Below are 50,547 nucleotides of genomic sequence, written 5' to 3'. Positions count from 1 at the left end.
GGCGACTTGGCTCTTACCTCGGTTGGACTTTCACCAACTAGCAATTAACGGCTTGCTGGGCACGCTGAAAAAAAGCCATCATCAAGTCAGTCTGACTTGATGATGGCTTTTTTGGTTACGATGATCCGCCACATCCCCCGCCGCCACAACTGGAACTGGAACAACTGGAGCTGGAGCAACTGGAACCGCCATGGTCTCCACCGCTTCCTCCATCGTTGCCACTTGAGCAACCTGAAACATAGGAACAGCCGCTGTAGGTGTGACTGCCGCCATCTGTGCTGGACCTCAACTGGAGCCTCTGATATTGCGCGGCAAACTCGTCTTCATGGTAAGTGGATAAAAACAGCACACCGGTCAACATGATGAGGGCCTCATCTGGATGCGGCACCAACGAATGGCGGTATCGCTTGAACCGGCTCACGCTTGGGCCTTCTTTCGCCACCGCCTCGTCTATCTTGGCCAATTTCTCTTTCAGATAGTGAATAAGGAATGAAACCAACTTGCCGACATGCGGCACATTTTCCTGAGTATGCGCATTGAAATACCGGTTGGCAATCTCCGTCACGGATTCCTCTTTCAACTCTTGGATCACATCGCGATGGAGCGGATGGCGCAAGAAAGCGCCCCATGTTTGCACGCTGAATTTGGTCGGCTTAAACAGACAGACATAGATTGTGTCAAACCAGGCCCGCTCATGGGGATTAAACGGCTGGTCACCGTCATTGGGGGCATGGTGCAAGGTCGTCTTCAGGAAGCGGCGCGAAAAATCGTCATATTCGCGGGTAAACATCAGCATCTCATGCCACACTTCATCCACTTCCCGGCTGTACATCGGGACATTTTTCATGAGCGCCGTTATCACCAAATACCGCTTCCACTCAAACCAACGGTTATCCCACTCCGTCAAACTAATTTTATGCTCCCGAATCACCCGTTCTTTTACGCGTTCCACATACGTTTCATCCAAGGATTTGTCCAAATGTTCAATGAACGCTTTCAATTCCTGGCCAAATTCCTCATTGTGCTCTTGCATCCCCAAGTCCGGCAAGGTATACACCTGTCTGGGGCGGGGCTTTTTGGCTGAGCGGTAAAGCGCATTGACCAAAATGATGATCGCAATAAAAAATGCCAGCAAAATAAAGGCCACTACCTCCATGATGATCACCCTTTCGCTTCATCTATTATTGTAAACAATTTCCGAGCGGTTGGGCACTGGCAGATGTTTAAAAAGTGAGAAACTCCCCGACAACTCGGGGAGCCCCTCGTTTAATCACAATATTTATCGTAAGCGCTGGTCAGATTGGCCGCGATTTCTTCAAGTGGCACGTTTTCAATTTCATGGCGGTGTACCATATGTACCAGCTTGCCATCTTTTAAGAGCGCAAACGACGGGGACGATGGGGGTTGCCCTTCAAAGTAAGAGCGCGCCCGCTCCGTCGCTTCCCGGTCTTGGCCGGCAAATACGGTATACCAATGATCCGGCACTTTATCATGTTTTAACGATAGCGCGACGGCCGGCCGAGCCAAACCGGCGGCACAACCGCACACCGAGTTGACCACAACCAGGGTGGTTCCTTGCGCGCCTTCCCCTGTCAGCGCCGCATCCACTTCTTCGGGAGTGCGCAGTTCCTTCACGCCGATGGAAGTCAGTTCATCACGCATATGTTGAACCATCATCTGCATTTGTTGCAGGTAAAAGTTTTCTGTCACTTCTCTTCCCTCCTTTCCTTTATTCTATCCCATCCCTGCCTGAACTTAAATCCCTTTGATGACGGCCAGCGGTTTGCACTTGGCCACAACCGATGCCAAACCCGCGCCGACAACGGAATCAATGATTTGGTCAACATCTTTGTACGCCTGTGGACACTCGTCCAAAATGTCTCTCAAGGTCCGTTGGTTGACCAAAATCTCCTCATCCGTGCCCACTTTCATCGACTGGGCAAATTGCTCGATCGTGACCACTTGTTTCGTCGCTTTGCGCGAACGGACACGCCCCGCTCCGTGGCAAATGGAATAGAAATTCTTTTCTCCAGCCTTTTCCCCCACCATGATATAAGAGGAGGTGCCCATCGAACCGGGGATGAGCGCGGGATGACCCGTTTCCTTATAAGGTTTGGCATTGAGGAAATGACCCGCCGGCAACGCGCGCGTCGTGCCTTTACGGTGAACCAGCATCGCTTGGTTGCGGTGAAACTCCTGCAAGGCATAGTTATGCATCAAGTCATACAAGACGGGCATCTCAAAGTCGGAACCAAACACGTCCTTTAAGCCTTGGCGCACGCCAAACGCAATCATGTGACGATTGACTACCGCATAATTCAAGGCGGAGTACATCAGGTTGAGATACCGTTGCCCTTCGTCCGTCTGGATCGGCGCATACACCAAGGTGGGATCTGGATTTTCGATTCCCCACATCTCCATCGCGCGACGGAAGTCACGGGTGTATTGGGGTCCCATCATCCCGCCCCAGGCACGGGAACCGGAGTGGATCATCACCACCACTTGTCCGTCAAACATGCCCCATTTTTCCGCGATATCCCGCTTCTCTTCATTGATGGAGAGGGCCTGCAACTCAACAAAGTGATTTCCGCCACCCAACGTCCCGATCGTTTGCCAACCGCGCTTCCACATCTTCTCTGGAATATATTCGAGATAATCCGTGTCAAACTTAAACTTGGCATGTTCCACATGGGTGAGGGAACGGCTCTTTTTCGATGGCTTCTCATCCGGGATGTAGGAGACGGGCAACCCCTCGATCCCCTCGGCCACCACCTTTTCGATCTCCACATCTTGATAAGCGGAAGATTGGCGTTCGTTGACGGGAACAACCTTTTCAATCGATTCAATCATCTCACGCCGGAGCGACTTAGACTGAATGTCTTCCTCCCTTAGCGGTGTCAAATGCACCCTCATCCCACAACCGATATCGGAACCGACAATGGAGGGGGAGACAAATCCGTCTTTCATTTTCCATACCGCTGTCGTCCCTATGCACGTGCCCACCCCCACATGGGCATCGGGGGTATAGCTCATATACACATTGCGCGGGATGCGCAAATTGTTATCCGCCATGTCATAAACCCGTTGTTCCAATGAAGCGAACACTTCTTCATTGGCAAAGACATGCAATGTTCCATGTGGCAACGACAGTTCACGGTGGTTATTGTCATGTTGTTTGATCATGTGCACTCTCTTCTCCTTTAAGTCAGTAATCATCACGCAAGAGTCGCGAAGAGAGAATCCTGTAACTGGGTTGGCGAAATGAAACGCACACTGACACATTCGTGACAAAACTCATTTTTTTGACTCAAATGCCCGTGGAAACAGCCACTCCATCTGAATAATTATACACCTTTTTTTGTAGGAACCCATTTTTCACTTGAAATTTTTCAAAAAGAACCTCACCGAAACGGAGCGAAAAATTTTTTTTGGAAATGCACCCCTAAGAAAAACGCCCCCGGAGCCTGCTTGCTCCAGGAGCGGTTCTTTTACCGATTATCCACGCGTTCGGGATATAAATCGTGCTGCGCCAATCGTTGTTCGGCGATCCGTTCCCAACGCGTTCCCGGCTTGCCGTAATTGACATAGGGGTCGATGCTGATGCCGCCGCGCGGCAGGAATTTGCCCCAGACTTCAATATATTTGGGATCCATTTTCTCGATCAAATCCTTCATGATCGTCACAATGCAGTTCTCATGGAAATCCCCATGGTTGCGGAAACTGAACAGATACAGTTTGAGCGATTTGCTTTCCACCAGCTTTTGGTCAGGCACATAACTGATATAAATCGTGGCAAAATCCGGCTGATTGGTGATGGGGCATAAGCTGGTGAACTCCGGGCAATTGAACTTCACATAATAATCCGTGTCGGGATGTTTGTTGTCAAAGGTTTCCAACACATCAGGATTATAATGGAAGTCATACTCCGTTTTGCCGCCGAGGGCATGGAGATTGAGTTCCGCCTGTTGTTTTTCGTTCATCGCGCTTCCTCCTCACACCCGTTCATAACGGGCATACGCTTCATTGGTTTCTTCCACTTCCACCCATTTGACGCTGGGTCGGTTCTCTTTTTGACGGCATAACTCCTCGATCGCCAGAAAAAACACTTCCGCCACTTTCTCCGTTGTCGGGGCATGCCCCCCTTGTTCCGGGTCAAACTCCGGAAACTCATTCAACAAATGGTGATCATATTTTTCCTCAATTGCATGCTTCACCTGACGAAAGTCGATCAACATCTGCTGTTCGTCCAATTCATGCCCTTCCACGCAAAAAGTGACTTTGTAATTGTGCCCATGGAGCCGTTCACATTTTCCCGCGCCAGGCACACGGTGCGCGCAGGAAATCCAAAAGTGTTTGACTAACGTATATTTCCCAGGCATCGTTCTCACCCGATCTTCTTTTTATATGGGATGGGGTCTTCAGCGCCATTCTCCGCAAACCCCTTCAAGCGCAAGAGACAGCTGTCGCATTCCCCACAAGCCTCCGCGTCCCCCACATAGCAAGAAGTCGTCAATTCATAGGGAACACCGAGCGCAAGGCCCCGCTCGATGATTTCGCCTTTGGTCAGCGAGATGAGCGGCGTCTCTATCCGCAATTTCTCATCAGAGGTGACGCCCAGTTTCGTCGCGAGATTGATCGTCTCCTCCATCGACTGGATAAATTCCGGTCGGCAATCGGGATAGCCGCTGTAATCGACTGCATTGACACCCGTGTACAGCACCTTGGCCCCGATCACTTCCGCATAGGCGGTTGCCAGCGAAAGGAAGATCAGATTGCGGGCGGGCACATAGGTGGACGGAATCTCGTCACCCACGCCGGACGTGGGCACCTCCATCGACTGATCCGTCAGGGCGCTGCCACCGATTTGGCCGAGGAAGGAGACGTCCACCACTTTGTGGCGGTCAGCCACGCCATAGTGTGCCGCCACTTTCCGCGCGTGTTCCACTTCCTTATCATGGCGTTGATTATAATAAAAGGTAATGGGGTACAGCTCATATCCTTCCGCCTGAGCCATCCCCATGCAAGTCGTGCTGTCCAAACCGCCGCTCAACACGATCACGGCTTTTTTGCTCATGTCCATTCACACTCCTCTTGCGTTTGGATCCCAGATGACTTTATGCAATTGCAAATTCAATTTCACATGCGTCAGATGTGCTGCCAACATCAATTCTACCAGGCGGGCGGGCGGCATCGTCTCCCAAACGGGACTGAACAGCGGCACACCCCGTTTGACCAGCCGGTTCACCACCTGCACCGCCACATCAAAATCGGCCTCATCCGCGATGACAAACTTGACTTCATCCGTTTCGCGCAGGAAAGCGAAGTTCTCCTCGATCATCTTGTCCTGTTCCCCGCTGGCTGGCAATTTGTAATCCAGGACAAACCGCACCTTTTTCCCCAGATCGGGCTCGGCTTCCCGCCATTCGTGAAACGGGGCCAGATGGATGGCTCCGTTTGTTTCGATGTGAAGGTCCCGCACTTCCTCCACGCGCGCCAAAGCTTGGATCAGGAGCAGCGATTTCTCTCCGTGAATGAGCGGTTCGCCACCCGTGAGGCAAATGTGGTGGTTGCCATACCGCTTCACTTCATTGACGATGTCGGCAATCGTGGCGAAATACTCCGGTTTGGCGGGCGCATAACTGTAGGGCGTGTCACACCATGTGCAGCGCAGGTTGCAGTTGAACACCCGCACAAACGTCGTCGGATACCCCGCCCGTGTCCCTTCTCCCTCAACCGTTTGGAATATTTCCACCATGGGGATTTTCACTTCATCTATGGATCGATGCGCTTGTGGCACAAATGCACCTCTTCTCTTGCAACAAAATGGGGCAACACCAACAGTTGCCTCTATGAAAAACAACCTACTAGCCATGCTAGCAAAAGGGCTTCCCTCTCTGCAATAGGAAGATGATTGGCAATCAAAAAAAAGCGAAAGACCGCCTGGGATGCGGACGGTCTGGGCTCGCTATTCGCTGACTGCTCCGCAGGCTTTTTCCACATTCTCCTGTTCTTGACACATAAATATAGTTTGAAATAGAATAAGAAGTCCAGTTTTTCTAAAATCCATTCCATTTTGGAGGCTTGCATGAAAACGAGACGACAACTGAAACAAGAAGCAAGAAACGCCCTTAAGGGAAATTGGGGGCTCGGTGTTGCCATTACCTTATTTGTCTTTATCGCCAGCGTTTTTTTGGAATTCTTTCCGCCTTATTCAACAGAAGTACACTATGAAGTCCAAACGACATGGAAAGACCTGGCGTCGCCCCTTTGGCTGTATTTGGTCGTCAGCGCGCTTACCATTGGCGAAGTGAAAGTCTTCCTGCAACTCAGCCGTTATGAAAGAACGCGGTTTTCCGACATCTTTACCTTTTTCACCAGCGGAAGACAATACTTTCGCGCCGTGGGTGCGTATTTCTTCACGATTCTCTACACCTTGTTGTGGTCTTTGCTGTTGATTATCCCTGGTATCATCAAAGCCTACTCCTATTCGATGACCTACTATCTCATCAATGACGACCCCAACCTTTCGATCCATCAAGCCATCACAAAAAGCCGACAAATGATGGATGGGCACAAGTGGAAATACTTCGTCCTGCAACTGAGCTTTATTGGCTGGGCCCTTCTGGGCATTTTGACGCTCGGGATCGGCTTCCTCTGGATTGCCCCTTACATGTCGGCCACCTCGGCGCAGTTTTATCTTAACCTGCGCAATCAAGCAGAACCGGCACCGGTCCAAGAGTGATGGGTGGAACACAAATAGAGTCATCCATGTGGATGGCTCTTTTTTCATCCATGAATTGGCCAACCGACAAGCAAGGAAATTTCGGGATGCGGATGAGAACGAAGAAACCCTCACTTGCCGAACTTTCGCCAACCGGCAACAGCAAAGGATATACTAGAAAATATCTCACAAAACAGAAGGAGAGTGAATCCATGACCATCCTATGGTTTTTGCTCGCTGGGATCGCGGAGATTGGCGGAGGTTATCTCGTATGGCTTTGGTTGAGGGAAGGCAAACCCTACCCTTTCGGCATCATGGGCGGACTCGCATTGGTGTTGTACGGAGTGATCGCCACATTCCAAACCTTTCCTTCATTCGGTCGCGTTTACGCCGCCTATGGGGGCATTTTTATTGTGCTGTCCATATTATGGGGATGGGGGGTCGATAAGAAGACCCCTGATTTTTATGACTGGCTGGGCGGAGCGATTTGCCTGATGGGCGTGGCCGTGATGTTATGGGGACCGAGAAATTAAATGGAAGCGGCGAAGAAGTTAGTTATGGCGTCGATGGATGGGAAAAAGGAAGAATGCATTGATCCTGTTCCGCTCGATTCTGGCATTTCCCTATCATCCGGATACTACATTTAACTTATTAGAGATTCGTGGACACATTACTTGGCGGAACTTTCGCCAAACCCGATGTCCCTTTTTCTATAACTTCCCAAGTCACACCTTCACCGCATCCGCGATCAACGAGACAAAGCCCAGCTTCCCCCCTTGATTGCGATGATCAAACCGATAGGACCGATAGATCATCCCATCACGCGGGTCCCAGTCCGTATGGTGGAATTGGCCCCGCTCATCACAGTACTCCAATAACCGCACCCGATAGCGAGTCTCGCAAGTGATTTTTGGAGCGTCAGCATTGGCGAGAACATCATCATCCCCATCGTTTCCAAACAGGCTACTTCACCCCCATCCCCGCTAAAATCCTTCCCACCCGTTTAACCCCTTCCTCCAGCATGGCGTGTGGGATATGGCCAAAGCGCACTTGAAAGCCGCGCACGGGCTTGACCACGGCAAACGCTTGATCCGGCATGACAAACACTTGCTCTTGAAGACAACGCTCAAAAAAGGTGAGCCCGCAGAAAGTAGCAGGCGCATACACCCATACGGCCACTCCCATCTCAGGCGGAACCACTTTATACGCTGGCGGCAACCAACGCCGCAAGCTGGCGAGCAATTCATCCCGCGCCTGGCGCAATTGCCCGCGCCTCCGCTCCAGATAATGAGCGAGTTCCAACTCTTCCCACACCTGCAACACCAATTGTTGCCCAATCACCGAGGTAACCGTGTCCGACAGGTATTTGCCGCGCCGAAACCGTTCAATATGAACCGAAGGCACCACCAGATAGCCTAACCGCACATTGGGATGCAGAATGGTGCTGAAAGAAGAGACATAAATCACCTCGATTCCCGGTTCTTCTTGGGCCAGGCACGCCAGCGGCAAGGGGGGACGCGGGGTGTAATACAATTCCCCATAATATTCATCCTCTATGATGGTCAATTGAAACTGCCGCGCCAGCTGCAACACTTGCCGCTTCTTGGACTCGCTCCAGGAGCTTCCTGTCGGGTACTGGCCATGCGGCATCACATATAAGGCACGAAGTGGGTGGGCTTCACACATCGCCCGCAAATGCGCGATATCGATTCCCGTATGGTCATGCCGAATCGGAACCAACCGCGCCCCTTTGTCCCGAAACGCTTCCAACACAGGCAAATACCCCATATCCGGGACGCCGATCGCACTTTCTGGCGACAGCAATTGTTCCGCCACAAGGGAGATGGCCTGCTGGCTCCCGTTCACCATGCAAATCGTCTCCACTTCCGTCCAAAAGCCCCGCCCTGCCAACAATCCTTGAATCTTGGACCTTAATGCCGACAAGCCAAACGGGTCGTGCGATTCCACTTGCCACGAAGCTTCCACCGCCCGGCTGGCCACCTGTTTTAAGATGCGGGCGATCTCCTCCTCCGGCGGCAACGAGATTCCGGATAGCGGAAACATCCCCGGCAATCGGGCCGCCTCTTTGATCCGCGCCAGCAGTTGAAACCGATTTTGCTCCCGCTTGGGGGAAATGAGCGGCACATGGGGAGACAGGCGCGGATTGACGACCGTCCCATGGCGGGTCCGGCTCGTGATCCAATCTTCTTCTTGCAGGATACGGTATGCTTTCTGCACCGTTTCCGCGCTCACTTGCAACCGCCGCGACAATGAACGCACCGTCGGCAGGGATGCTCCCGCTTTCAATTGGCCAGACCGAATGGACTCCACCACTTGCTGCGCGATTTGCTCAGCCAAGGAAACCCGGCTTGCCCGATCCAGATGAATAAAAGGAATTGACAATCTCCTTTCCCCTCCCTATACTCTTAAAAATTTGCCTTCATTGTTCTGCCATTTTCTCTTGAGCAGAACAATGGATGGAGGAGGAACCCAATTGAAGTCACATTCATCCGCTTGTCCATTTCACATGTTATTAAACAAAGAAGCTGGGCGTCCCATGCGCCGCATAACGAAAAAAACCCACGATGAAGAGAGGATGGAACGCCTGCTCCGCACCGCCCGTGTCGGTTATCTGGGCCTGGTGGATGAGGAGGGAACCTATGTGGTCCCACTCAACTACATCCGGCATCAGGGATCCATTTATTTCCACGGCAGCGACAGCGGCAGAAAAACAGATGCCCTGTGCGCGGCCACGGGTCCGCTCTGCTTTACCATCGCTGAAGAACACGGCACCAAAGTATCCACCATCCCGGCTGAGACCGGCACCTCTTATACCAGCGTCATGCTGTTTGGCGCGATTGAACAAGTCAGCGATCTCACCGAAGCCACCCACGCCCTGGACGCCATGCTGTCCAAATATGTTCCCGGGTACTTTTCATCCCCGTTGGCTGAAGCCCATGTGGAGAAATACCGTTCCGGCATGGGCAGCAAAACGGTGGTCTATCGCTTGGTTCCGGATAAAATCACGGCGAAACACGATCCCTCTAACTTGGAAGAACTCTTTTATGCCGGGCGAACGCAACAGGACGACTTAAAAAAATCATGACGGCATGGGTAATCCTTCCTATCCTTGTCCAGACTGAAAATGAGGAGGGAATCATGTGGAGAAACTGACTGATGATATGTATATTTGGACCTTTACCGCGGATGAGGCGGAAGTCATCAAGTTCGCCCTGCATCAAGCCTATAAACAATTGAAAGACTATGACGATGAATGGCATCAAGAACAAGTGAACCGCATCAAAGACCTGCTGGTGAACCGTTTTGAAGTCGAATTGTGAGCATGTGGAAAGAACGCCCACCAAACCCAGGGCGTTCTTCTTTATTCTTCGCATTTCAGTTGCGCCAAACCTTTCCGCCGCATCGCCGGCGGTCTCCGCTCGTCACAAGAGACGCGTCAGTCATCCTCTCCATCCTCCCAATCCGTTAACCTTGGGTGCTTGCGCTTTCCTTTTTTCGTTTTATCCCCTTTGTCATCATCGCCATGATCAACGGGCATGGTTTCATTCGTCGGGACAGCCGGGTCAGAATGGGTTTGCGTTTGCTTCGCCGCGCCCGCCCCTTTGGCGACAGCCAAAGCGATGATGAAAATGCCCAAGAACACAAAGGAAGAGACATACATTTTGCGATATTTTGCCTTGCTTAAGGAAGGGAGCGTCCCCACTTTTGACTTTTCCAACTGAGACTGATACAAGGTAAAAAGAAAAGTAAAGACAAAACCAAGGAAACAACCCAATGCCACCAATTTCATGCTGTCGCATTCCCCTTCCATCTTCTTTCTGTTTCTTATGTAATGTCACCAGTGCAAGACCCCTTGCCATTCAAGGGGCCATCCTTACGCGCGCACCATTTTGCCCATGCGTTGGGCCGATTCTTTCAATCGGGGCACAAACTGCACCATCTTTTTGACATTCATGCGGGAAACAGGTCCTGACACCGCAAGCGCCGCCACCAATCTTCCTTGCCGCGAGAAAATGGGCACACTCACCGCCGCCGTGCCCGCTTCCCGCTCTTCCACGCTGATCGCGTACCCATCTTCGCGAATCCGCTTTAACTGCTCTTGAAATACCCCTCGATCCACATTGTCCGGCCAACTGGGGTCCGCAAGCAATTCTTGCACATCCTCCTCGCCGGCATAGGCCATCAACACCTTGCTGGAAGCCCCCACTGAGAGCGGCATCCGCGCTCCGACCGGCGCAACGCGGCGAATCGCTTGTTTGCTTTCCACGGCTTGGATGCGAATCCGCTCTTTTCCGATGCGGAGATAGAGGCTGACCGTTTCATCCAACTCATCGCGCAGCCGCTCCATTTCGGGCAGAAACAAGACGGCCGGTTCATCCGACTGATTGAGGCTGGTGGCCAACTCCCAGATGCGAAACCCCAGTTGATACTTGTCCGTCTCCGCATCCCGTTTCACAAACCCTTTGCCCTCCAATGTCGCCAGCAGGCGGAACACCGTGCTTTTATTCAATCCGGTACGCTCAGCGATCTCCATCATGCCAAGACTTCCCTCATCCACAAAACAAAGCAGGATATCCAAAGCCCTTTCTGCTGCACGGACGGTTGATTTCTTCTCTTCGCTCACCGTTCACCCCTCCGGTTTCACTGTACGAAACATGTTTTCCAACCATTATACCGAAAAATGATAAATATACATACAACCAACCCCATATAATTGATGACAACCTACATGATGAAGTAGTTATTTTTTGAAGAAAGAAGGCTATACAACTTTTCAAAACCATTGTATAATAAGGACGGAATTTAGAACTCGGTTTCATCAGATGAAACACATCTGAACCACACTTCTCTTGCTAAAAGGAGGTTCCACGATGACAAACGATCTATATCAAGTTCGCTCCAAACTGAAAGTCGGGGAGCAAGAGTATGTTTACTATCGCCTGAACGGGCTGGAAGAGCAAGGGGTTGGGCCCGTGTCCCGTTTGCCTTTCTCCATCAAGGTATTGCTGGAAGCGGCCGTGCGCCAATATGACGGCAAAGCGGTTACCAAAGAGCACATTGAACAACTGGCGACTTGGGCCGACAAACGCTCTGACAAAGAAATCGCGTTTAAGCCGGCTCGTATCGTGTTGCAAGACTTCACGGGCGTTCCCGCCGTTGTCGACTTGGCTGCGCTCCGTTCCGCCATGGCCCGCGTCGGTGGCAATCCTGAACGGATCAATCCGCTTATTCCGGTTGACCTGGTGATCGACCACTCCGTCATGGTTGACAAAGCGGGAACCAACGATGCGCTTGAGTACAACATGAATTTGGAGTTTGAACGCAATGAAGAACGTTATCGTCTGCTCAGATGGGCGGCAGAATCCTTGGATAATTTCCGTGCCGTCCCACCGGCAACCGGCATCGTGCATCAGGTCAACTTGGAATACCTGGCAAATGTGGCGGCGACCCGTGAAATCGATGGCGAAACCGTAGTTTTCCCTGACTCTCTCGTCGGAACCGATTCCCACACAACCATGATTAACGGGTTGGGCGTTGTCGGCTGGGGTGTGGGCGGAATCGAGGCAGAGGCTTGCATGTTGGGGCAACCCCTGTACTTCGTCACTCCGGAAGTCATCGGCTTCAAACTGACTGGCCAATTGGCAGACGGCGCCACCGCAACCGACTTGGCGCTCACCGTCACCGAGATCCTACGCAAAAAAGGCGTTGTCGGCAAGTTTGTCGAGTTCTATGGCTCCGGTTTGTCCAACCTCAGCTTGGCGGATCGCGCTACCGTCGCCAACATGGCTCCTGAATACGGCGCGACGATCGGTTTCTTCCCCGTCGACGATGAGGCCTTGAACTACCTGCGCAACACGGGCCGTGATGAAAACCTGATTGCCTTGGTAAAAGAATATTACCAAGCGCAAGGCTTGTACCGTACGGATGAAACGCCGGACCCTGTTTTCACCGATACGGTTGAACTGGATCTCAGCACCGTCGTCCCAAGCTTGTCCGGTCCAAAACGCCCACAAGACCGAATCGAACTGTCCCGCATGAAAGACTCCTGGAATGACACGTTGCGCAAACCGATCGAAGAGCGCGGATTCGGCTTAAGCGAGGAAGAGTGCGGCAAATCGGTTCAAGTGAGCCGTGAAGATGGCACCACTTATGAATTGAAACAAGGTTCCGTCGTGATCGCGGCCATCACCAGCTGCACCAACACTTCCAACCCATCCGTGATGGTCGGCGCCGGTTTGGTGGCGAAAAAAGCGATTGAAAAAGGGCTCAGCGTGAAACCTTTCGTAAAAAGCAGCTTAACCCCTGGCTCCAAAGTGGTGACCGACTACCTCACCCAAGCTGGCTTAATCGAACCATTGGCCAAACTGGGCTTCACCGTGGCGGGCTACGGCTGTGCCACCTGTATCGGCAACAGTGGTCCGCTCTCGGATGATGTAAGCAAAGCGATCGAAGAAAACGACCTGACCGTCGCTTCCGTCCTATCCGGTAACCGGAACTTCGAAGGCCGGATTCATCCATTGGTCAAAGCCAACTATCTGGCTTCACCTCCATTGGTCGTGGCCTACGCGCTCGCCGGAACGGTCAATATCGACTTTGAAAATGAACCAATCGGTTACAACCAAGCGGGAGAAGCCGTTTACTTGAAGGACATCTGGCCAAGCACGCATGAAATCAGCCAAGTGATGAGTGCGGCCATCAGCGCCGAGCAGTTCCGCAAACAATATGCGCAAGTGTTTGATGCGAACGAACGCTGGAACCAACTGCCCACACCAAAAGGCGTCTTGTATGAATGGGATGAAGACTCGACCTATATTCAAGAGCCGCCATTCTTCGTCGACATGTCTCCTGACGTGAAAGAAATCAAACCGATAACGGGCGCAAACATCCTGGCCCTGCTCGGCGATTCCGTGACCACGGACCATATCTCCCCGGCGGGCAGCATCGCGCCAACCAGCCCGGCTGGACGCTATCTGCAAGAGAAAGGCGTATCTGTCAAGGACTTCAACTCTTACGGTTCCCGCCGCGGTAACGACCGCATCATGACCCGTGGAACCTTCGCCAACATCCGCATCCGCAACCAAATGGTGCCTGGCTCCGAAGGTGGCGTAACCGAGCATGTGCCAACCGGAAAAGTGCAATCCATCTACGAAGCGGCGATGGAATACAAAAAATCCAATACGCCATTGGTGGTCATTGCGGGCAAAGAATATGGTACCGGATCTTCCCGTGACTGGGCTGCCAAAGGAACCAACTTGCTTGGTGTGAAAGCGGTCATCGCCGAAAGCTTTGAACGGATTCACCGCAGCAATCTCGTCGGCATGGGCGTTCTGCCGCTACAATTTGCGAACGGCGCCAGCTGGCAATCCCTCGGTCTCACAGGTAAAGAGAAAATCGATATCGCTGGCTTAAACGACCAAGTCACCCCTGGCCAAACCTTAACCGTGACCGCAACCAAACCGGACGGGTCTTCCATCCTGTTCGACGTGATCGTCCGCCTCGACAGCGTCGTCGATGTGGAATACTATCGCAATGGCGGCATCCTGCAAACGGTATTGCGTCAAATCTTGGGTGACAAAGAAACAGTGAAAGCTTGAAGATGAACATCCGCGATCTTCATCATGCCCAGATCACCGTCCCCAAAGGCCAAGAGGAAGAAGCCCGGCAATTTTACTGTGAACTCCTTGGTCTCCCGGAGCTGGCCAAACCCGCTTCTCTTCAAGGACGCGGTGGCTTCTGGCTTCAGGTGGGAGAAAGGGAAGTTCATGTGGGTGTCGAAGAGGGCGTGGAACGGAACCGCACCAAAGCCCATCTCGCTTACCTCGTCGATGATCTGGCCGCTTGGCGCAAACATCTGCACCATGGGATCCCCCTTGTCGATTCCGTACCCATCCCGGGGCATGATCGATTTGAGTTTCGTGACCCATTTGGGAATCGCGTTGAGATGATACAAATGCTATGATAAAAGCAGTGCCTATGATGGCACTGCTTTTTACATGCTTGCAATTTATGATGACAGGTGATCAACAATGCATTTGTTTTCCAATTTCTCGCAATCGCTCAATCAATTGCCTTTTCTCCTGACGGCCATTTTAATCGGGTTGACGGTACATGAATTTTCCCACGCTTATGTGGCGACCCGCTTCGGCGACCCCACTCCCCGGAATGATGGGCGCTTAACCTTGAATCCAGCCGCCCATCTCGACCTGTTCGGGACGCTTTTCTTCATCTTCTTCCAATTTGGGTGGGCAAAACCGGTCCTGGTCAACCGCCATTACTTTCGCCGTCCGCGCTTGGCCGGCATTCTCGTCACGTTTGCCGGCCCGCTCAGCAATCTGATTGTCGCTTTTCTGTTTCTTTTGCTCTGGATGACCACCTACAACGTCGGCTTGTTGGACGGTGTATCAGCGCAAGCCAACTATATTGTGGACTCCTTGTTCGGCAAGATTGTCCACGTCAATGTGTTGCTTTTTTTCTTTAACCTTTATCCACTTCCGCCACTCGATGGGTACCGCATCGTGGAAGATCTGGCTCCCCGCCGCGCGCGAGCCAAGATGGGCCAATATGAACAATGGGGGATTTTCGTTTTCTTGCTTCTGGCCATCACCCCGCTCGGCCGGTTTGTCTTCGGCCCCATGTTCACTTATGCGATCCCCACGACAATCGAGGCGATGAGCCATGCCCTTTCACCGCTATTCGCATAAACGGCCGGCATCCCACCAAGGCTGAGCCCTCCGGTGGGACGCTTTTCGGCTGGTTATTACCATTCCTTGGCCAACTCCAACTCATCATGCAAGGGAATCTGATCATACCCGATAACGGGAATCGACGGTTTCAATAGCCGCGCCGCATCGACGGCACCAGGGTAAACCCTCACAAGGCGATATCCGCGCCGCTGATAAAAACGGAGCGCGTGGAGATTGTCATTGGTGGTGATCAGAAACAAACGCTCCTTCCCCGTGGCCCTCACTTCTTGCTCCGCTCTGGCCAACAAGGCACTGCCAATGCCAAGGCCTTCCCGAAGCGCATTGAGGCTCATCAGTTCCGCATCCTTTTCATTCTCCAGCCAAGTGACGGCCCCCACTGGCTCCTCATCCAAATACGCAATCACCGCCCGCAAGTCAGCCAAAGCAGTGCTTTTGCCACGAGTGATCATCGTCAATCCGCCCCATTCGCGCTGCCACAGCCCTTCCAGCCACAGCCGCTCCGCTTCCGTCTCCGCCCACCGCATCTCCAATTGGACCATGATTCGTTCCTCATCTCATTTATGTTCTTGCAGATTAGAAAAAGTCTGCATCGTCCGGTACCAGGCACTTACCGTTCCTTCGGCCACACCCGCCGTCAACCATTTTTTCTTTCCCTGACGCCGACACTGGCCGCATTCCATCAAAATCAATTGATCCGCAAGTTCGGCCAAGGCCATGTCCCGTTCCGTGGCGATCAGCGTGACCCGTCCTTTGGGCGCTTGTCGCAACTCTTGCCACAAGAGGGCTCGTCCCAACGGATCCAATCCATCAGTCGGCTCATCCAAGATCCATAACTGCGGCCTGCCAATCAGACTATGTACCAATAAATAACGCTTCAGCACTCCCCCGCGCAGTTGGTACAGCGGCGTGTTCCGCACCCCCGCCAATCCCCAACGCGTCAGCAATTCCATGGACCGTTTGCGCGGCCGCAGCACACGTTTGCCCTGCGCTTGCATGATCAACGATTGTTCCACCGTCATGTCATGATCCAACTGTTTCATATGGGGGATATAACTGATTTTCTCTTTTAACCGCGTCACACCGGAAATCCCCGACGCCATCAGTTGCCCACGCGACCATTCCACCGTTTCTGTCCCATTCAGTTGATACAACACATTGCCATCATCCGGTACCATCACCGTCGCCGTCACTCTTAACAACGTGGACTTGCCTGACCCGCGCGATCCTAGAACCACCGTGATTCCTTCTCCGACCGATGCTGAAAAATCAAGTAACCCGATGTTTTTCATTTGGTTCCGAGCAGGGTGGGAGCGAGAATCAGACATTTCGTAACATTTTCTGACATGAGACCAATCTATCCGCATGATACACCCATCCCTTCCAAAAACCTTTCTATGCTATAATAAAATTAATATTTTGTATTTTTAAGTTCAAACATTTAAACTGGCGTTTCCCTCTATCTAAACGCCTTATATTTTTAGTATAACGTGATAAAATCAGGCACCCATACGCTTTTTTCGCAAGAATATGACAAATTGGTGAACGGAATTACTATTTATCGTTGACAGAAAATTATTTATATGGTAATTTATTTTTGGACACCCTCATATGTGAAAGACGGGAGCTTGGAGTCAGCCAGGCTGAGAGGGCGGAGCACTCTGCCGCCGACCGGTTAACCTGATCTGGGTAATGCCAGCGTAGGGATGGGTAGGAACCGCTTCATAGTGGGATGAAAGCATTCGTGAGCTAAGACTGCTTAACAACGGGCTTTACCCCCACCATGATGTGCTCCTTCACATTTGACCATTCAAGCCATACGCCCAGCGCGTATGGCTTTTTCTATGCGAATATGCCATCATTTTCTTTTATGTGCGCCGCCTGTCCGGCTTGTTCATGCTAGCTGGATGCGCTGAAACTCAACCAATTGAGCGCACCTTCCACCATTGCCCCCCATTTGTTCCCTGCGCCAAAGCCCGACTCCTGTCCATATGACCGTCCGAACTAACCCTAAGGAGTGTTGTGATATGGAACGCTATTTTTTCCCCAACAGCCGCAAAGTTTATGTAACCGGTTCACGCCCGGATATTCAGGTACCCATGCGGGAGATTCACTTGTCCCCTACGACCAACCCACAAGGTGAAACCCCCAATGAACCGCTTCGCATCTATGACACCAGCGGGCCTTATACGGATCCCGACGCAACGATCAATCTGGAACAAGGCTTGCCCAAATTACGCCAACAGTGGATTTGGGAACGCGGGGATGTGGAAGAATACGAGGGACGCGAGGTGCAACCCATCGACAACGGATTTCACTCCGCCGAAAAAGCGGAACTCTTCCGGGCGTTTCCCAAGGCGAACACACGCCCACTCCGGGCGAAACCAGGCAAATGCGTGACCCAAATGCATTACGCCCGGCAAGGCATCATCACACCGGAAATGGAATTCATCGCGATTCGCGAGCACGTATCGCCCGAGTTCGTCCGGCAAGAAGTGGCCAGTGGCCGAGCGATCATTCCAAGCAACATCAATCATCCGGAAGCGGAACCGATGATTATTGGCAAGAACTTTCACGTCAAGATCAATGCCAATATCGGCAACTCCGCCGTCACCTCTTCCGTTGAGCAGGAAGTGGAAAAGATGACATGGGCCACCCTGTGGGGCGCTGATACGATTATGGACTTGTCCACAGGCAAAAACATTCATAACACCCGTGAATGGATCATCCGCAATTCCCCCGTGCCCGTGGGTACCGTCCCCATCTATCAGGCGCTGGAAAAGGCGGGGGGCGATCCGACCAAGCTCACCTGGGAAATGTACCGCGACACCTTAATCGAGCAAGCGGAGCAGGGGGTGGATTACTTCACCATCCATGCCGGCGTACTACTGCGTTATATTCCGCTCACGGCCAACCGGATGACCGGCATCGTGTCACGCGGCGGTTCGATTCTGGCCGCATGGTGCCTCGCCCATCACCAAGAAAACTTCTTATACACGCATTTCCGTGACATCTGTGAGATTTTGCGCAGCTATGACATCTCCGTTTCTCTTGGGGATGGCTTGCGCCCTGGCTCTATTTACGACGCCAATGATGAGGCGCAAATGGCCGAACTGGAAACGTTGGGTGAATTGACGAAGATTGCTTGGGAGTATGATGTCCAAGTGATGATCGAAGGCCCGGGCCATGTACCGATGCATAAAATCAAAGAAAACGTGGACATTCAACAAAACATCTGCCAGGAATCCCCCTTTTATACATTGGGCCCATTGACCACCGATATCGCGCCGGGATATGACCACATCACTTCGGCCATCGGTGCGGCGATGATCGGTTGGTACGGAACCGCCATGTTGTGTTACGTCACTCCGAAAGAACACCTTGGTTTGCCCAACAAAGACGATGTCAAAGAAGGCGTCATCGCCTACAAAATCGCCGCCCATGCCGCCGATCTGGCCAAAGGGCATCCAGGTGCTCAGAAACGGGATGATGCCTTATCGAAAGCGCGGTTTGAATTCCGTTGGCGCGACCAATTCAATTTATCGCTCGATCCGGTGCGGGCTCAGGCTTATCACGATGAAACCCTGCCGGCGGAACCGGCCAAAACGGCGCACTTCTGTTCCATGTGCGGTCCCAAATTCTGCAGCATGCGCATCACGCAAGATATCCGGGAGTACGCCGAGAAAAACGGGTTAAGCCTAACCGAAGCGGCGGAAGTGGGTTTAAAGGAGAAAGCGGAAGAATTCAGAGAAAAAGGTTCTTCCTTGTATCAGTAAATCATGGCATCCATAAAAAGAAGAAACTCCGTCAAAGAGTTTCTTCCAGAATAATGACAACCCTAGAGGAGGAAGATTTTTGAAAGCGGAGTGACTGGAAGCTATTAATCAAGCGGAGTGCCGAACGAAGGAGGAAAGCGGGCAACGGAGAGATAGCAACAACGAAAGTGATTGTTGCCCGCGCCGGATTTCGGCGACAGAGCTACTTCCCGATAGAGCGACCATGGAACGCAGACTCAAAAATCGACTCCGGGGGCACTTTGTCAGCAAACTTGAAGAAACTCCATCAAAGAGTTTCTTCTTTTTTATCTCCAATTGGATAGTTATCGACCGCTTCATACATGGGAATTTTGCCCATATGGGTTTGGTACAGCACTACCCGCTCCACTGTCCAAGGTCGCTCGATTTCCGGCGATAACGGGATGTCGGCAAGCTGATCGTAAGGGAACCGGCTCTGCCGATATTTGCGGGCAACCGTAATGTGCGGGCGATAGGGGCGGTCTTCCGGCAGAAAGCCAAGCGGACTCAGCCGCTCAACCACTTGGGATTGCAATTGGTGCAACCGTTCCAGTTCTCCGGTTACGCCGATCCATAAGATGCGGGGCTGATCCGGCCTGCCAAAGGTGCCGATCCCTTTCATGGCCAACTGAAACGGAGCGGTTTCTTGCATGAGTCGGGACAAGGACTCCTTGATCCCCACCCGTTGCTCCGATGTGGCAAATCCCAGAAACTGCAGTGTGAGATGATAATCCGCTTGGTGCACCCATTTGGCAAACGGCCACTTTTTCTTCATCTCACGCGCCCACGTCGCCAATGCCACTTGGTGCGAAGCCGGGATGGGCACGGCCACGAAAAAACGTGGGGTAGTCGCTGGATTCATCTCATTTCCCTCCTGTTTGAAAGAAAGCCCAGCTACGGAACTAGCTGGGCTTTTGGGCGTATATGTAATTACCCGTTTAATGCTTGTTTGGCTGCCAATACAGGCGCTTCGTAATTGGGGTGGTTGGTCGCTTCCGGCACGTATTCCACATACACCAGTTGATCATTTTGATCGATGACAAACACCGCACGGGCTAACAGACGCAGTTCTTTAATCGCTACGCCGTAGGCGGTGCCGAATGAAAGATCACGATGGTCAGACACGGTTTGCAGGTTTTCCACGCCTGCCGCGCCACACCAACGCTTTTGGGCAAAGGGCAGGTCTACGCTAACCGTCAGCACTTTCACGCCATCCAATTTTGCGGCTTCTTCGTTGAAGCGACGTGTTTGCATATCACAAACACCGGTATCCACAGATGGAACCACACTGATGATGCGGACCGAACCTTTGCTGCTGTCCAACGTTACAGGACTCAGGTCATTGGCCAAAACCGTAAAGTCAGGCGCTTTGTCTCCCACTTTCAGTTCCGGACCTAACAAAGTGACAGGATTGCCTTTAAATGTAATTGCTCCTTGGCGTTCAATCGTCATCACAAATGGCCTCCTTTATTTTGGCTCGTCTCCATCTTACCATGAGGCAGGGATCAGGAAAATCCCCTTTACCCATTTATCCGTTACCCGTTGACGACTTCGCCGCCGTTTGGATGCAAAATTTGCCCGGACATATACGATGCATCGTCGGAAGCCAAGAAGACGAAGGATGGCGCCACTTCCACCGGTTGCCCGGGCCGGCCCAGCGGCGTATCCGAACCAAAGGTAGCCACTTGGTTCGCCAGAAAGGTAGATGGAATCAGGGGTGTCCAGATGGGACCTGGTGCCACGCCATTGACGCGAATTCCTCGTTTGGCCAATTGCATGGCCAACGAGCGGGTAAAGGTGACAATCGCCCCTTTGGTGGCCGAGTAATCAACAAGGGTCTCATTGCCCTTATAGGCGGTGACTGACGTCGTGTTGATGATGCTGCTTCCCTGTTTCATATGGGGTACAGCCGCTTTGGCAAAATAGAAAAAGGAGAAAATGTTGGTGCGGAATGTCCGTTCCAACTGTTCATTCGTAATCTGTTCAATCGACGTCTGTGGGGTTTGTTCCGCCGCGTTGTTCACCAAGATATCCAGTCGGCCCAACTGGCTGACCGTTTCATTCACCACTTGCCGGCAAAAGTCTTCATCGCCGATATCCCCCGCGAAGAGCAAACACTTGCGGCCAACTTCCTCCACGATTTGCCGTGTCTCCTCCGCATCTTGGTGTTCGTTGAGATAGACGATCGCCACATCGGCCCCTTCTTTGGCAAACGCAACAGAGACTGCACGGCCAATCCCGCTGTCTCCCCCCGTGATAATCGCCACTTTCCCGCCCAGCTTCCCGCTTCCTTGGTACTGCGGTTTGTCAAATACCGGACGTGGATTCATCTCCGTTTCCCATCCGGGCTGATGATTTTGCGTCTGTGGGGGGAATACTTGTTTCTGTTGTTGATTTGGCATCACAAACCCTCCTAGAAGCATTTTCATCTAACAGGTTGCCCACTTTTTCCCCCGACATGCCTGTCGGTGGACCCGGTTTTCCAATTTGCTTCATCCGTGATATAGTGACAGGGACAAACCCAGATAGGAGCGATACCAGCGATGAAGATCGAAGTAAGCGAATTGGCCCTTGCCAAGATCAAGTGGCTGCTCTGGCAAGAACAAAGTGAGACACCCCTTGCGATTAGGGTCATTTCCCTCACATCCGGATGCAGCACCCCGTCCTTTGCCTTGGAGATTACGGAACCAAAATCTGACTTTCACACGAAAGAGATAGAAGGAGTCTTATTTGCGTGGTTGCCCCATGATGCCAAATGGATGGATGGGCTGGTGATCGACCTTAATCGGGAAAACGGGAAATTTTCCATCTATCATCCCCATCCTTCATTCATGTCTCAGTGTCCATTTGAATGAAATAGAGAGAGGGGAAAATTTCCCGTTTGTCCACGGGAAGAGGCGGACATCCCTTGATTTGACTAACCCCATAATCCGATAGACGAGAAATAGGAGTGGTTAAACCAATGTTGGCCAATAAGTGGATGATCGGCGGCTTGATTCTGTTGCTCATCTTGTTCATGCCTTTTCTCACCTTGTGGAACCTCGTTTCGCGCTATGACGATGTGGAACCGCGAAAAGGGCATTACCATGTGGCCATCGTTTTGGGGGCCGCGCTTTGGGACCAACAACCCAGCCCCGCCCTCAAAGAGCGCTTAAACCTCGCCCTTGCCCTGTACAATGAAAAGCGAGTCGATTATATCGTACTTTCCGGAGGCTTGGGTGACAACGGCATCCCCGAAGCCGAAGGGATGAAACGATATCTGGTGGCGCGCGGGGTCCACGCCAACCACCTCATCTTGGAAGACCGATCAAGCAACACCAAAGAGAACTTGAAATATACCGCCGAACTCCTCAAACAACAGCAATGGGGAAATATCGCCATCGTCACCCATGACTATCACATGTACCGCGCGCTCAATTATGCGCGGCAAGCAGGCATTTACGCCAGTGCCGCCCCCGTTCATTCGACTGTGTTGTTCACCCCATACCACAAAGCGCGGGAATGCCTGGCTCTGGTAAAGCAAATAGTGTTGAAGATGTGACCCTTGGTGCGGGCTCTTCCCTGAATGAGGGGAACCCGCATGATCCATGGGTATGGGGTGGTCGTTTGTTTAGACTTGATCGCCACTCGTCCACCACCATTATTCATCTTTTTCCAAACCAGTCCGCCTCTCCACTTCATCCCGCAACCGCCCATCCACAATCCGGATCCGCATGGGGGCAAACGTTTCGTCACTCCCTGCTTCCACTGCCCTCAATCTATATTCCGTCTCCTCCAACACCTTGGCCGTATCGATTCCCATCCACTGAGGCTGTGGATAGAGCGCCAACTTTTCCATCGCGGCCATCCACAGTTTGACCGCCCCGCCCCGGTTTCCGTTCTTGTGATGATACAAGCCAACAGCTACTTGCAACAATCCCTGGTAAAACCGTTCCCGCCCTTCCTCCAGCCATAACTCCTCCAGCACTTCATGGCACTCATAATAATCTTGCTTTACGTTAAAATAATAGAGAAAATCAATATACAGCCGTGGATAATCCGACATCCTGCCATCCCCCTTCCCGCCACATGATTGGATGATGGATGAGTCATTCCACAGGAGACCCGACTCATGAACTCCCCCTATGTTTTTAAACCGGCTTTCGATAGAATAGATAAGAAGCACACAAGAGAAAGGATGGACAACCACGTGAATTTAGCGACACCGACTCGGGAAAACCTTGAGTTTGTTGTAAATGAAATCAAAGGAAATCTGAAAGTGGTGAACGCCGCAATCATTACGGCGGATGATTTCAAGTTGGAACAATATGAAGAGTTGCTGGACATTTATCACATGATCGAAAAGAAACAAGGCCGGCTCACCATGATGGAAATCGAAGGCGTATTGGATGAGTTGCGCGAGTTGAAACAAAGCGGTAAGTAAAAGCCAAAAAAGCAGGGGCCACCCCTGCTTTTTTAGGTAAAATGCTTCGCCAATTCATCGGGAAGCGGCACCGCCTTTCGCGCTTTTAAATCGATGGTGCAACTGATCACTTCCGCATCCGCGACCAACTCTTCCTGTTCATTCACAATTTCATGCTTCAGCACAAAGCTGGTGCGACCTTTGCGGACCGGCTCGGTAGAAATCGTCAATTTCTGTCCCAATCGCGCCTCTTTTCGGTAATTAATGTTGATATTGACGGTGACCGTGCCAACATTCATCTCTGTAAACACGTCAAACGGCAAACCGACGCGGTTATACCAATCCTCCCGGCTCCATTCCATATACTCCAAGTATTTGGCATTGTTGACATGCCCCATCACATCAATCTCCGTTGGCCGAACTTCGATTTGAATCGCTGTTTTCATCCGGTATGCCTCGCTTTCCTCACTCGTCCCAGCCATATCCGGCCTGCTCAATGGCATCCACCAAGTCAATCAACTCGCCCCAAGCCTGCCGGTCGCGGTGCAAATTCATCTTGGCCGTTAAGTGCTCTTGATTCCACAGGAATGCCCGCAAAGTAAAAATGTTCATATCCAATCCCACTTCATGATACTCTTCTTTAAAACAGGCCGCAAACAAGGGGGCCAGCTCCGCAAACGCGTCTTGCACTGACAGCCGCTCCAGGTAGACAGCGGGTCGAATCTTGTGCCAGTTGCTTATAAGCCGTTGCTTCAAAAAACTTTCTTGATAACGCGACCATTCCTCGCGCAGCAAAAAATCCGTCTCCGGTTGATGATCCACGATTTCATTGATGATATGAAAAACGGTATGGATTTGGTCAGGTTTCAATTCCACAGAGCTGATCGATTGCACCTGGATATTCAACTTTTTCAAAGATGGAATCAATTCCCTCATTTTCATTAAGAATGCCCCCCATAATAAGACCGATACCCTATTGTCTCTCTATGAAAACCGTCCAAAATAAGATAAAAATATATAACAACATAAATGATTACACACTATCCCGCCCTGAATTAGTGAAAATGACAAGACAAAAATCGGTTTCCCAATGACAACGAAAGGCCAGTGTTAGCGTTTCGGCATATCAAACTGACACTACAAAAGAGCCAAGGCGGAACACCTTGCTGCTGCTGTCTAATCTATGATGATTTCCTGCTTTTCCAATCAATGCGCTTTCACAACTCCTTGTACGGAAGATGGCCTGGCAGGACTTTTTTCTTGCAAGAATGCGGAAAGAATCGTGGTTAATTGTCAATGCCTTTCCTTATTATAGCTGAAAATCTTTCCAATTAGAGGGGTGGTCGACTATTTTTAAATTTTCGTCAAATGTGGATCAAAAAAAGTCCCCAAGGTTTCCCCCAGGGACTGACGGACCATTCACTTCTTGTTCACCATATGAATTGCATGGCCCAACACGCCTTCCGCCGCTTCCATAATCGTCTCCGGCAGGGTTGGGTGGGCATGGATGGTGAGTGCGATATCTTCGGCATTGGCACCCATTTCCACCGCGAATACGGCTTCGCCAATCAAGGTGGATGCTTCCGGACCGACGATTTGTACACCCAACACTTGCTTGGTTTCTTTATCAGCCACGATTTGCACAAAACCATCGGCATGGTTCATCGACAATGCGCGGCCGTTCGCTTGGAAGGCAAAGCGGCTGACCACCGGATCATAGCCTTCTTCTTTCGCTTGCGCTTCGGTAAGACCCGTATAAGCGATCTCCGGATCACTGAAGATGACAAATGGCATGGCTTGATAATCGATGACGCTGTTCATGCCGCACATCACTTCGGCCGCTATTTTCGCTTCGTAGCTGGCCTTATGCGCCAAGAGCGCGCCACCCGCACAGTCACCGATCGCATAGATGTGTTCCACGTTTGTGCGGCATTGTTTGTCGATCTTGATAAAGCCGCGCTCATCCAACTCCACACCCGCATACTCCAGTCCAAGTTCATCCGTGTTGGGTTTGCGTCCCACCGCAACCAGACAGTAATCGGCGGTGAAAGATTTCTCTTCCCCATTCACGGTCGCGCGCACAACCACTTCATCCCCCGTGTTTTCGCCACCTTGCACCATCGCTTCGGTGATCACGGTGACGCCCAGCTTTTTCAGCTTGCGGGTAACCATTTTGGTCAGGGCCTCTTCCGTTCCGGGCAACAGGGACTTGGTTCCCTCCAGGATGGTTACTTCTGCACCCAGCTTGGCATAAGCGGTACCCAGCTCCAACCCGATATAACCGCCGCCCACCACAATGAAGCGTTTTGGCACTTCTTGCAGGTTGAGCGCTTCGGTAGAGGAGAGGATGCGTTTGCCGTCAAAAGGCAAGATTTTCAGCTCAGCCGGACGGGATCCCGTCGCGATGATCACATCATTGAACTTATAGGTTTGGCTGGAATCCTCATTGACCACACGCAAGGAATTGGGGCCGCTGAAGTAAGCTTCTCCGCTGATGATTTCCACTCCGTTGCCTTTCAGCAGGCTTTTTACCCCGCCCGTCAGCTTTTTGACCACACTGTTTTTCCATTCAATCAGTTTCGGCATGTTGACATTCACATCACCAGAAACTTCAATTCCCATGTCCCCCGCTTCTTTGATCCCCACATAACGCTCCGATGCGGAAATGATCGCTTTGGAGGGAATACAGCCGCGGTTCAAACAAACTCCGCCCAACGCATCTTTGTCGACAATCGCCACGGAACGCCCCAATTGGGCGGCGCGGATGGCCGCCACATATCCGCCTGGGCCCGCACCGATGACGAGAACATCTACTTCTTGTGCCAAATCACCTACTACCATCTTATCTCATCTCCATCATCAAGAGTTTTGGATTTTCTAAGAGCTGTTTCAAACGGCTTAAGAATCTAGCCGCAACATCTCCATCGATCAGACGGTGGTCGAAACCTAAGGAAACGTGCATCTGCGGACGAACCGCGATTTCCCCGTTGTGCACCACTGGTTTTTCTTTGATCGCACCCACACCAAGGATCGCCACTTCCGGGTAGTTGATAATTGGGGTGAATAATTGGCCGCCAAGGTTACCCAAGCTGGAAATGGTGAACGTGCTCCCTTTCATTTCGCTTGGCTCCAGTTTCATGTTGCGTGCGCGAGTTGCTTTATCAGCCGTCTCTTCCGCCAAGTCAAACACGGATTTGCGATCCGCATCCTTGATGACCGGAACCAACAAACCGTTGTCTGTCGCCGCGGCCATTCCGATGTGGTAATAATGCTTGATCACGATCTCTTGCTTTTCATCATCGATGGAAGCGTTCATGGTTGGGAACTCGCGGAGTGCCGCAACTACCGCCTTCATGATAAACGGCAGGTAAGTCAATTTGATGTTGCGCTCTTGTGCGATGCTTTTACCCCAGTTGCGCAACTCCACCAATTCGGTTACATCGAACTCGTCCATGATATGCACATGTGGAGCGGTATGTTTGCTCTCCACCATGCGGGTTGCGATGGTGCGACGGATGCCGCGAAGCGGGATGCGTTCTTCGGTGCCCACCGTTTCGATGGCCGTTTTTGGCGCAGCAGGTGCCGCCGCCGCTTTTGCCGCTGGCGCTTCCGCTTCCACTGCCGGAGCTTCCGCTTGTTGGCCGCCAGACGCAAAGTTTTTCACATCTTCGGCCAGGATGCGCCCATGTTTGCCGGAACCTTGCACTTGGGTGATATCCACACCCAATTCGCGTGCCAATTTGCGTACAGAAGGCATCGCCGATACATTGCCGCGTTTAGCGGGCGCTTCGGTTTTCGCCGGTTCCGCTTGGGCTGGTTCCGCTTTGGCCTCCTCCTGTTTCGCCGCTTCCGCTTTGGGGGCCTCTTCGTTTGCCGGAGCCGGTTCCGCGCCTTCCACATCGATCAGGGCGATGGTGGAGTGAACGAGGGCGATTTCCCCTTCCTTCACTTTCAGTTCGCGAACCGTACCAGTAACGGGGGAAGTGATTTCCACAACCGCTTTATCGGTTTGTACCTCAGCAAATACGTCGAATTCTTCGATTCTGTCTCCCTCTTTCACGTGAAGCTTTACGATCTCACCTTCGTGGATCCCTTCACCAACATCGGGCAATTGAAATTCGTATGCCACGAGAGCAACCTCCTATCTGACTTAAGCTTCCTATTTTTGTTGAATCCTGCAATGAAAAAGAAGGCGGTGACCCACCACGCTAACCTGTGGTAAGCTCCGTCACCGCTTGATTCTATGTACTATCGCTAATCGCAGCAGTACACAGACGGGCCGTCCAAATCCATTAGAAGTCGAGCACTTCGTTGACCGCTTTTACGATGCGTGCGGCATCCGGAACCCACACTTCTTCGATCAACTGATATGCCAGATGGGTATCTGGTGGGGTAACGCGTTTGACTGGGGCTTCCAGTTTGAGAATGGCATGCTCGTTAATCAGCGCAATTACGTCTGCTGCCACACCGGCGGAGTATGGCGCCTCTTGCACGACAATCGCACGGCCGGTTTTCTCAACCGAGCTGACGATCGTTTCAGTGTCCAGTGGGCTCAGGGTGCGCAGATCGATGACCTCTACCTTCGCACCGCGCTCTTTTTCCGCTAACTCTGCCGCTTTCACCGCGGTGTGAACCATCGCACCGTAAGTGATGATAGTGACATCGGAACCTTCACGCACGACGTTGGCTTTACCGATTGGCACGGTATATTCACCTTCAGGCACTTCACCTTTCAATGCGAAGTACAGCTTCAAGTGTTCCATGAAGAAGACAGGATCGTTATCGCGGATCGCCGAGATCAACAAGCCTTTGGCATCGTATGGGTTGGATGGGCAAACCACTTTGATCCCTGGTGTTTTGGTCAACCATGCTTCCAAGCTGTCAGCATGCAACTCCGGCGCTTTTACTCCTGCACCGAATGGGGTGCGGAATACGATAGGCGCCGAGTAACGTCCGCCAGAACGGTAACGCATCCGCGGGGCTTGAACAGCGATGGAGTCAAATGCTTCTGGCGTGAAACCGATAAACTGGATCTCAGCAACCGGACGGAAGCCTTGCACTGCCAAACCGACAGCCAATCCGCCAATGCCGGACTCAGCCAACGGGGTGTCCATCACGCGATGTTCACCGAATTCTTTTTGCAAGCCGTCAGTCGCCCGGAAAACACCACCGTTGGTACCTACGTCTTCACCAAACACCATAACGTTCGGATCACGTTGAAGTTCCACACGCATGGCATCATTAATTGCTTTCACCATTGTCATTTGTGGCATGGCTTATTTACCCTCCTTCATGAACTCAGCTTTCTGTTTTTCCAGATGCGGAGGAGTAACTTCGTACATTGCGTCGATCAATTGACCGATCGTCATCTTCTCATAAGACTCAGCTTTCTTGATCGCATCTGTCACAACTTGTTTCGCTTCTTCAATCGTCTTGTTTTCGTCTTCTTCCGTCCACAGGCCTTTGGATTCAAGGTAACGGCGGAAGCGAACCAACGGCTCTTTTTCATCGTATTGCGACGGTTCATCTTTAGCACGGTAACGAGTTGGATCATCGCCGGACATGGAGTGTGGGCCAAGGCGGTAGTTGATCGCTTCGATCAAGGTTGGGCCTTCACCGTTGCGAGCACGCTCTGCGGAGTCAGCCACAGCTTGGTATACAGCCAATACGTCGAATCCATCCACTTGGATGCTGCGGATTCCAGCGGCTACCCCTTTTTGCGCGATGGAACCGGCCATCGTTTGCTTTTTGAATGGGGTGGAAATCGCATAACCATTGTTTTGGACAACGAAAATCGCTGGCAAGTTATAAACGCCCGCAAAGTTCATCGCTTCATAGAAGTCCCCTTGGGAGCTGCCTCCATCACCCGTGAAGGTGATTGCCACCCGCTTCTCACCGCGTTGCTTGAACGCCATCGCCACACCGGCGGTTTGCACATATTGCGCGCCGATGATGATTTGCGGCATCAATACATGTACATCTTCAGGGATTTGTCCACCGTGGATGTGACCTTTGGACCATAGGAAAGCTTGGTACATGGGGTAACCATGCCAATACAATTGAGGAATGTCACGGTAGCCTGGCAGGATAAAATCATCTTTGTTGAGGGCGAACTCACTGCCGATCATGGTTGCTTCTTGACCAGATACCGGTGCGTAGAAACCCAAACGGCCTTGGCGGGCGAGGTTGACCGCGCGTTGATCCCAGACGCGGGTAAACACCATACGTCTCATCAATTCCCGCAGTTGCTCATCGCTTAACTTGGGCATTGCATCTTTATTCACCACTTTACCTTCCACTGACAGAACGGCAAACGGCTCAATCGGTTGTAACCGAACTTCAGCATTTCCAAACACATTGCGTTGTTTGGTTTTCGCCATGGTATCACCTCATTTTATAAGTCTCAGTGAAAGCGTTTCACTGTTATAACTATAACTGCTATCTGTTTTAGTACAGGATTGGAATTACTCCTAAAACCAATTGATATTATTCAATTTCTCCTGTTGAAACAAACGCCCTTTATTCAATAATACAACTCCAAAATAATTTGTCAATCAACCTCTTTTCTTTAAGATGCACATTAAACTTTTAAATCATGATACGTCCGGTTTTTCCTTTGCTCCCATGAATAAATTTACCAAACGGGATGGAATCCCTGCTCTTTTATTCTTTCTTAAACCGCTTCGCTATTTTCACATAAACATAGAAAAAATAAAGCGGGAATACTCAGAATCCAGTCTATGTGCTCTTTCACGAGGGAAAACGTTGAAAAATAATTAGCTGTTCAAAAATATTTATTTACTAATTATATTGAAAATTTGTTTCGGTTTGAAGTACAATTACATCACAAAGGAAAAATGGAAGCATTTCACTACAAAAGAGGTGACATTGAATGAGATTGCATTTTGAAGCAGATCCTCCAAGCAGTTAACACGAAGAATAATAGAGCGTATCCAAACAGCACCGTTCTTTCCACTATTCCCCAAAACGAACTCAGGAACCCGTTCCTGAGTTTATTATTTTACTACATATAAAAAAACAGGAACCCGATTTCGGGTTCCCGTTTTCCCCTAGGAAGAGGTCGGCAACAACTTCTCTTCAGATGGTCGATTCTCTTGCGTCATCGGCGACACCAAAATTCGGGAGATGCGCAATTGGTCCATTTCTTCCACGGTAAACAGCCAATTTTCAAAAGCGACCTTATCGCCCACTTTCGGCACTTTCTCCAACTCCGAGAATAACCAGCCGCCGATTGTATCATTATCCTGATCTTCAATTTGAATATGAAGCAATTCGTTCACATCATCAATCAGTAGTCCGGCATCAATCGACGTATTTTGTCCCGCTTGCATAATATGTGGCCGTTCATTATCAAATTCGTCTTGAATCTCACCAAAAATCTCCTCAATGATGTCTTCGGTAGTCAAGAGCCCAGCCGTCCCCCCATATTCATCGACGACAATCGCCATCCCGGCGCGATTTTTTTGCAATTGGCGCAAGATATCCTTCACTTCCATCGTTTCCGGCACAACCGTCACCGGTCGAGCCAGCTTCTGAAGATCGGGTTCTTCTCCCTCCGTCATCCGCTGATACACATCACGGATATGCACAATCCCCTTGATATCATCCTTATCCCGACCGCATAACGGGAAACGCGTATGCGGCGTCGCCTTGATCTGTTCAAGATTTTCGGCAAATGATTGGCTTTCATAGAGACAGACCATTTTCACGCGAGGCACCATGACTTCCCGGGCGACCCGTTCTGTAAAATCAAACACATTATCGAACAGAGTCAATTCGGTCTGGTCAATGACTCCACTCTTATGGCTTTGCGCGATCAGCATGCGAATTTCCTCTTCAGTATGCGCCTGGTGAGTTTCATTGAATTCGACACCAAACCACCGCAAGCATAAGTTGGCTGAACTGTTCAAGAAATAAATAAAGGGGCGAAATATGAGGTAAAACCAGTTGAGCGGCGTGGCCGTCCATAAAGTAACGGCTTCCGCCTGACGGATGGCCCACGACTTGGGCGCCATTTCACCCAAAACGATATGCAAAAAAGTGATGAGAGTAAAAGCAATAACGACCGCGACCACATGAATCATCCACTCGGGCATGCCCAAATAGGCGAAAAGCGGAGAAATCAATTTGACGATCGCCGGTTCCCCGATCCATCCCAATGCCAGTGAAGCAAGGGTAATCCCCAATTGCGTCGCCGACAGATAGGCATCCAGATTTGCCAGGATTTTTTGCGCAACCCGGCCACGCCGGTCTTCCATCTGGGCGATCCGCGTCGAACGCACTTTGACGATGGCAAATTCAGCCGCGACAAAAAATCCGTTGAGCAATACAAAAAACACTACCAAAGACAACATAAGAAGCGGTTCTATCACGTCTTCCAATCAAGTTCTCCTCCCAAAAGAATGGCAAGATCATTTTTCTTTGTATTATATCACCTTTTTTAAACCATGTTCATTCCCCCACAAACTTCTGTATCGCAAATGCCACGCCATCCTCCTCATTGGTTTTCGTGACGAAACGGCACGCCTCTTTAATCTCGTCCTCCGCGTTGCCCATCGCCACAGAAATACCGGCCATTCTCATCATGGATAAATCATTCTGGTTGTCACCGATGACCATGACCTCTTCCATGGGGATGTCCAAGCGATTCGCCAGCTTTTTGACCGCGATCCCTTTTTGGGCTTCCGGATGATTCACTTCAAAGTTATAAGTGGAAGATGAAGCCACGGCCACATCTGCCTGCGCCTCCACCCGTGCCCTGATCCGTTTCAACTTGTGCAGGTCGGTCGACAGAACCATCGATTTGTAAATCCCAATGGAGGGATCGGCCAAGATATCCTCCGCATACCTGCCTTCCACCCGATCTTCAATCCGATGCTGCCTGCGTTCCGTAAAGCTCTCCAACCAGCGATGGATCAAGGGATTCGCATCTTCAATCTCTTCCATTTCCTTCTTGATAATCTCGATGCCGTCACGGTTGCGGTAGATGCCGTCCCGCGTGTAAAACTCATAATAAGTGCCGCCTTCTTTGAAGAGCGGCATCAACTCGTCGATCTTGGCGCGCGGCAAAAAGATCTCTTCGACCAATTCACCGGACGGCAATTGGGTGCAGGATCCATTTAAGTAAATGAGCGGCCCGCCAAAACCGATTTCATCCAATACCTTGCGCGCACCATGATGCGAGCGGCCCGTCGCAATGGCCACCACCACACCTTTGGCTTGCGCCATCTCTATCGCTTGCAGGTTCGCCGTGCTTACTTGCCCTTCATGATTCAACAGGGTTCCATCCATGTCAATGGCGATCAGCTTAACCATCTCATCCACTCCTCTATTATCTATAACAAATTTTTCATTCCCTAGTTTAATAAAAATCAAACAAAAACCTCTACATGAGTGGATCTCTCAACTTTTTAACCATTGCTGGCTGAAAACCCATCGTTTCAAACATGTGGGGTGTCAATTCAAACTCTGCCCCACTTCATCCGGAATGGGTATGGTTTCCCGCGTTGCATCCGTTCTCGTCAACACAAGCGTTTGCCTGGCCACCATGGCATCCCCGAGCGAAATGTCCAACTCCTGCTTCACTTCCTTTATGGTTAACGCATGTTTATCAATGACAATCACCTGTTTGAATGTCCGCATCCCTTGTTGGGCCAACGTGCGTTCCAGCTCAGGGGACAGAAAATCGGTTTGCCCCAACGTCTGGCTTAATTCGCGGCGAAGCTGATCGTCGAACGGCCCTTTCAGGTGGTCGATGGTGACAACTATTTCCTTCGCTTGGTCTTGCCAGGCCAACCCCGACACCGCCTCTTTATTTTTTCCTTGTTTCATCCAATCAATCAACCTGGACAAGTGTGCCGGATCTTCCAATAATCCGGGGAAGGGGGACTTTCCCACAACTTGCCACGGCTCATCGCCAAACTTAGCCACCATTTTCCCCGATACCGAATAAACTTCCAAGGTCTGTTCTTCCGAAGCGGGGGGACTTTTGATCTCCCCTGTCATATGGATCAGGCGATCCTTGCGATTCAAGGACACTTGTCCCGTGTAGATGGTGTGTATCTCTTCTTTCTCCTCATGCATGTGCAATTGGATCATCGCATCACTATTCACCCGGTAACGAACCGTCCGCTCATGTTCCGCTTCCGCTGTTTTCTGCAAGACGCTTAAGACGGCGTTCCTTTGCGGTTCCGTCAAATCTCCAGATTGTGGTCGGCCTGCCTGCAGTTTGCATCCGGCCAGCCCCAGGGTCAACACCAAAACGGCAGTCACTGCCCAACCTTTATTCATGTTTTTCACCTCAATACCATAATAATACAAATATTCTTACATTTATAGATGAAATCATTCATGTATAAAAAGATATTCCGAAGCGGTTCACCCGATTTGCCATTGGTTTCTGCCGCATCGGATAGACAAATTGTGTATAATAGGGACAGACCTTTCGGACAAAGGATGAGTGCAATGCAAATGACAGAACAACAAACTCCCCGCCTATGGGGGGATAAACGCTTTCATACATGGAACCATCACTTGCGCCAAGTGTTTGGCGAAAAGATTTTTAAAGTGTCCCTTGATGGTGGATTCACTTGCCCGAACCGCGATGGCCAAGTCGCCATCGGAGGGTGCACTTTCTGCAGCGCCCGCGGTTCAGGTGATTTTGCCGGCAATCGCCGCGATGACCTGCTGAAACAGTTTCATGACGTGAAAAGCCGCATGCACACCAAATGGCCCGACGCCAAGTATATCGGCTATTTTCAAGCGTTTAGCAACACATATGCCCCCGTGGAAGAGCTACGTGAGATGTATGAAGTCATTTTGAACCAGGAAGGAGTCGTTGGCCTATCGATTGCGACGCGTCCAGACTGTTTACCGGATGATGTGGTGGAATATCTGGCTGAACTAAATGAGCGTACCTACCTTTGGGTCGAGCTGGGCCTGCAGTCGATTCACGAAGAAACCTCGCGCCTGGTCAACCGCGGCCATGATTACAATTGCTTCCTTGAAGGTGTGGAGAAATTGCGCAAACATGGCATTCGCACCTGTGCCCACATCATTCACGGATTACCCGGTGAAACGGAAGAGATGATGATGCAGACGGTTGAAGCTTGTGCCAATATGGATATTCAGGGAATTAAAATCCACCTGTTGCACCTGTTGAAAAATACGCCCATGGTCAAACAGTATGAAGAAGGATTGGTGGAATTCCTCGATCAGGACCAATATGTCCGCCTCGTGGCCGATTCCTTGGAGATGCTTCCTCCCGATGTGGTGATTCATCGCGTAACGGGCGATGGTCCGCCAGACTTATTGATCGGGCCGATGTGGAGCCGGAAGAAATGGGAAGTGCTCAATGCGATTGATGCGGAGCTGGCCCGGCGCAACTCTTGGCAGAGCAAGAAAGCTCAGCCCCGCAATCCAGAACGTTTGTATCCCGCTGGAAAGTGATCGACATGATCCTACCCTCCATCTTGTCCAGCGCTCGCACTGCCGTGAAAGCTTCCTGCCCGCCCGGCTCCATTGCGGTGGATGGCACACTCGGCAACGGCCACGATACGTTGTTTTTGGCGGAATGCGTCGGCCCTTCCGGTCATGTGTACGGATTTGACATCCAACAAGCGGCGGTGGAACGTACAGACACCCGACTCAGCGAAGCAGGTCAGCGCAAACAGGTTACCTTGTTTCACGCGAGCCACCATCTTATCGCTGAGCTGTTGCCCAGAGAGGCAAAAGGGCGGATTCGCGCTTTTATGTTCAACTTGGGTTACCTCCCGCATGGGGATGAACAAGTGATCACCCAACCGGATACCACCCTGGAAGCGCTAAGAACCGCCGCCGATTGGCTGGCTCCGGGCGGAATCATCAGCGTTGCCTTATATACGGGCCATCCGGGAGGGCCGGAAGAAGCGACCGCGGTCATCGATTGGGCCCGTTCGCTCCCCCCCCAGGATTATCAAGTGATGTGGCAACAAATGATCAACCGGAACAAAGCCCCTTCCCTTTTGTTGCTCGAAAAACGAACCAAAAAAAGAGCGTGATGGCTCACCATCATGCTCTTTTCGAATCCATTTCCTCACAGGCCTTTTTCCACCCGATATATCGCAACACAAAAAAACATCTTCCACGTGGAAGATGTTACGTTCAATGTCATGAACTGCCGTCGCATTAACGATTCCGTTTTTGTTTTGCGGCAAGTGCACTCAAGCGTTCTTCACTGCTCTTCATCCATTTTTTCATCATATCCTCAAAGTCACCTGAGTTTTTGCGGCCACCGCCTCGACGGTCCCCACCCTTTTTCTCACGTGGTCGATCATCGCTTAATGCTTTGATCGACAAGGAAATTTTTCCAGACGGATCAATGGATAATACTTTCGCTTTTACTGTGGCACCTACTTGCAACACATCTTCAACTTTTTCTACATACTTTGTCGAAATTTGAGAGATGTGGACTAAACCAGTTTCTCCTGATTCCAATTTAATAAAGGCTCCGAACGGTTTAGTGGAAATCACTTCTCCCTGTACGACGGCCCCTTCCTTTAACTCGCTCATTATAACACTCCCGAAGTGGAATTCATTCTGTACAAAAGTACCATTTATTTTTTGAAAAGTCAACGGGTATTTATCCCAGCAAATAAGTTTATTCACTAGAAAAATCAAGGGGTCGAGGCCCTTCGACTTCCTATCAACAATATATGGATGAATGAAAGGTAATTATGACTAGTATCCTTTGTTTCATCATTATTTTAACCGATTATCGCTTCCCGCATGAACCTTTCATCCATGTTCATAAATCCAATTAATTTTCATAACCAAATCTGCATAATTAACCATTTAATCCAACCTTCTTCACCTCGAACAACCAATTGTGTTATACTTTTTAACGATTGATACATCACATATGAACGAAAACAAATCAGGGAACACAGTGAGTCAATGCACGAAAATAAGAGAACACTCCTTTCGACACTCACTTCCCAAGAAAAAAGGTGGATGCTTAAGAATGAGTATTATCATTCCTACAGAGAAACCGACTCTTCAATTACTGCAAAACCACAATGTGCATATGAACTTATCCGTCGCGGAACTGGTCGAACACGCCGTCGTTCGCGGAGAAGCGGTCTTAACGCAAGAAGGGGCTCTCCGAGCGACCACAGGGGCATTTACCGGACGCTCTCCCAAAGATAAATACATGGTCAACGAACCTTCCGTCACTGACCATATCGACTGGGGCAGTGTCAACCAGCCAATGGCGCCGGATCAATTCGCCCGCATTCTAAAACGATTACAATCCTATCTCAAAGGAAAGGAACTCTATATTTTTGACGGATTTGCCGGAGCGGACCCGACCTATCGCCTTCCGATTCGCGTCATCAACGAATACGCTTGGCATAACCTGTTCGTCCACCAATTATTCATCCGTCCGAAGGCTGAAGAATTGGCGGATCATCAGCCGGAGTTCACCGTTGTTTGCGCGCCGCACTTCCCAATCGACCCGGAGCGGGACGGAACCCGTTCCAAAACCTTGATCGCCGTTAGCTTTGAGCATAAGATGGTCATTATCGCCGGAACGGAATACGCCGGTGAAATGAAGAAATCCATCTTTAGTGTGATGAACTATCTCCTGCCTGATAATGGAGTCATGCCGATGCACTGTTCCGCAAATGTCGGAGAAGGGGGAGATGTCGCCCTGTTCTTCGGTTTGTCCGGCACTGGCAAAACGACGCTGTCCGCCGATCCCGAACGCTCTTTGATCGGTGATGATGAACACGGTTGGTCGGATCAAGGGGTCTTTAACTTTGAGGGTGGATGCTATGCGAAGTGCATCGGCCTAAGCAAAGAAAAGGAACCGCAGATTTGGGAAGCGATCCGGTTCGGCACCGTATTGGAAAACGTGGTGCTGGATGAGGCACGGAGACCGGACTTCAAGGATAACCGTTTGACGGAGAACACCCGTGCCGCCTATCCGATCGACTATATCCCGGAAGCGGTGATTCCTGGTGTGGCGGGCCATCCTAACGTGATTCTCTTTTTGACCGCTGACGCATTTGGCGTCTTGCCCCCGATCGCCAAGTTAACTCCGGAACAAGCGATGTACCATTTCCTGGCTGGTTACACCAGTAAGCTCGCGGGTACGGAGCGCGGCGTCACCGAGCCGGAAGCCACTTTTTCCACTTGTTTTGGCGCTCCTTTCCTGCCACGCCCGGCCCATGTCTACGCCAACATGCTGGGTAAGAAAATTGAGCGACACGGAGTGGACGTCTACTTGGTTAACACCGGCTGGACGGGTGGCCCTTACGGGGTTGGCCAACGGATGAATCTCACCCATACCCGTGCGATGGTGCGGGCTGCGATCAATGGCTCACTCAAGCAAGTCGGCTTTGGCAAGGATCCGGTCTTCGGCCTCCATATCCCGACTTCTTGCCCGGACGTCCCGGCAGAGCTCTTGAATCCGCGCAACACCTGGCAAGACCCCGCCGCCTATGATCAAGCGGCAAACGAATTGGCCGCTCGCTTTCATCAGCACTTTGCCAAATTCAGCGGTGTCACTGAAGAAGTGAAACAAGCCGGCCCCCGCCGCTAACTGCATTAACCTTTAATCAGTCAACAAGCCCAGTTCATCTGAACTGGGCTTGTTATGCAATATGACCGTAGCGAGCGGAAAAACCGGCAGCACGATAGTGGTGCGTCGCTTCCAAGCAAAAGCTTGGGGCGTACCTGTATTCATTTGTCGCCAAGGGATTTCCATGATGTTTCACTTGAAAACAACCCATAATATTGGTATCATCACCAAGGTGAAAACGCACGGAGCAAGACAGCATGAGAAGGGAAGCGTAAGATATGAACAAACCTGTGGTGATCGGGGTGGCAGGAGGTTCCGGTTCCGGCAAAACCACCGTGGCGCGAAAGCTGGTGGAGCAATTTGCCGATTCTGTCGTCTATCTCGAACAAGACTCCTATTATAAAGACCAGTCCCACCTATCCCTTGAAGAACGGCAGCAAACGAACTACGACCATCCGCTTTCATTTGACACGAATCTGTTGATTGAACAGTTGACGCAACTGCTTCATTATCAAACCATCGATAAACCGGTTTACGATTACACGTTGCATACGCGCGCACGGGAAACGGTCAAGTTGGAGCCGAAAGATGTCATTATCTTGGAAGGCATTCTCATCCTGGATGATGAGCGTTTGCGCAACATGATGGATATCAAAATCTTTGTTGACACCGATGCCGATGTGCGCATTTTGCGCCGGATCGAGCGGGACATCAAAGAGCGGGGCCGGACATTCGAATCGGTGATGAAGCAATACCTCAACGTGGTTCGTCCCATGCACTTGCAATTTATCGAGCCAAGCAAGCGCTATGCGGACTTGATCATCCCGGAAGGGGGGCATAACCAAGTCGCGATCAATCTCTTAATCAACCATATTCGCACGTTCTTACACAAAGCCAATTCACGTTAATTCGATCTTCCAGGGCCTCTGCCCATGGAAGATTTTTCTTGCATTCTTGTTCCCGTTTTCAAAAACTTGGGAATAATGTTCTTGTTTTTGAAAGAAGGATGCAGTACAATTATCGATAGTTTATTGCATAATTCTTTCTAAAACAGGAGGAATTTAGTTGGCAACCATATTTTTGGAAAATGTTCGAACCATACGTGAAGAACTTCTTACCCACCCGGTTTATTCTCACATCAATTCACACGAACGTGTCAAAATCTTCATGAAACACCACGTCTTTGCCGTTTGGGATTTCATGAGCTTACTGAAAAGGCTCCAACAGCAGCTCACTGCGGTCTCCGTTCCGTGGATTCCGCGCAATCATGCCCAATATGCGCGCTTCATCAACGAAATGGTCCTCGCGGAAGAGACCGATGACGATGGGCAAGGCGGATATGCCAGCCACTTTGAACTATACATACAGGCAATGGACGAAGCCGGGGCCGATATCACCCCCATTCAACATTATTTGCAAATGATCATCGCTGGTTATCATCCGATTGAATCACTAAACTCCAGCGAGATCCCCCCCACCGTCGCCGACTTTGTCAAACACAGCTTGGAGCTGGTGATGAACGGGAAACCCCATGAGATCGCTTCGACTTTTTTCTTCGGGCGTGAAGATTTGATTCCTGACATGTATTCGGCTTTCCTCCATGAGCTGGAGAAACGGGGGTTCCATCACAACCGGCTGACCTCTTATCTCAGGCGCCATATTCAGTTGGCCGGAAAGCATGGCCCACTCGCCGGGAAGTTGTTTCTCTCCTTATGCAACAACGATCCTCTTAAGCTGGAACAGGCCAACCGCGTCGCACAATCTGCCCTGCGAGCCCGCATCCGGCTATGGGATGGGGTCATGCGCGAAATCGAGGAAACAGGAGTCTAAACAAAACGAAAGCGCCCGGACAGCGTAAACTGTACCGGGCATCTTATCTTATCTGCTTTCCTCTTTCTGTTGTTCCAATTTTTTGAGTTGTGTGGTCAACACACTGAGGCGATGCTTTAACTCTTCGCCCCACTCTTTATCATTCAACACTTTGGATACTCTTAATAGATCGAGCGAATGGTCGATTTGTTCGCGTAGGATCGGCTCCAGATCATCCGTCTCTTGGAAACTGATCCCAGCCTCTTTCCATTCTGCGATCATTTCCGGAGTGATCGTTTCACGGAGGGTGACTTCTCTCACACGATCTTCCTGTGCGTACTCAACCACTAGATCGAACTCTTCTTTAACCGCAGGATGTACTTCAATCGAATGACAGACTGGACAAAACATTAACGGAACCTGATGCACCATGATGGACTGCTGCCGATAAGATCCAATAAATCCAATCATGGAGGCGCCACAGCAGTAACCCATGGGCTTTCCCTCCTCTTCCCACTCATAATCGACCACATGTCCTAGGACATTAGATGGAGAAAAACGATGAAGCTTGTGTATTTATTTTACCACAAATCTGAGTTGTCCAAACCACAGACAAAAAGAAAAAAAGCATAGGAAAAATAAACTCCGTATGCTCTCTTCACTCATTGGCACCAATCGACACCACAATCGTCGGCATATTGCCCTTGCAATTTTGTTTTATCATCCGTGGCAAAAATTTTCGCCCCATCCATGGAGAAACCCTGCCGCATTCGCACTTCTTTGGAATACAAGTCCATTTCCCCTATGGGCTGATGATTATGGTAGAACACCAAACGATCCGCCTCGAAACGCCCAATCACCTTATCGCTGATGTCAGACAAGCCCATAAACAAAATCCCCTCCTTGCATGGCTTCATTGTTCGTAGTTTGCCTCGAATCAACGCAGTTATGCAAGGGGGGCACGGTTATGTCTTACTCGCTTACCAACTCTTCATATTGCTCTGCTGACAGAAGCTTCTCCAACTCCGCTTCGTCGGACATTTCGACTACGATCATCCAACCCTCTTCATATGGAGAGTCGTTGACATTCTCCGGAGATCCGTCCAATTCTCCGTTGACCTCTACGATTTTTCCACTGACCGGGGCATAGAGTTCAGAGACGGTTTTCACGGATTCCACACTGCCGAATGGCTCATCAGCCGTAATTTCCGCTCCTACTTCCGGCAATTCCACAAATACGATATCACCCAACTCAGATTGCGCAAAGTCGGTGATCCCGATACGGGCAAGGTTGCCCTCCGTTTTCACCCACTCATGTTCTTTGGAATAACGCAGCTCTTTTGGCAAGTTCATTTGGATTCCCTCCGGATTTTAAGCTTCTGTTTCTGCCAATACACGTTCCAACGGGCGCTTCAGCATCGAGAGCGCTTTCTCACCAGCAGAACGATGGCGTAACAGGCCGTTTGCATCAAATAAGAAGAATGCGGGCACAAATTCATTTTCGAACGCATCCACCACGCTATGACTATTGTCTATGCCTTGCGGATGTTTCAGTTCGTATTTTACTATGGTTTCTTTCACCGCGTCCACATCTGTGTCCTTTTCCGAGCGGGGCATATGAATCCCAACCAGTTTCAAATTGGGGATTTCTTCACGCATCTTGTTGATTTCCGGCAGACTTTCTTTGCACATGTGACAGCTGATCGACCAGAAATGCACCAGCACAGGACTTCCTTTTAAGTCTTCGTTGGTCACTTCCCCGTTAACCCATTCCGTCAATCCTTTAATTTCAGGCATTTCGGTACGCAAACGAAGTGCCATCACCATCACCCTCCTATCCTGTATGGAAAGAAAGGGCCTAACGCAACTGACGTTAGGCCCTTATACTCACTATCTTAGAGCGTTTTTTGTCCTGGTTTCCAGTTGGCTGGGCACAGGCCACCAGTTTGCAGAGCTTGCAGTACACGCAACGTTTCATCTACGTCACGACCGATGTTGTTGTCGGTAACCACTTGGTAACGAACGATGCCTTCTGGGTCGATGATAAACAGACCACGCAGGGCGATCCCTTCTTCTTCGATCAGAACGCCATAGTCGCGGCTGACTTTATGGGTGGTGTCAGCAGCCAATGGGTAGTTGATGTCACCCAGGCCGTTTTCGCTGCGTGGAGTTTTGATCCAAGCACGGTGAGAGTATTTGCTGTCAGTACTTACACCGAGGATCTCCGCATCGAGATCTTGGAACTCTTCATAACGGTCGGACAGAGCCGTAATCTCGGTTGGGCAAACAAATGTGAAATCAAGTGGGTAGAAGAAAAGAACCAGCCATTTTCCTTTGTAATCGGAAAGAGTCACTTTCTCTTCTAAGGTTTCCAGATTCTTTGTGCTCTCCATTTCGAAATCTGGAGCTGGCAATCCTACAAGACGTTGAGCCACTTGAAATACCTCCTCAAGTTATAAAACTAGTTAACCAATCATTTAACGTTGCCATGTTTAACATGCCCATTATGTAAGGGGGTTAAACAATGGGCGGCTTCCATGGCACATATTTAAAATACCATGTGTCCAGATTATAGTCAATACTAATTTATATTAATTACAAAATGAAAACATTTGTCATTTAAAAATTCTCTCATCCCCTCTATCTAATTCCTTCATCAAGCATTTTTTCCTTCCGTCAGAATGAAACTTGAAACGTCATCCCTAACCCAATTTATTCATCAATAAAATTTTACAAAAGGAGAATTTTTATTCTTGTAGGAAATTGATAAACTATACTCACACCCACTCAGCATGAGAGAGGAGAAGATCCCACTGATGCCGATTCGTTACAAGTCTCACGCATTCGTACTTTTCATCGCATTGTTGTGCACTTTCTTGATCTTATCCGGTTTTCACTGGCTTCCAGCCGCCCCGCCTCCCGTGCAGGTGCAACTGCTGGGAATCAACGATTTTCACGGACAATTGGATCAAACCCGCCAATGGAACAAGCAAGCGGTTGGCACCGCTCCAGTGTTAGCCACCTATCTGAAAGAAAGAGCCGCAACCAATCCCAACACCCTCCTGGTTCAAGCTGGGGACATGGTGGGAGCGAGCGCCCCGGAATCCGCTCTCCTACAAGATGAACCGACGATCGAGATCTTAAACCATCTCGGATTCGATATCGGCACCGTCGGCAACCATGAGTTTGATGAAGGCATCCCTGAGATGAAACGCCTGATCTATGGCGGTTATCATGAGAAAACGGGATATTTCGCGGGAGCCGACTTCCCTTATGTCGTCGCCAATGTCATCGACAAGAAAACGGGCCGTCCCATCCTGCCCGCTCACTTCATCAAACGGGTGAAAGGGATTCCGATCGGCTTTATCGGCGTGGTCACCACGGAAACTCCGCAAATCGTCATGCCGACGCATGTGGAAAATGTGAAATTCACCGATCCCGCCACCGCGGTCAACCAAGAAGTGCGGAAGCTGAAGCGCAAAGGGGTGGAAACGATCGTCGTCCTCGCGCATGAAGGGGGCACGCAAGATCAAAACAGCGGCACCATCAACGGTCCCATCGCGGAGATTGTTCCCCGGCTGAATGATGAGGTGGATGTGGTCTTCTCCGGGCACACCCACACATTCATCCATGGCATGATCGACGGCAAATTGGTCGTGCAAGCACTCAACTACGGCATGGCCTTTGCTGATGTGGACCTGACCATCGACCGCCGCACCAAGGACGTTGTCGCCAAACAGGCCGAGGTTTTGCCTACCTATCAAGCGAATGTGGAACCTGATCCCGAAGTGAAACGCATCGTGGAAGAAGCCAAAGCGAAAGTGGCTCCGCTCATCAACCGCGAAATCGCCAAAACCAATGCCGCCATCACCCGCACCGACTCTGAAGCCGGGGAATCGGCCCTGGGCAACCTGATCGCGGATGCGCAGCGCGCCACCATGCAAACGGAATTCGCCTTCATGAACCCCGGCGGCATCCGGGCTGACCTGCCCGCCGGCACCATCACGTGGGGCCATCTCTACACCGTGCAACCCTTCGGCAATGACCTGGTGAAGATGACCCTCACCGGCGCGCAGATCCGCACCTTGTTGAACCAGCAATTCCAAGACCCCAGCCGGATCCGCATCCTGCAAATCTCGGGTCTCAGATACACCTACGATCCCAATCGCCCGGCCGATGACCGTGTCGTCTCGATCGTGAAAGCGGATGGGACGCCACTTGATCCCGCAGCGACCTACAGCGTGACGGTGAACAGCTTCTTGGCCAGCGGCGGCGATGGCTTTACGGTACTCAAGGAAGGCACCGACCGCACCGTCGGACCCACTGATCTCGATGCGTTGGTGGAGTATGTGAAACAGTTGCCGCAACCGTTTGGCGCGACGATTGAAGGACGGATTACACTGGAGAAATAGAATGGCAAGCCAAAGGACAGCGTAAAGATGCGCTGTCCTTTGGCTTGCATGGGCTGAAACATAACGATTGCTTTGGTGCCATTCCCCGTAACAGACCATTCACATTTCAATTTGACTGCTTATTTAAGTTTTGTTTCAATGCACCCGCTCGGCGTAATCATCCGATGTGATCCCCGCCATGTTTGGCGCGGTCTCCATCATCAGCGATTTCATAATGACCAAATTGATTGTCTGCTCTTCCACCAATCCATCCATATACAGAATGGCGGCGCGAAGTTTTTCTTCCCGGCCGCCCACCATGAATTCCCGAAAAGCCAGGTCGCCGCTATGACCCAGCCTGTTAGTGATCCAATGGATATTTTGACTTAAACACTTTGCGGGGAACTGGGTGTCTTCTTCACTCTTTATAGTAGAATCCTCGACACCCTTGTTTTTTTTCCTTTCCCGTTTCCTGACGCTCAATTCTGTTCACACCTTTACAAATTCCGATGCAATAGGGTCAACTCTATTATTTACTTGCCCTCCTTCGCTTAAACATCGCCTCGTTTTTGATAAACATTCAGGGCGTGTAACACACCGCTTGACGGTTTCACTGAAAACGTTACTAGGGCATGTCTGGCAAAGAATGAACGAGTCCGAAAACTCTGTAACCATTTCGGGTGTGGAAATCTTGGGCAAATGGTTGTTCACCCCGATTTCATCCGTTTCCCCGTTCCAACTTATCGCTTTACTTTTCCGTTGCGTGAACCTTTAGAATGGGATAAACCGCATTATGCGAAAAGGAGGAGGAGCGCCATGCTGATCCATGAAATGGCCGCGCAATTGAACGTCACGCCCCGAACAATTCGTTTTTATGAAGAGAAAGGCTTGATTCAGCCAACCAAGCAGCCGGACAATGGCTATCGCTACTTCACTGAGGCGGATGCTTGGCGGCTCTCCACCATCTTGACCCTGAGGGAAACGGGCATGCCCTTGGCGCAAATCAAGCACGTCTTGGATGAGATCGACGCCGGGCATCCCGATGAAGTGTTGTATTACTTGGAATTGCAACGGGCGGTCATGTTTGAGGAGTTTGTGCGTACCAGGCAAACCTTGACCCTGCTCGACCAAATGATCGGGCGGTACCAACCCGATGCCTCCACTTGGCATGAATTGTGGCAACTGGCCCAAACCTCGCGCCGCAATGAGGAGATTCGCCAAAAATGGCAAGACCGTTGGCAATTTGATCGGATCGCGACCCGCTATGATCAAATGGTGCGCGAGCCGAAGGGAGATTTTGATGTTCACAGGGATTATGAACAGGGATTGGATTTGGCATGGAAGCATTGTCAGGCAAAGCCGGATGAGACGGGATTGGAAATCGGCATTGGCACGGGCAATTTGGCCGGGCGCTTTCTGGCACGGGGCATTCGTCTCCACGGCATTGACCAGTCCAAAGAGATGCTGAAGATTTGCCGCCGGAAATATCCAGAAATCGAAACGCGGCTGGGAAATTTCTTGGCCATCCCCTATCCCGATCGGCGCTTTGACTTTCTCGTCACCAGCTTCGCCTTCCACCATCTCACGCCGGAGCAAAAGCGCATGGCCCTGTTGGAGATGACCCGCGTATTGAAGCCGAGTGGACGCATCGTCATCCTCGATCTGATGTTTCCCGATGAACAGGCGCGTCAAGCCACTCTCCACTATTGGCGCAAGCAAGGCCGCCCCGATGTGATCAAGCAGATCGAAGATGAATACTACGCCGACATCAGCCAGTTGCGCCAATGGCTCAGCGATTCAGGTTATGAAATGAACCATCAACCAGTCAACGATCTGCTTCATTTGGTTGTGGCAAAAAAACAAAACCGAACCCGTTGACCGTTCAAGTCAACAAGTTCGGTTTTCATTTGTCTTTTGCGGCAAACGCGCTACTCACCTGAATCGGGTTTGGCGGCCAACCCGTGCATCAGGATTTCCGCCGTCCAGGCCACTTCCTCTTCCTCCGTCCCTTGCGCCAAATACTGCGGAACGATATTGCGGGCAATCAGGTAAGAAAATGCTGAACCGATCACCCCGCGAATGATCACATGCTCCGGCAGATCTTGGCGCAACTTCCCCTTTTGCTGCAACTCGGTGATCTTCTGGCTCGCGATCGTATAGACATTGCGAAACACATGATCAATCAAGGCCTCACGCAATTCTGGATGGAATAAGCTCTCCACCAAGATCACGCGAAATATCTGCCCATGGCGCTCAACCAACTGTACCCGGTCGAGTATCACGTCTTTCATGATCTCTTGCATCGGTTTGTCTTGATCCAACAGCTGAACCACCCCTTTATAGATAATGGGGCTGGCCACTTTGGCAAAGGCCGGGATCACCAAACGCAACAACAATCCTTTTTTGGTGCGGTAGTGCTTAAAGATCGTCGCTTCCGCCACACCCGCCCGCTCGGCGATTTCACTTGTCGAGGTGCCACTGTACCCTTTTTCGGCAAAAACCTGGATGGCCGCATCGAGAATGCGTTTTTGTTTCTCCGTTATCTTGCTTTTCTCAAGGTCAAGCCCATATTCCGCAGCGACGGACTCCACCCATTCATCCCAACTCTTCTTGTCCTCCATTGGTACCTCCCTGACTCATCACATAGACAAAAATATCGTCCAACGTGGGATCTTCTATCGCCAGAAGTGGAGCAAACTCCTCTTTCAACGCATCCACTTCGCCAATCGCCACGATTTGTCCCCGATTCATCAAGGCTACCTGATCACAACGTTCCGCTTCATCCATATAATGCGTGGTAATCACAATCGTCGTCCCCAGCTCAGTCAAAGCATAACATTCTTCCCAAAACAGTTGGCGCGTCAAGGGATCCACTCCGCTGGTCGGCTCGTCGAGAAAGAGCAGGGACGGTTCATGAACGGTGCTGGTCGCAAACGCCACCCGTTGGCGAATCCCGCTGCCCAACTGATTGACTTGCTTCTCCGCCACTTCAACAAGCCGATATCGCTCCAGGCTTTCTTCTAACCGTTGGTTCACCTGGGCCACTCCATATAACCTGGCGTAAAAACGCAGATTTTCCTTGACCGTCAAATCGGGGTAAAGCGAAAACTTCTGCGACATGTAGCCGATGTTCTGTCGGATCTTCGCGCTTTCTTTTGTCAAATCATATTGTAACACTTGACCGGAGCCACTGGTAGGCGGCAAAATCCCGCACATCATCCGGATCAGCGTCGTCTTGCCCGCGCCGTTGGCCCCAAGCAAACCAAAAATCTGTCCCGGTTCGATGGTGAGCGTGACGTGATCCACGGCCTGGAAGGATCCAAAACGTTTCGTCACTTCATACAGTTGTATCATGGATGGCTCCCTCCTTGATCAGGCGAATCAACACATCTTCCACCAGCGGCGGAATCCGCTCCAGTCGATATCCCCGCTGTGCCGCGCTTTCTCTTAGGTCGGCACTCCCGTTCACATAAGCGATCCAATCGGTTCCGCGCTGAAAGAGTTCCACGACTCCGGAAATCTCTCGAAACTCGCGCATCTCACTTAGCGGGACTTGGCGCATCTTTTTGAGCGCCCACACTTCATATGGAAACTGTTCCAGTATCCGCTTGGGAGCATCAGCCATCAGCATCCGTCCTTGATGCAAAAAAAGCACCTCATCGCAATGGATCACCTCGTCCAGATACTGCGTCGATACGATCACCGTCGCCCCTTTGTCCCGGTAAGTGCGGATTAGTTGCCAGATTTCCCTTCGGGAGACCGGATCGACCCCATTGGTCGGTTCATCGAGGATGAAACAACCCGGTTCATGAATCATGGCGCAAATCATGGCCAACTTCCGTTTCATCCCCCCGGAAAGACTTCTCGCGAGGCGATCGGAGTAAGGAGCCAAGCCCGTGAGTTCCAATAAGGATGGCATCCGCTCCTGTGCAACATCTGCGGCCACTCCGTTGAGGGAAGCTGTAAACAGGATATTTTCAGCGATGCTCATCTCCTCATACAACCCGAAATGCTCAGGCACAAAACCGATGCGGGTTCCTCTGTCCAATGAAAGCTGTCCACTTGTAGGCTTGACGAGTCCAACCAGGGTTTTGATTAGCGTCGTCTTCCCTGCTCCATCCGAACCCACGATGCCATAAATTTTTCCGCGCCTGATCTCCCAAGTCAAAGGGAATAAGGCCACTTCTTTTCCCATTTTTACCGTTACACCCTGTAAGCGAAACATCTTCATCCCTCCTTATGCCAAACTCCGCTTAAACCGAATGGTGGCGATCAACAGGAACAGCAGGGCGAAAAACGCCAACATCGCGAACGGCAACGGGTGATCCCATGCACTCATGCCTTTGAGGAAGACATCGCGGCTGATCGGCAAAAAGTAAGTCAACGGCATCACATACGCGATCCAACGAATCGCTTCCGGCATCGCCTCAAGCGGAAAGACAAAACCGGAGAGGATAAATTGGGGCACAAGGGTCAAAACGGCCAATTGCATCGCCTGCTGTTGCGTCTCCGATACCGTGGAGACAAACAAGCCCAACCCGAGTGAAGCGAACAGGAACAACAGGGCGACAAGGAGGTAAGAGAAAAGATCACCCGTGAACGGCACTTGAAAAACCCAAGTCCCCACCGCAAACACGATAAAAAAGTCCAATGTGGCGATGATCATGTAGGGAAGCAATTTCCCCAAAATGAGCTCAACCGATCTGAGCGGAGAGACAACCAATTGTTCCAACGTTCCCCGCTCTTTCTCCTTGACCACCCCAAGCGCGGTCATCAGTGTGGTAATAAAGATGAGGACGAGTCCCATCAGGCCGGGAATCATATGATAAACGCTTTTGAGATCCTCGTTATAGCGCACCTCGATCTCCGGTGCCATAAAGTCCGGATTGGGAAGCTGGTCCGTCAGCCTCGCCTTTTGTTCCTCTTGCCGCTCATTCAACTGCTCCGACAATTGCGTCTCAATCTTCTCTTTTACCTGGCTTGCCACTTGTGGCGGAATCATCGTTCCACCCAAATCCAACTTCACCTCGGGCGCTTTGGCTTGTTGCCACTCCGCCTCCATCTGTTCTTTCATCTCTTCCATATTCTCTTGCTGCAAGTCCCCCAATGCCTCATTTAACTCCCGCACAACGGATTGGGCTGAGAATAAACGGCTCCCATCCACCCAGATGCGCAGTTGTTCGTCGGCGTTGTCAGGGGAAAGATCATATGCTTTGGGAATGAGAATCACCGCATCCGTCGTCCCTTGCTTGAGTGCTTCTTCTCCCTGCGCCTGTGTCGCCTCCCGCTCAACAATGCGCAGATCCCCATTCTTCTCCATCTGCTTGATTGCTTTGCCGGCCGCTTCATTCCGCGCCTGGTCCACTATCATCACATTGGATACATTGACATCAAAGTTCACGGCATAGCCAAAGGCAACCAACCATAAGACAGGTAAAACAATCAACATGGCCAACGTGCGGCGATCCCGTTTCAACTGAATAAACTCCTTGCGGATCAACGCGCCAATCCGTCTCCACATAGCAATGGCCCCCTCCATTCAGTAAGTGATTACTCACTTTTATTTTAGGGAGCCGGAGCGAAAAAGGCAACAACGAAGTGAGTGGTTACTTTATTTTTTGCGAAAAATAACCTCCCCCACCCCTATCCGGGGAAAGGGAGGTTTCGCATGTTACACCCACGTCTCTTTAAACTGCTCTTCTTTAAAGCCAACCGTCACTTTGTCGCCATCGGTGACGATCGGGCGCTTGATCAGCATGCCGTCGGACGCGAGCAAGTCCAGCTTCTCCGTGTCGCTCATCTCTTTCAACTTCTGCGACAAGCCCAACTCGCGGTATTTCTGCCCGCTGGTGTTAAAAAACTTTTGGATCGGCAGGCCGCTTTTTTCTATCAACTGAGCCAACTCGTCCTTGGATGGTGGCGCTTCGACAATATGGATTTCCGTTACGTCGATGCCATGCTCTTCAAAGAATTTCTTTGCTTTGCGGCAAGTCCCGCATTTGGGATACCAGTACATCTTTAAGGCCATCTTCATTTTCCTCCTCTGCATCTCGAACCGACGATGGGCTTCTCCAACTCATTTGCCCTCATTGTCCGTGTGAAAGACACGCCCACCCCGCTTATATT

57 protein-coding genes, 1 pseudogene and 1 riboswitch (1 of these 59 cut by a window edge) are annotated in these 50,547 nt (G+C 50.9%); of the genes and pseudogenes, 18 read left to right on the top strand and 40 right to left on the bottom strand.

Annotated elements, in window-relative coordinates; genetic code table 11:
* Window positions 1-115: 115 nt before the first annotated feature.
* From ACFQNG_RS12725 to ACFQNG_RS12695, 7 genes are all read right to left on the bottom strand, one after another.
* The gene (locus tag ACFQNG_RS12725) at window positions 116-1,156 is read right to left on the bottom strand and encodes a glycine-rich domain-containing protein (RefSeq protein ID WP_379865513.1); all 1,041 of its coding nucleotides are present in this window, start codon (window positions 1,154-1,156) and stop codon (window positions 116-118) included.
* A 110-nt stretch (window positions 1,157-1,266) separates the two neighbouring features.
* Entirely contained in the window at window positions 1,267-1,683 is a 417-nt protein-coding gene (locus ACFQNG_RS12720; protein WP_379865519.1) for a BrxA/BrxB family bacilliredoxin, read from the bottom strand.
* A 72-nt stretch (window positions 1,684-1,755) separates the two neighbouring features.
* On the bottom strand, window positions 1,756-3,183 hold the full coding sequence (locus ACFQNG_RS12715; protein WP_379865511.1) for an RtcB family protein: 1,428 nt from the start codon (window positions 3,181-3,183) through the stop codon (window positions 1,756-1,758).
* 305 nt (window positions 3,184-3,488) lie between these two features.
* The gene (queF, locus tag ACFQNG_RS12710; RefSeq protein WP_379865509.1) at window positions 3,489-3,980 is read right to left on the bottom strand and encodes a preQ(1) synthase; all 492 of its coding nucleotides are present in this window, start codon (window positions 3,978-3,980) and stop codon (window positions 3,489-3,491) included.
* Window positions 3,981-3,992: 12 nt separating this feature from the next.
* Entirely contained in the window at window positions 3,993-4,379 is a 387-nt protein-coding gene (locus ACFQNG_RS12705; protein WP_379865507.1) for a 6-pyruvoyl trahydropterin synthase family protein, read from the bottom strand.
* A 5-nt stretch (window positions 4,380-4,384) separates the two neighbouring features.
* Window positions 4,385-5,080: a 7-cyano-7-deazaguanine synthase QueC gene (gene queC / locus ACFQNG_RS12700; protein WP_379865506.1), complete on the bottom strand. Its 696-nt coding sequence runs from the start codon at window positions 5,078-5,080 to the stop codon at window positions 4,385-4,387.
* Window positions 5,081-5,755, bottom strand: a complete 675-nt coding sequence (locus ACFQNG_RS12695; RefSeq protein WP_379865517.1) for a 7-carboxy-7-deazaguanine synthase QueE — start codon at window positions 5,753-5,755, stop codon at window positions 5,081-5,083.
* Between the two features lie 330 nt (window positions 5,756-6,085).
* Between ACFQNG_RS12695 and ACFQNG_RS12690 the strand changes: the two genes are divergently transcribed.
* Complete coding sequence (locus tag ACFQNG_RS12690) at window positions 6,086-6,742, top strand: DUF975 family protein (RefSeq protein WP_379865504.1); 657 nt, start codon at window positions 6,086-6,088, stop codon at window positions 6,740-6,742.
* A gap of 191 nt (window positions 6,743-6,933) precedes the next feature.
* Window positions 6,934-7,254 carry a YnfA family protein gene (locus ACFQNG_RS12685; RefSeq protein ID WP_379865501.1) on the top strand — a complete coding sequence of 107 codons (321 nt, stop codon included), beginning with the start codon at window positions 6,934-6,936 and terminating at the stop codon, window positions 7,252-7,254.
* A 192-nt stretch (window positions 7,255-7,446) separates the two neighbouring features.
* On the opposite strand, the pseudogene ACFQNG_RS12680 reads toward ACFQNG_RS12685, so the two are convergent.
* Window positions 7,447-7,611: pseudogene (locus tag ACFQNG_RS12680) on the bottom strand (class I SAM-dependent methyltransferase); the annotation flags it as partial.
* A gap of 73 nt (window positions 7,612-7,684) precedes the next feature.
* Window positions 7,685-9,124 (bottom strand): aminotransferase-like domain-containing protein, encoded by a 1,440-nt coding sequence (locus ACFQNG_RS12675; protein ID WP_379865500.1) that lies wholly within the window; start codon window positions 9,122-9,124, stop codon window positions 7,685-7,687.
* A gap of 91 nt (window positions 9,125-9,215) precedes the next feature.
* On the opposite strand from ACFQNG_RS12675, the gene ACFQNG_RS12670 reads away from it, so the two are divergent.
* On the top strand, window positions 9,216-9,827 hold the full coding sequence (locus ACFQNG_RS12670; RefSeq protein WP_379865499.1) for a pyridoxamine 5'-phosphate oxidase family protein: 612 nt from the start codon (window positions 9,216-9,218) through the stop codon (window positions 9,825-9,827).
* 55 nt (window positions 9,828-9,882) lie between these two features.
* Entirely contained in the window at window positions 9,883-10,062 is a 180-nt protein-coding gene (locus tag ACFQNG_RS12665) for a hypothetical protein (RefSeq protein ID WP_379865497.1), read from the top strand.
* 116 nt (window positions 10,063-10,178) lie between these two features.
* Here ACFQNG_RS12665 and ACFQNG_RS12660 read toward each other — a convergent pair whose 3' ends face one another.
* Both ACFQNG_RS12660 and ACFQNG_RS12655 read right to left on the bottom strand, forming a co-directional pair.
* On the bottom strand, window positions 10,179-10,532 hold the full coding sequence (locus ACFQNG_RS12660; protein ID WP_379865496.1) for a hypothetical protein: 354 nt from the start codon (window positions 10,530-10,532) through the stop codon (window positions 10,179-10,181).
* Between the two features lie 84 nt (window positions 10,533-10,616).
* Window positions 10,617-11,366: an IclR family transcriptional regulator gene (locus ACFQNG_RS12655; protein WP_379865495.1), complete on the bottom strand. Its 750-nt coding sequence runs from the start codon at window positions 11,364-11,366 to the stop codon at window positions 10,617-10,619.
* Window positions 11,367-11,613: 247 nt separating this feature from the next.
* Between ACFQNG_RS12655 and acnA the strand changes: the two genes are divergently transcribed.
* From acnA to ACFQNG_RS12640, 3 genes are all read left to right on the top strand, one after another.
* Window positions 11,614-14,337 (top strand): aconitate hydratase AcnA, encoded by a 2,724-nt coding sequence (acnA, locus tag ACFQNG_RS12650; RefSeq protein ID WP_379865492.1) that lies wholly within the window; start codon window positions 11,614-11,616, stop codon window positions 14,335-14,337.
* A 2-nt stretch (window positions 14,338-14,339) separates the two neighbouring features.
* Window positions 14,340-14,702 carry a VOC family protein gene (locus tag ACFQNG_RS12645; RefSeq protein WP_379865490.1) on the top strand — a complete coding sequence of 121 codons (363 nt, stop codon included), beginning with the start codon at window positions 14,340-14,342 and terminating at the stop codon, window positions 14,700-14,702.
* A 67-nt stretch (window positions 14,703-14,769) separates the two neighbouring features.
* Window positions 14,770-15,444, top strand: a complete 675-nt coding sequence (locus ACFQNG_RS12640; RefSeq protein ID WP_379865489.1) for a site-2 protease family protein — start codon at window positions 14,770-14,772, stop codon at window positions 15,442-15,444.
* A 56-nt stretch (window positions 15,445-15,500) separates the two neighbouring features.
* Here ACFQNG_RS12640 and ACFQNG_RS12635 read toward each other — a convergent pair whose 3' ends face one another.
* Both ACFQNG_RS12635 and ACFQNG_RS12630 read right to left on the bottom strand, forming a co-directional pair.
* Entirely contained in the window at window positions 15,501-15,986 is a 486-nt protein-coding gene (locus ACFQNG_RS12635; RefSeq protein WP_379865487.1) for a GNAT family N-acetyltransferase, read from the bottom strand.
* A gap of 15 nt (window positions 15,987-16,001) precedes the next feature.
* Entirely contained in the window at window positions 16,002-16,682 is a 681-nt protein-coding gene (locus ACFQNG_RS12630) for an ATP-binding cassette domain-containing protein (protein WP_379865485.1), read from the bottom strand.
* Between the two features lie 372 nt (window positions 16,683-17,054).
* Window positions 17,055-17,168, top strand: a riboswitch (TPP riboswitch).
* A 303-nt stretch (window positions 17,169-17,471) separates the two neighbouring features.
* Here ACFQNG_RS12630 and thiC point away from each other — a divergent pair.
* The gene (gene thiC, locus ACFQNG_RS12625; RefSeq protein ID WP_379865483.1) at window positions 17,472-19,220 is read left to right on the top strand and encodes a phosphomethylpyrimidine synthase ThiC; all 1,749 of its coding nucleotides are present in this window, start codon (window positions 17,472-17,474) and stop codon (window positions 19,218-19,220) included.
* Between the two features lie 286 nt (window positions 19,221-19,506).
* On the opposite strand, the gene thpR is transcribed toward thiC, so the two are convergent.
* From thpR to ACFQNG_RS12610, 3 genes are all read right to left on the bottom strand, one after another.
* Window positions 19,507-20,100: an RNA 2',3'-cyclic phosphodiesterase gene (thpR, locus tag ACFQNG_RS12620; protein WP_379865482.1), complete on the bottom strand. Its 594-nt coding sequence runs from the start codon at window positions 20,098-20,100 to the stop codon at window positions 19,507-19,509.
* Window positions 20,101-20,168: 68 nt separating this feature from the next.
* Window positions 20,169-20,690, bottom strand: a complete 522-nt coding sequence (gene tpx / locus ACFQNG_RS12615) for a thiol peroxidase (RefSeq protein WP_379865481.1) — start codon at window positions 20,688-20,690, stop codon at window positions 20,169-20,171.
* Window positions 20,691-20,773: 83 nt separating this feature from the next.
* The gene (locus tag ACFQNG_RS12610; RefSeq protein ID WP_379865480.1) at window positions 20,774-21,640 is read right to left on the bottom strand and encodes an SDR family oxidoreductase; all 867 of its coding nucleotides are present in this window, start codon (window positions 21,638-21,640) and stop codon (window positions 20,774-20,776) included.
* Window positions 21,641-21,781: 141 nt separating this feature from the next.
* Between ACFQNG_RS12610 and ACFQNG_RS12605 the strand changes: the two genes are divergently transcribed.
* Together ACFQNG_RS12605 and ACFQNG_RS12600 are read left to right on the top strand one after the other, a co-directional pair.
* The gene (locus ACFQNG_RS12605) at window positions 21,782-22,093 is read left to right on the top strand and encodes a hypothetical protein (protein WP_379865479.1); all 312 of its coding nucleotides are present in this window, start codon (window positions 21,782-21,784) and stop codon (window positions 22,091-22,093) included.
* A 95-nt stretch (window positions 22,094-22,188) separates the two neighbouring features.
* Window positions 22,189-22,779 (top strand): YdcF family protein, encoded by a 591-nt coding sequence (locus tag ACFQNG_RS12600; RefSeq protein ID WP_379865478.1) that lies wholly within the window; start codon window positions 22,189-22,191, stop codon window positions 22,777-22,779.
* Between the two features lie 99 nt (window positions 22,780-22,878).
* Here ACFQNG_RS12600 and ACFQNG_RS12595 read toward each other — a convergent pair whose 3' ends face one another.
* Complete coding sequence (locus ACFQNG_RS12595; RefSeq protein WP_379865477.1) at window positions 22,879-23,283, bottom strand: DUF309 domain-containing protein; 405 nt, start codon at window positions 23,281-23,283, stop codon at window positions 22,879-22,881.
* Window positions 23,284-23,427: 144 nt separating this feature from the next.
* Between ACFQNG_RS12595 and ACFQNG_RS12590 the strand changes: the two genes are divergently transcribed.
* Window positions 23,428-23,661, top strand: a complete 234-nt coding sequence (locus ACFQNG_RS12590) for a DUF1128 domain-containing protein (RefSeq protein WP_379865476.1) — start codon at window positions 23,428-23,430, stop codon at window positions 23,659-23,661.
* A 32-nt stretch (window positions 23,662-23,693) separates the two neighbouring features.
* Here the strand turns inward: ACFQNG_RS12590 and ACFQNG_RS12585 are convergent, their stop codons facing one another.
* The 9 genes from ACFQNG_RS12585 to ACFQNG_RS12545 form a co-directional block, all read right to left on the bottom strand.
* Window positions 23,694-24,086: an acyl-CoA thioesterase gene (locus ACFQNG_RS12585; RefSeq protein WP_379865515.1), complete on the bottom strand. Its 393-nt coding sequence runs from the start codon at window positions 24,084-24,086 to the stop codon at window positions 23,694-23,696.
* A 19-nt stretch (window positions 24,087-24,105) separates the two neighbouring features.
* Window positions 24,106-24,582: a hypothetical protein gene (locus ACFQNG_RS12580; RefSeq protein ID WP_379865475.1), complete on the bottom strand. Its 477-nt coding sequence runs from the start codon at window positions 24,580-24,582 to the stop codon at window positions 24,106-24,108.
* Between the two features lie 477 nt (window positions 24,583-25,059).
* Window positions 25,060-26,481 carry a dihydrolipoyl dehydrogenase gene (lpdA, locus tag ACFQNG_RS12575; RefSeq protein ID WP_379865474.1) on the bottom strand — a complete coding sequence of 474 codons (1,422 nt, stop codon included), beginning with the start codon at window positions 26,479-26,481 and terminating at the stop codon, window positions 25,060-25,062.
* Window position 26,482: 1 nt separating this feature from the next.
* Window positions 26,483-27,769 carry a dihydrolipoamide acetyltransferase family protein gene (locus ACFQNG_RS12570; protein WP_379865473.1) on the bottom strand — a complete coding sequence of 429 codons (1,287 nt, stop codon included), beginning with the start codon at window positions 27,767-27,769 and terminating at the stop codon, window positions 26,483-26,485.
* A 163-nt stretch (window positions 27,770-27,932) separates the two neighbouring features.
* Window positions 27,933-28,913, bottom strand: a complete 981-nt coding sequence (locus ACFQNG_RS12565) for an alpha-ketoacid dehydrogenase subunit beta (RefSeq protein WP_379865472.1) — start codon at window positions 28,911-28,913, stop codon at window positions 27,933-27,935.
* A 3-nt stretch (window positions 28,914-28,916) separates the two neighbouring features.
* Window positions 28,917-30,020: a pyruvate dehydrogenase (acetyl-transferring) E1 component subunit alpha gene (gene pdhA, locus ACFQNG_RS12560; protein ID WP_379865471.1), complete on the bottom strand. Its 1,104-nt coding sequence runs from the start codon at window positions 30,018-30,020 to the stop codon at window positions 28,917-28,919.
* A 690-nt stretch (window positions 30,021-30,710) separates the two neighbouring features.
* Window positions 30,711-32,042, bottom strand: coding sequence for a hemolysin family protein (locus ACFQNG_RS12555; protein WP_379865470.1), 1,332 nt, complete (start codon window positions 32,040-32,042; stop codon window positions 30,711-30,713).
* A 70-nt stretch (window positions 32,043-32,112) separates the two neighbouring features.
* Window positions 32,113-32,976 (bottom strand): Cof-type HAD-IIB family hydrolase, encoded by an 864-nt coding sequence (locus ACFQNG_RS12550; protein ID WP_379865467.1) that lies wholly within the window; start codon window positions 32,974-32,976, stop codon window positions 32,113-32,115.
* Between the two features lie 141 nt (window positions 32,977-33,117).
* Window positions 33,118-33,951, bottom strand: a complete 834-nt coding sequence (locus ACFQNG_RS12545; protein WP_379865466.1) for a hypothetical protein — start codon at window positions 33,949-33,951, stop codon at window positions 33,118-33,120.
* 174 nt (window positions 33,952-34,125) lie between these two features.
* Here ACFQNG_RS12545 and mnmL point away from each other — a divergent pair, with 174 nt between their 5' ends.
* Window positions 34,126-35,109, top strand: coding sequence for a tRNA modification radical SAM protein MnmL/YtqA (gene mnmL, locus ACFQNG_RS12540; RefSeq protein ID WP_379865464.1), 984 nt, complete (start codon window positions 34,126-34,128; stop codon window positions 35,107-35,109).
* Window positions 35,110-35,114: 5 nt separating this feature from the next.
* Entirely contained in the window at window positions 35,115-35,699 is a 585-nt protein-coding gene (gene mnmM / locus ACFQNG_RS12535) for a tRNA 5-(aminomethyl)-2-thiouridylate-methyltransferase MnmM (RefSeq protein ID WP_379865463.1), read from the top strand.
* A gap of 127 nt (window positions 35,700-35,826) precedes the next feature.
* Here mnmM and ACFQNG_RS12530 read toward each other — a convergent pair whose 3' ends face one another.
* On the bottom strand, window positions 35,827-36,210 hold the full coding sequence (locus ACFQNG_RS12530) for a S1 RNA-binding domain-containing protein (RefSeq protein WP_379865462.1): 384 nt from the start codon (window positions 36,208-36,210) through the stop codon (window positions 35,827-35,829).
* A gap of 451 nt (window positions 36,211-36,661) precedes the next feature.
* Here ACFQNG_RS12530 and pckA point away from each other — a divergent pair, with 451 nt between their 5' ends.
* Window positions 36,662-38,242, top strand: coding sequence for a phosphoenolpyruvate carboxykinase (ATP) (gene pckA, locus ACFQNG_RS12525; RefSeq protein WP_379865461.1), 1,581 nt, complete (start codon window positions 36,662-36,664; stop codon window positions 38,240-38,242).
* Window positions 38,243-38,254: 12 nt separating this feature from the next.
* On the opposite strand, the gene ACFQNG_RS12520 is transcribed toward pckA, so the two are convergent.
* A complete protein-coding gene (locus ACFQNG_RS12520; RefSeq protein WP_379865460.1) occupies window positions 38,255-38,407 on the bottom strand; it encodes a hypothetical protein in 153 nt (50 codons plus the stop codon).
* A 92-nt stretch (window positions 38,408-38,499) separates the two neighbouring features.
* Here ACFQNG_RS12520 and udk point away from each other — a divergent pair, with 92 nt between their 5' ends.
* Both udk and ACFQNG_RS12510 read left to right on the top strand, forming a co-directional pair.
* Entirely contained in the window at window positions 38,500-39,129 is a 630-nt protein-coding gene (gene udk, locus ACFQNG_RS12515) for a uridine kinase (protein ID WP_379865459.1), read from the top strand.
* Between the two features lie 157 nt (window positions 39,130-39,286).
* Window positions 39,287-40,051 (top strand): DUF3050 domain-containing protein, encoded by a 765-nt coding sequence (locus ACFQNG_RS12510; RefSeq protein WP_379865457.1) that lies wholly within the window; start codon window positions 39,287-39,289, stop codon window positions 40,049-40,051.
* A gap of 48 nt (window positions 40,052-40,099) precedes the next feature.
* Here the strand turns inward: ACFQNG_RS12510 and ACFQNG_RS12505 are convergent, their stop codons facing one another.
* The 5 genes from ACFQNG_RS12505 to ACFQNG_RS12485 all read right to left on the bottom strand — a co-directional run bounded on the left by ACFQNG_RS12505 (window position 40,100) and on the right by ACFQNG_RS12485 (window position 42,465).
* Window positions 40,100-40,525, bottom strand: coding sequence for a hypothetical protein (locus ACFQNG_RS12505; RefSeq protein WP_379865455.1), 426 nt, complete (start codon window positions 40,523-40,525; stop codon window positions 40,100-40,102).
* A 167-nt stretch (window positions 40,526-40,692) separates the two neighbouring features.
* On the bottom strand, window positions 40,693-40,917 hold the full coding sequence (locus ACFQNG_RS12500) for a DUF2553 family protein (protein ID WP_379865453.1): 225 nt from the start codon (window positions 40,915-40,917) through the stop codon (window positions 40,693-40,695).
* 85 nt (window positions 40,918-41,002) lie between these two features.
* A complete protein-coding gene (gcvH, locus tag ACFQNG_RS12495) occupies window positions 41,003-41,383 on the bottom strand; it encodes a glycine cleavage system protein GcvH (RefSeq protein ID WP_379865451.1) in 381 nt (126 codons plus the stop codon).
* A gap of 18 nt (window positions 41,384-41,401) precedes the next feature.
* Entirely contained in the window at window positions 41,402-41,851 is a 450-nt protein-coding gene (locus ACFQNG_RS12490) for a TlpA family protein disulfide reductase (RefSeq protein WP_379865450.1), read from the bottom strand.
* Window positions 41,852-41,925: 74 nt separating this feature from the next.
* The gene (locus ACFQNG_RS12485; protein WP_379865448.1) at window positions 41,926-42,465 is read right to left on the bottom strand and encodes a peroxiredoxin; all 540 of its coding nucleotides are present in this window, start codon (window positions 42,463-42,465) and stop codon (window positions 41,926-41,928) included.
* 381 nt (window positions 42,466-42,846) lie between these two features.
* On the opposite strand from ACFQNG_RS12485, the gene ACFQNG_RS12480 reads away from it, so the two are divergent.
* A complete protein-coding gene (locus ACFQNG_RS12480) occupies window positions 42,847-44,442 on the top strand; it encodes a bifunctional metallophosphatase/5'-nucleotidase (protein ID WP_379865446.1) in 1,596 nt (531 codons plus the stop codon).
* A gap of 135 nt (window positions 44,443-44,577) precedes the next feature.
* On the opposite strand, the gene ACFQNG_RS12475 is transcribed toward ACFQNG_RS12480, so the two are convergent.
* A complete protein-coding gene (locus ACFQNG_RS12475; RefSeq protein WP_379865444.1) occupies window positions 44,578-44,904 on the bottom strand; it encodes a hypothetical protein in 327 nt (108 codons plus the stop codon).
* Window positions 44,905-45,237: 333 nt separating this feature from the next.
* Here ACFQNG_RS12475 and ACFQNG_RS12470 point away from each other — a divergent pair, with 333 nt between their 5' ends.
* On the top strand, window positions 45,238-46,299 hold the full coding sequence (locus ACFQNG_RS12470; RefSeq protein ID WP_379865441.1) for a MerR family transcriptional regulator: 1,062 nt from the start codon (window positions 45,238-45,240) through the stop codon (window positions 46,297-46,299).
* 50 nt (window positions 46,300-46,349) lie between these two features.
* Here ACFQNG_RS12470 and ACFQNG_RS12465 read toward each other — a convergent pair whose 3' ends face one another.
* From ACFQNG_RS12465 to ACFQNG_RS12440, 6 genes are all read right to left on the bottom strand, one after another.
* Window positions 46,350-47,042 (bottom strand): TetR/AcrR family transcriptional regulator, encoded by a 693-nt coding sequence (locus tag ACFQNG_RS12465; RefSeq protein ID WP_379865439.1) that lies wholly within the window; start codon window positions 47,040-47,042, stop codon window positions 46,350-46,352.
* Window positions 47,017-47,775, bottom strand: coding sequence for an ABC transporter ATP-binding protein (locus tag ACFQNG_RS12460; RefSeq protein WP_379865437.1), 759 nt, complete (start codon window positions 47,773-47,775; stop codon window positions 47,017-47,019). The genes ACFQNG_RS12465 and ACFQNG_RS12460 overlap by 26 nt, the downstream gene beginning before the upstream one ends.
* Window positions 47,759-48,646, bottom strand: coding sequence for an ABC transporter ATP-binding protein (locus ACFQNG_RS12455; protein WP_379865434.1), 888 nt, complete (start codon window positions 48,644-48,646; stop codon window positions 47,759-47,761). The genes ACFQNG_RS12460 and ACFQNG_RS12455 overlap by 17 nt, the downstream gene beginning before the upstream one ends.
* Window positions 48,647-48,658: 12 nt before the next feature.
* Complete coding sequence (locus ACFQNG_RS12450; RefSeq protein ID WP_379865432.1) at window positions 48,659-49,942, bottom strand: ABC transporter permease; 1,284 nt, start codon at window positions 49,940-49,942, stop codon at window positions 48,659-48,661.
* Between the two features lie 150 nt (window positions 49,943-50,092).
* Complete coding sequence (locus tag ACFQNG_RS12445; protein WP_379865430.1) at window positions 50,093-50,449, bottom strand: arsenate reductase family protein; 357 nt, start codon at window positions 50,447-50,449, stop codon at window positions 50,093-50,095.
* A 48-nt stretch (window positions 50,450-50,497) separates the two neighbouring features.
* A protein-coding gene (locus ACFQNG_RS12440) for a cob(I)yrinic acid a,c-diamide adenosyltransferase (RefSeq protein WP_379865427.1) crosses the window boundary here: on the bottom strand, window positions 50,498-50,547 show its final stretch. Its footprint extends 526 nt past the window's final position; 50 of the gene's 576 nt are visible here — the last part of the coding sequence; its start codon lies off the right edge, out of view — the gene reads right to left on this strand; it ends in the stop codon at window positions 50,498-50,500.

Source organism: Laceyella putida, assembly GCF_042665195.1.
Classification (GTDB): domain Bacteria; phylum Bacillota; class Bacilli; order Thermoactinomycetales; family Thermoactinomycetaceae; genus Laceyella; species Laceyella putida.
This window is presented reverse-complemented; position numbering and strand designations above follow the sequence as displayed.

Coding starts and splice junctions, on each gene's coding strand:
- ACFQNG_RS12725 (WP_379865513.1), bottom strand. CDS start 1,156: ATGGAGGTAGTGGCCTTTATTTTGCTGGCATTTTTTATTGCGATCATC.
- ACFQNG_RS12720 (WP_379865519.1), bottom strand. CDS start 1,683: ATGCAGATGATGGTTCAACATATGCGTGATGAACTGACTTCCATCGGC.
- ACFQNG_RS12715 (WP_379865511.1), bottom strand. CDS start 3,183: ATGATCAAACAACATGACAATAACCACCGTGAACTGTCGTTGCCACAT.
- queF (WP_379865509.1), bottom strand. CDS start 3,980: ATGAACGAAAAACAACAGGCGGAACTCAATCTCCATGCCCTCGGCGGC.
- ACFQNG_RS12705 (WP_379865507.1), bottom strand. CDS start 4,379: ATGCCTGGGAAATATACGTTAGTCAAACACTTTTGGATTTCCTGCGCG.
- queC (WP_379865506.1), bottom strand. CDS start 5,080: ATGGACATGAGCAAAAAAGCCGTGATCGTGTTGAGCGGCGGTTTGGAC.
- ACFQNG_RS12695 (WP_379865517.1), bottom strand. CDS start 5,755: ATGGTGGAAATATTCCAAACGGTTGAGGGAGAAGGGACACGGGCGGGG.
- ACFQNG_RS12690 (WP_379865504.1), top strand. CDS start 6,086: ATGAAAACGAGACGACAACTGAAACAAGAAGCAAGAAACGCCCTTAAG.
- ACFQNG_RS12685 (WP_379865501.1), top strand. CDS start 6,934: ATGACCATCCTATGGTTTTTGCTCGCTGGGATCGCGGAGATTGGCGGA.
- ACFQNG_RS12660 (WP_379865496.1), bottom strand. CDS start 10,532: ATGAAATTGGTGGCATTGGGTTGTTTCCTTGGTTTTGTCTTTACTTTT.
- acnA (WP_379865492.1), top strand. CDS start 11,614: ATGACAAACGATCTATATCAAGTTCGCTCCAAACTGAAAGTCGGGGAG.
- ACFQNG_RS12645 (WP_379865490.1), top strand. CDS start 14,340: ATGAACATCCGCGATCTTCATCATGCCCAGATCACCGTCCCCAAAGGC.
- ACFQNG_RS12640 (WP_379865489.1), top strand. CDS start 14,770: ATGCATTTGTTTTCCAATTTCTCGCAATCGCTCAATCAATTGCCTTTT.
- ACFQNG_RS12635 (WP_379865487.1), bottom strand. CDS start 15,986: ATGGTCCAATTGGAGATGCGGTGGGCGGAGACGGAAGCGGAGCGGCTG.
- thiC (WP_379865483.1), top strand. CDS start 17,472: ATGGAACGCTATTTTTTCCCCAACAGCCGCAAAGTTTATGTAACCGGT.
- thpR (WP_379865482.1), bottom strand. CDS start 20,100: ATGAATCCAGCGACTACCCCACGTTTTTTCGTGGCCGTGCCCATCCCG.
- tpx (WP_379865481.1), bottom strand. CDS start 20,690: ATGACGATTGAACGCCAAGGAGCAATTACATTTAAAGGCAATCCTGTC.
- ACFQNG_RS12610 (WP_379865480.1), bottom strand. CDS start 21,640: ATGCCAAATCAACAACAGAAACAAGTATTCCCCCCACAGACGCAAAAT.
- ACFQNG_RS12605 (WP_379865479.1), top strand. CDS start 21,782: ATGAAGATCGAAGTAAGCGAATTGGCCCTTGCCAAGATCAAGTGGCTG.
- ACFQNG_RS12595 (WP_379865477.1), bottom strand. CDS start 23,283: ATGTCGGATTATCCACGGCTGTATATTGATTTTCTCTATTATTTTAAC.
- ACFQNG_RS12585 (WP_379865515.1), bottom strand. CDS start 24,086: ATGAAAACAGCGATTCAAATCGAAGTTCGGCCAACGGAGATTGATGTG.
- ACFQNG_RS12580 (WP_379865475.1), bottom strand. CDS start 24,582: ATGAAAATGAGGGAATTGATTCCATCTTTGAAAAAGTTGAATATCCAG.
- lpdA (WP_379865474.1), bottom strand. CDS start 26,481: ATGGTAGTAGGTGATTTGGCACAAGAAGTAGATGTTCTCGTCATCGGT.
- ACFQNG_RS12565 (WP_379865472.1), bottom strand. CDS start 28,913: ATGCCACAAATGACAATGGTGAAAGCAATTAATGATGCCATGCGTGTG.
- pdhA (WP_379865471.1), bottom strand. CDS start 30,020: ATGGCGAAAACCAAACAACGCAATGTGTTTGGAAATGCTGAAGTTCGG.
- ACFQNG_RS12550 (WP_379865467.1), bottom strand. CDS start 32,976: ATGGTTAAGCTGATCGCCATTGACATGGATGGAACCCTGTTGAATCAT.
- ACFQNG_RS12545 (WP_379865466.1), bottom strand. CDS start 33,951: ATGAATAAAGGTTGGGCAGTGACTGCCGTTTTGGTGTTGACCCTGGGG.
- mnmL (WP_379865464.1), top strand. CDS start 34,126: ATGCAAATGACAGAACAACAAACTCCCCGCCTATGGGGGGATAAACGC.
- mnmM (WP_379865463.1), top strand. CDS start 35,115: ATGATCCTACCCTCCATCTTGTCCAGCGCTCGCACTGCCGTGAAAGCT.
- ACFQNG_RS12530 (WP_379865462.1), bottom strand. CDS start 36,210: ATGAGCGAGTTAAAGGAAGGGGCCGTCGTACAGGGAGAAGTGATTTCC.
- pckA (WP_379865461.1), top strand. CDS start 36,662: ATGAGTATTATCATTCCTACAGAGAAACCGACTCTTCAATTACTGCAA.
- ACFQNG_RS12520 (WP_379865460.1), bottom strand. CDS start 38,407: ATGGAAATCCCTTGGCGACAAATGAATACAGGTACGCCCCAAGCTTTT.
- udk (WP_379865459.1), top strand. CDS start 38,500: ATGAACAAACCTGTGGTGATCGGGGTGGCAGGAGGTTCCGGTTCCGGC.
- ACFQNG_RS12505 (WP_379865455.1), bottom strand. CDS start 40,525: ATGGGTTACTGCTGTGGCGCCTCCATGATTGGATTTATTGGATCTTAT.
- ACFQNG_RS12500 (WP_379865453.1), bottom strand. CDS start 40,917: ATGGGCTTGTCTGACATCAGCGATAAGGTGATTGGGCGTTTCGAGGCG.
- gcvH (WP_379865451.1), bottom strand. CDS start 41,383: ATGAACTTGCCAAAAGAGCTGCGTTATTCCAAAGAACATGAGTGGGTG.
- ACFQNG_RS12490 (WP_379865450.1), bottom strand. CDS start 41,851: ATGGCACTTCGTTTGCGTACCGAAATGCCTGAAATTAAAGGATTGACG.
- ACFQNG_RS12480 (WP_379865446.1), top strand. CDS start 42,847: ATGCCGATTCGTTACAAGTCTCACGCATTCGTACTTTTCATCGCATTG.
- ACFQNG_RS12470 (WP_379865441.1), top strand. CDS start 45,238: ATGCTGATCCATGAAATGGCCGCGCAATTGAACGTCACGCCCCGAACA.
- ACFQNG_RS12465 (WP_379865439.1), bottom strand. CDS start 47,042: ATGGAGGACAAGAAGAGTTGGGATGAATGGGTGGAGTCCGTCGCTGCG.
- ACFQNG_RS12460 (WP_379865437.1), bottom strand. CDS start 47,775: ATGATACAACTGTATGAAGTGACGAAACGTTTTGGATCCTTCCAGGCC.
- ACFQNG_RS12455 (WP_379865434.1), bottom strand. CDS start 48,646: ATGTTTCGCTTACAGGGTGTAACGGTAAAAATGGGAAAAGAAGTGGCC.
- ACFQNG_RS12450 (WP_379865432.1), bottom strand. CDS start 49,942: ATGTGGAGACGGATTGGCGCGTTGATCCGCAAGGAGTTTATTCAGTTG.
- ACFQNG_RS12445 (WP_379865430.1), bottom strand. CDS start 50,449: ATGGCCTTAAAGATGTACTGGTATCCCAAATGCGGGACTTGCCGCAAA.